The organism is Geitlerinema sp. PCC 9228, assembly GCF_001870905.1.
In the GTDB taxonomy this organism is placed as follows: domain Bacteria; phylum Cyanobacteriota; class Cyanobacteriia; order Cyanobacteriales; family PCC-9228; genus PCC-9228.
Genome location: NZ_LNDC01000073.1, coordinates 1 through 49,191, shown reverse-complemented (window position 1 = coordinate 49,191; position 49,191 = coordinate 1). Strand labels below are relative to the sequence as shown.

The window sequence follows — 49,191 nt, the reverse complement described above, 5'->3', positions numbered from 1 at the left end:
CAAACATTGCCACGATGCAAAAACTGCCAATGATGGTAGTCTTGGTACTCATGACAAGAGCCAAGTTGTTGAGTCCCCGGATGATGCGAAAGTATCAAGTCCGGTTGTGAAGACGAGTCGGGTGGGCAACTGCCTGGCTTAGTTTCACTTGAAAAGAGCGAGCGGGTACTATATCATTTGATCCGATGCCAGCGGATTCGATGTTCCCCAACCACCTATAACTTGTGCTGAGCTACGCCGAAGCAGCGGTCATGCCATCGGATTGGATGTGGGTAAAATGAGCTATTTGGCTACCAGCGATGGTGAATTGATTGACAACCCACGATTGTTCTTGAAGGCTTCTGGCGAGCTAAAATGGCTGCAACAAAAGTTCAACCTGTAGAAAAAGGATTCCAGACGTTGGCACTTGATTCAACATCGCATCGCCCAATTGTACGAACACCTCACATTAGCTCGCAAAGACTTTTGCTTGAAGTGGGCTCACCATTTGTGCAACCAAGCTGACAGCATTTTTGCCGAGGGCCTGAATTTGAAAGTTCTTGGGCGAAGTCGGCTAGCGAAATTCTGTCTCGATGCGACTTGGGGCGAGTTTCTATGCTTCGGCGTAGCTCAGCACAAGTCCATTTTGTCTTGGGTCTGTTTGAAGGGCGGTAAATACTTGGCCAAAGTAGAGGCCAAACAAACCAGTCAAATTTGTCCCCATTGTGGTGTCCATAGGGGGAAAAGCGAAAAGCCGCTTTCTCAAAGAACTCATTTCTGCTCCACTGCGGCTATTAAACCCATCGAGACGTGGTGGCAGCAGCACAAGTGGTCTTGAATTGAGGTGTCGCAAGTACGTCCGGACAGGGCGGAAAAATGCTCGTCGAGGGTTCCTGTGGCCGGCGATGGAGTAACTCTCTTCGCGAATCTCTTCACAGGCACCCCCAATGAAGCGAGAATCTTACGAATTCTATTCGTGAGAGTGTCAATGGTTCTTTTCCTGTATAGAGATACTAATGACCCAAGATGCTTTTCCTACGCCAACTCCCAAACCTGGCGAACTTTCTTTCTGGACCAAACTGGCTTTTGGCGCTGGGGATTTGTCTCCGGCTTTAACAGCAAATTTGCAGGTTTTTTTGCTGCTCCCTTTTTTAACGGATGTGGCGGGTTTGCCAGCCGCTTGGGCAGGTAGTGTTTTAATGGTGGGAAAGGTTTCCGATGCGGTAAACGACCCCATTATCGGTATTTTAAGCGATCGCACTCGCAGCCGCTGGGGAAGGCGATATCCTTGGATACTTTTTGGTGCCTTTCCTTTTGCCATTTTCTTTTTCTTGCAGTGGCTGGTTCCCCAATTCGGCAGTGCCACAGCTTTATTCTGGTACTATCTCATTGTGGGCATCCTGTTCAATCTTGCTTACACCGCTGTTAATCTTCCCTATACCGCACTCACTCCAGAACTAACGCGCGATTATAACGAACGCACCAATCTCAATCGCTTTCGCTTCACCTTTTCCATCGGCGGCAGTATTTTATCTTTGTTGGTAGCTGCTGGCATTTCCCGGCTCATTGAAGATCCCCAACAGCGATACTTTACCATTGGAGCTGCTTTTGGTCTTTTTTCTATTATCCCCCTCTACTGGTGCGTTTGGGGTACCAAAGCTAGAGCCGACCAAATGCAGGCTACCCACCAACCAGCGGAACAACCTACTTCCATTCCCCTCAAAAAACAGCTGCAAATTGCCTTTACCAACCGTCCTTTTCTCTTTGTCATAGGGATTTATTTGTTTTCCTGGCTGGCCGTACAAATTACCGCTACGACCTTAAAATACTATGTCAATAGCTGGATGGGATTGTCCGATACGAGTTTTTACACGGTGGCAGTGACGGTGCAAGGAACGGCTATGGTCATGCTTTCGGTTTGGAGTCCCCTCAGCCGCAAATTGGGGAAAAAAACAGTTTACTATATGGGAATTGCTATGTGGGTGATAGCACAGGGAGGGTTGTTTTTCCTGCAACCAGGCCAGGTTTTTCTGATGTACATGCTAGCCGTCATGGCTGGTCTGGGGGTTTCTACAGCCTATTTAATTCCTTGGTCCATGTTGCCGGATGTCATCGAACTAGACGAACTCAATACTGGCCAGCGACGGGAAGGTGTCTTTTATGCCTTTATGGTGGTCTTGCAAAAAATGGGATTGGCGTTGGGATTGTTTCTGGTGGGACAAGCATTGGATTTGGCGGGGTATGTTGAAGGGACGGCCGTTGATGCTGCCTCCGTACAACAGCCGGATTCAGCTTTGTTGGTGATTCGCTTGGCTATCGGACCGGTTCCTACCCTCTGTTTGATTGCTGGCATGGTGCTTGCCTATTTTTATCCCATTACCAAAGAAAAACACGAAGAAATTTTATTGCGACTGCAAAATCAAGACCAAACAACCAGCCAATCCCAACCGTAGTCGCAAACCCTACTCGCATCCATCAAAAAATTTGAACAAAAACATAGCATTTCCGCGCGTCTTGTTACAGAATATTAAGTAAAGGCGAACGAACGTTCGCTTATTCGTCATTTGTCCTTTGAAGGTGGCAGGTTTCGGATGGGCCAATCTATTCAATAGACTTTCGTTCCCCGTCTCCTGTCCCTCCTTCATTTTCCTCATGACAGAAACTTCTTTTTTTACAATCACAACCACCCAACAGTGGCTTTGGCGTGGCTATCCCATTTGCTACCAAAGCCAGGGAGACAACGGTCCGGCGGTGGTGCTGGTTCACGGTTTTGGTGCCTCTTGCGGACACTGGCGGAAAAACCTTCCCGAATTGGCGACCCACTGTCGGGTTTACGCCATCGATTTATTAGGTTTTGGCGGTTCTGCGAAACCCACTCCCAGCAATGAAATCAGCTATACCTTTGAAACCTGGGGACAGCAAATTGGCGATTTTTGTCGGGAAGTGGTGGGGGGACCGGCCTTTTTGGTTGGTAACTCCATTGGCTGTATCGCTGCCATGCAAGCGGCGGTGGACAATCGCGATATGGTTTTGGGGGTGGCTTTAATCAATTGTTCTCTGCGACTGCTGCACGAACGCCGCCAACAAAATATTTCCTGGGGACGCCGGGTGGGTGCCCAGATTATGCAACAATTGCTGTCAGTACGCTGGTTTGGGAGATGGTTTTACCGACAGGTGGCTCAACCCAAGTCGGTACGCAAAATTTTGCTGCAGGCGTATCAAAGACCGGAAGCGGTGACCGATGAGTTGGTGGATTTAATTATGAAGCCGGCTAGGGAACCAGAAGCGGCGGATGTGTTTTTGGCTTTTACGCGCTATTCCCAAGGACCGTTGCCGGAGGATTTGCTGCCGAAATTGCCTTGTCCGGCGATGGTTATTTGGGGAACGGCGGATCCTTGGGAACCTGTGGATATGGGAAGAGAATTGGCAACGTTTGATACGGTAGAACGGTTTGTGCCTGTGGAAGGGATGGGACACTGTCCCCAGGATGAGGCACCGGAGTTGGTCAATCCGATTTTAGCCGAGTGGATTGCCAGCCATAGCGATGGTGCCTACCGCACCGGTCCTTCGGACTATTGCTTTTAGGCAGATTGCCAGTAATCGGTGGGATCGTAGCCAAGTTCTTGTAGCATCTCCCGCAGCAACGGCAAACTCAACCCAATGACGTTGGTATGGCAGCCGGCAATTTTCTCCACAAACAACCCACCTTTGCCTTCCAAAGCAAAACTACCGGCACATTTTAACGGTTCGCCGGTGGCGACATATGCTTCGATTTGACGATCGCTTACGTTGGCAAAGGTTACCTGAGTAATCTGATGGCGGACCAGGGTTTTTTGCTGGCGGGTATCGACGGTGGCATGACCGGTATAGAGAAATCCTGTAGACCCCCGCATTTGCTGCCAACGAGCGATCGCTTCTTCTGTATTCGCCGGTTTTCCCTGAATTTCGCCGCGAATCACCAACACCGAATCGCATCCAGTAACAATGGCATCGGCAAAATCTGTAGCGACTTTCTCCGCCTTGCATTTCGCCAATTGTTCCACCAACAAGTCTGGATGTTCTTGGGAAATGGTGGATTCATCAAAATCGCTGGGACGAACGATGGGGTCGATGCCAATGGTTTGTAACAAACGCTTTCTCGCTGGCGATGCGGAAGCCAGCACAAATTGAGGAAGAGTCATTCGTTCTTTGCCAGTGTAGCCATGGAAACCGTGTAGGTTTCTAACTTAGTATACCGAAAAAGAATTGACCACCGCTTGGAACTTATCCTGCATTTTTTTCCAACGCCTCTCGGGAGTAGAAATATTAAACGTAAATAGCTTGCCGCGACTGACCGCCACGCTAGCCAAATTGTGACGGGATTCGCGATCGCTAAAATCCACCTTATACTCCAACAAATAGTAAGTATGTTCCGGCGTCTCCTTCGACCCCACACTTACCAACTCCGCTTGGCGGTTGGCCGTGGCATTGGAAATCGCAGTCTTGGCAATATTTTGTCCCACTTCCGTAGGTGTTCCCAAATCCTGCAAGCTTTCTCCCTCGGGAATATCCCCAATCACCACGCTTAAATTTTCCGAACGTTCGATTAAATCCCGCATCACCAAATCGGGTCCGTTGCCACTTACCTCCACCGGAATCCAACCATTGGGATAGAGAAACTCATATCCCGAACGAGAATCCACATAACTTTTGAGTTCGCCAGTTGGGGAAGTGGAACAAGCAGTTACGCTGAAAGAAACCAACAACAGGCAAATGGCAACAAGTCGTCTCCACATACATTTATCCCAAATCAATTCCAAAGTATCTTTGTATCTTTGTCTATCCTATCGGCAAGCTGCCACGCCGTTAATAGGCAATGGCTAGAAACTAAAGCAAATCCCGATCGTTGGGGTCCTCCTGTAGCTGCTGCAGCAATTTTTTAAGATCTTGGGAACGGTCTTTTCTCGCCACCAACGTCACGTTGCCATCGCGAACCACAATCGTATCTTCCAACCCCAAAGTAACCACAATCTCATTTTCGTCGGTCGCAAAGAAAATATTGCCTTGAGAATCCAATCCCCGATGCTGGGCCAGTTCTACATTCTTGTCTTGACCGGACTGCAAGCGTGCCAATGCATTCCAATCTCCCAAATCATCCCAACCAAAGGAAACCGGCAAAACCGTAGCCAGTTGGGTTTGCTCCATCAAGGCATAATCAAAGCTGGTTTTTGGCAGTTGCGAGTAGGCGGCCACTCCTTCTCGAAGCAGGGGGTTGATAATATCGGGAACGTAGGTTCGCAACTGTTGTAGGACGACTTCCACGCGAAACACAAAAATCCCGCTGTTCCAACTGTAACGACCGGTTTCGATCAATTCAGTGGCCCGTTGGCGGTCGGGTTTTTCCGTAAAGCGATTGACCCGATAGATAGGATATCCAGAAACGGTTTCTGTGGCTTCTCCCTGTTCGATGTAGCCGTAGCCAGTGGCGGGATAGCTGGGTTTGACCCCTAACGTCGCGATCGCATTTTGGTTGGTAGCGTGTTGGCTGGCTGCTTGTAAGGTATCTTGAAAAGAAGCAACATCATCAATCCAGTGGTCTGCCGGGAAAAATCCCACCACAGTATTTCCCCCGTAGCGGCGGTCGATTTCCACTGCCGTCCAGGCTACGGCAGCAGCAGTATCCCGGCGGTCGGGTTCCACCAAGATATTGCTATCCGGCAGGTGGGGGAGCTGTTCGCGAATGCCATCGGCCACCATTTCCGAGGTGACCACCCACAAGTTTTGCCAACCACCCGCCAAAGGCAACAGGCGATTGGCAGTGGCTTGCAGCAAACTCGTACCGCTGCCGTCGAGGGATAAAAACTGTTTGGGACGGTGTTGGCGGCTGACGGGCCAAAAACGTTCGCCTTTTCCACCAGCGAGGATAACGGGAATCAAAGATGGCATAGGAAACGATGGTTTAATTTTTGCTAACTTCCACCCCAAAATAACTCGATTTCTAGAAATTCTGGTAGATCTATACATTTTGCCGCGATCGCACGAATCTATTCTCTATGCCAGTAGAAAGCAAAACCACAGAGGCATCGGTAGATCCCTCCACGTCCTTTTCCCGGTGGCGAGGGAAATTATTTTGGGGAATGGCTTTTTTGCTAACTGCGGTTCTCAGCGGCATTGGCGGTGCTGTGGTGGGGTTGTGGCTGCCGGAGTTGCTTGTCTCTTCTTCTTTCCAGCCAAATTCCCCATTTGCCACCCCTGCAGACCAACTTTCTCCCCTATTGCCATCTAGCTGGCAATACCGACTTTCCCAACCGGTGAATATTTTGGTGGTCGGTGTGGATCCGGTAGCCGCTACAGGAGAAGATTCCCGGTCCAATCGTTTTGGCGGTCGCAGCGATACGGTGTTGCTGGTGCGTTTTGACCCAGCAAATCAAACCATCAATTTGCTTTCGATTCCTCGGGATACAAAAGTCCGTTTGCCAGATGCGGATGTGGATACGGTAAATCAAGCGAACTATTTTGGCGGTGAGAAAATGATGGTGGCGGCGGTACAGCAGTTGCTACACGATGTTCCCATCCATCGCTACGTGAGGGTGAGTACGGGTGCTTTGCGGGAGTTGGTGGATTTGTTGGGAGGGGTGGAGGTGTACGTTCCCCAAAAGATGACCTATGAGGATAAAACCCAACAGCTAACCATTGAGCTGCTGCCGGGATGGCAGACGCTGGATGGCGAGAAGGCGGAACAGTTTGCTCGCTTTCGCCAGGGGAATTTGGGGGATATCGGTCGCGTACAGCGGCAGCAAATGTTGTTGCTGGGATTGCGAAAACGTTTGAACGACCCGGCGATGATTCCTCGCTTGCCGCAGGTGGTGCGGGTGATGCAGAAGTATGTGGATACGGATTTGGTGTGGCAGGAAATGGTGGCGTTGGTGAAGTTTGCTTTGGATGTGGATCGTCGCGATTTTCGGATGGTGATGCTACCTGGAGAGTTTGGTCGGCGTGGCTACTGGCTGCCCGATCGAGTGGCGCGCGATCGCATTGTGCAAAAATATTTTCAGGTAGAACCGCCACAACTGAGCCGCCAACGCCAACGCTACTTACAAACGAACCGCGACCCAGCTAGTTTGCAAATTGCGGTGCAAAATACCACGAACCATCCCCAGGCAACCCAAAAGATGGTCGATTACTTACAATCTCAAGGATTTACCGATACTTACGTATTGGACTCCTGGCAAGACCGCCAGTTTCAAACTCAAATTATCGTTCAAAAGGGATATTTGGAAGGAGCGAAGGCGTTGCAGGAATTGTTGGGATTTGGGGAGATTGCGGTGATGTCTACAGGGGAGTTGGATTCGGATTTTACCATTCGCCTCGGCGAAGATTGGGTGGAAATGATGGCAGAATCAGCAAAATAAGCGATCGCTAGTTTTTGGGTTCGGTTTCGACAGTTTGAATTTTGGGGTAAGCTTGGTATTTGATAGGAGTGCGAAGCCAGATGGGTTTCCAATTTTTATCTTTTTGCTCTGCTTCCGCGGCACCAGCGGGAATTGGCAACCAAGATTTGAGGTCCAAATCGTAATAACCGGCTTGTGCCATGGGGTACCATCCTGCTTCTATATATTTAATTATATCGGGTAAGGCTTCTAGAAATTCCGGATTGCGGTCTTTGGGATGAATTGTCCAAGCTTGTGGGGATTCCATGGTAGCTCGTACGTAGTGGGTTTCCTCCAGGCGTCGCGAAACCATGACTTCCCAAGAGTCTAATTGCCCTTTGTTGGTCAAGTAGTTTAATATGGTCTTTATACCATTGGGCAGTCGATTGAGGATTTTTTGGTTATAAGAACGCCAGAGGGCTGGCAGTGGCAGCAATTTCTCGAATCGCTTGCAGTCAATTAGATAAACGCGGCTGCTGAAAAATTTAAACCGATAAAAGCCATTCGGATCGTATTCGTAGGCTACTCGTTGGTGGATGCTGCCGTCAGAGGTGGGGGGTCCGGTTAGGGGTCTTACGGCTATGACATCTGGATTTTGTTGTAATAGTTTGATTCCTGCTTCCACCCAACTATAGTCAGGTTCTGAGTGCAGCAGCATGTCGCTGTCAAAGTGTACGAGATAGTCAGTTTGGGGATTTTCAATGGAAAAGATGGTCCCTAGGATAGGATAGCCTTTGTGATTGTGGCTGTTGCGAATGGGAAAGCCAAAATGCTTGCGATAAACTTTTTTGCGATAGCTTTCGGAGTAGTCAATATCCACAACTCGGTCTACCACTCCCGCATCTTTTAACTGGTGGCAGCATTGATGCAATTCATCCAGGGTGCCAATGCCGGGACGGTTGACTTTATCTCCCGACAAAGGTGCTGTGTCTACGGCTAACAGGCGATCGCGAAACTGAAAATTGCATCCTCTGACAATATGAGGAACTGTCTGCATGAGAAATGGCAGATCGGTGCGTGCTGCCAGAATCGAAAGAGAACAACTTGCTGATACCATGGCTATGATTTCCTCATTTCATTTGTACGCGATCCTGAAAATATATACGGTTAGGCTGCAAGGAATCCTGGTATTGTCTCCGTGTTTATACGTTACTTCCATTTGGAAATATCCCAATATTCCCTGGCGTTCTATAAATCCGATCGGAAATCTCGTATATAGTCTCAGTGTTATCACTTACAATTTTAATCTCTGGATCGCTAAGGGGCAAGGTATCATTCGGCGCTCGTATATATACATAAATAAAACGTTACCTAGCTTTGCCATATATAGATGGTTATAGAGTATTTACTTCTTCATAGGAGCGTTTGTCTTAACGAAAAATATTGAAGTATTTATACCATTTCTGAAAAATCATGATTTTTCAGAACTTCTTGATTTCCCTGGTATGGGGGATCGCGAACCCCCCATACAAAAATCCCTCCTGTATAAAAGTTATGGCTGCAATTCCTTGCAGGCGATCGCGATCGCTAGATAACCAGCCTTTATCGTAAAGATAGTTTGAAATTATTTTATGAAGTTTCTTAAAAATATGGCCCAAAGCCGCAATCTTCATTGCAAACTAGTAGACATAACCAACCTAGCTGGATAGCGTCCTAGTTAGGGGGATCCCTACACCGACCTATCCACGAGCAATTATTTCGGCAAATTGGCAATTTTATTGTAAGGAAGGAGAACACGCCTTGCTGAGTTCCCAATCTCAAAACACCCGCGAAGACATTCGAGATTACGTAGCTCATCTGCAGCTTCACATGACCCTACAAGCTCGCAATCTCGTACCGACGCTAACGCAAGCCGCAGATAGTCGAGAAGAACTTCTCCAGCAAACCCAGGCCAATTTCGAGAAGTTTGTCTCTCGGCAACGCCAGTAACCCCTCCCCAAAAATTTGTAACAACTGCTCCAAGTCAGAGTGGGGGAACAGCAACTTCCCCAGCTCTGACTTTTCTTTTGGCTAGCAGTTCGATGGGGAAACTGCTGGTGCCTTTTGATATACCGAGCGAACGAAATTGGATAGAATTTGCAAGCCGCTGGAGGAAGATTTTTCCGGGTGGAACTGCACCGCCATGACATTGTTTTGTGCGATCGCCGCGGTAACGGTTTGGCTGCCGTGGGTAACCGTCGCTGCCGTTACCTGAGAATCGCTTGGGTCTACATAGTAGGAATGCACGAAATACACCCAAGTGGCAGGAGGCAAAGTGTCCCACAAAACCAAGTGGGGTTGGGTAAAATCCAGTTGGTTCCATCCCATGTGGGGAATGGTTAAATCCGGCTCGCTGCGAAAGCGACGCACTTTTCCGCGAACGATACCCAAACCCGCTTCCTGACCTTCTTCACTGCCTTCAAACAGCAACTGCAATCCCAAACAAATCCCTAAGAAAGGTTTGCCACTAGCGATCGCTTCCTTGAGGGGATCGATGAGTCCACGCTCGCGTAAATGTTGCATAGCTGGATCGAAAGCACCCACTCCTGGCAGAACGACAGCATCAGCATTCAAAATCACCTCGGCTCGGTCGGTTATTTCCGGATTTCCTTGTGCTTTTTCCAACCCTTTGCGAACCGAGTGTAGGTTTCCCATATCGTAGTCTACAACTGCGATCGTGGACATAACTCACCTCTGGCGTACCGTCCCTTGATTATATCCCGAAGCCTACCAACCCTTGGCTGCAATTTTATCGCTTTGCCTGGGCTCTGGTAAGCTAAAATAGCTATGCTTCGGGTGCATCCAACTGGAAATCTACCAAGTAGCTTTTAAACTGAATGTTATAAAAATAGCGACTTATGAGTAGAGCCGAACTGCTGCGATCGCCAAATACCAATCTAATTCCTCTAACCGAAAAAATTCTGTCTTCCGGACAAATTACTTACCAGCAGCATTTCCAGCTGACCTATGCGATGCTGAGCAACGCACCTATAACCAGCGAAGAAAGTACACAAATCAATCGGGTTTTCGATCGCTTGCAAACCGGACAGCTCAAAATTGTAGAACAATAAATTTCTAGCTAAAGTAGAAATGGTTGCCATCCCCGCGGTTGCCGGTCTATCGACGATATTGGGCATTTTTTATGAAAATCTCGATTTTGATTCCCGATCTGTCCTGCAAGTATGGTAATTGTCTGAGTCGTGCCTATTTATTTGCCAAAATTCTCCAGCGGCGATATCCCGTAGAACTGGTGGGTTTATCCCTGAAACCGGAAATTTGGCCCCCCGTGGCGCAGGATCAAAACATGCCTTACAAACTCATCGACATCAGCGATGTATCTGCCGGTCAAATGGTCAAACTGGGGCGGAGATTTCGGCAGCTGGCAGAGGCCATTGACGGCGATATTCTCTACGCCAGCAAACCTTTGCTCACCACCTTGGGGGTGGGACTGTGGCTCAAAAGAACCAGCCAGCGCCCTGTTATAGCCGATTTAGACGACTGGCAAATGGGATTTCGGCGGCAGCGATACCAATCCCTTGCCTTACCCAAAAAGGTCAAAGAGTTAACCCAATCGGTGGGAGAATTTTATAAAACCAGTTCCTATGTTAACAACTACTTGGGGGAAAAACTTCTGGGATATGCCGATTTTGTCACCGTATCCAATCGATTTTTAGCCAAAAAATTCAACGGTACAATCGTTCGCCATGCTGTGGATACGGCGTTATTTTCCCCAGATAACTATTTCCCACCAGATACCCTGAAAGAAAAATTTGGTATTGCTGCAGATCGGAAAGTAGTGATTTTTTGCGGTACCCCCCAGTCGCATAAAGGCATCGAAGACCTCATCCAAGCCGTTGCATTGCTAGAAAAACGCCGCGATTTGGTACTTGCTTTGGTGGGTAATGGCGATAGTGGCTATGGGCAAAAGGTAACCAAGAAAGCTCAGAAAACCTTAGGCGATCGCTTTATTTCCTTTGGTCTGCAACCCTTCGATCTCGTCCCAGAATTTTTAGCCATGTCTGATATGGTGGTGGTACCGCAAAGGGATAACTTTTCCACCAAAGGGCAAGTTCCCATCAAAGTTTTGGAAGCCATGGCCATGGCCAAACCCGTTATCTCCACCGCTGTTTCCGACATTCCAGAAATCTTGCAAGACGTTGGCTGGGTAGTCCCCCCGGAAAATCCCCCGCAGCTAGCCGCCACCATTGAAGATTTGCTCGACCGTCCGGAAATGGGTCAAGAAAAAGCGGCCAAAGCCAGGGAAAAATGTATCGAACATTACAGCTGGGATGCCGTCGAGCAGGTTTTGGCGAACTTATTTCAAAAATACGAATCGTGAAACCATTTTCCCGTTCCCTCCCGAGCAAGATTTCCATTTGCGTAAGCGATCTATCCGTACGCGGTGCGGGTCGCTGGGGAGATGCCGTGCGTCCGTTTCTCCTCGGTCGAGCTTTGCAAAAGGCTGGCTTTGAAGTAGAAATCGTTGGTTTTGTGTTTGGGGAAGAAAATCCTACCCTCAGCAGCGATATTCCCCTGGTGACCTTTACCGGCGAGCAATATCCTGGCTTTTTACGCCCTGCTTCCCAATTGTGGTCGCGATTGGACGGTGATATTTTGTATGCTTACAAACTCAAGCCGACGAGTTTGGGAATTGCCCTGCTACGCAAGCAATTGACCAGACGTCCGGTGCTGTTGGATATAGACGATTGGGAATTGAGCTGGCATGGTGGAGATGCTTGGCAGTATCATCCCAGTTGGAAACAACTAGCACGGGATATTTTGAAACCCAATGGTGCTTTGCGCAATCCCCACCATCCCCTATATTTAAAATGGACGGAAAAATGGGTTTCTCAAGCGGATGCGGTCACCACCCACAATCAGTTTTTGCAAAAGCGTTTTGGTGGTATTTACCTCCCCCAAGGCAAAGACACGGTACATTTTGCCCCCGATGGCTATAATGCACCAGAGTGCCGCCGCCAGTTGGGATTGTCGGACTATCGGGTGTTGATGTTTCCTGGAGCACCCCGTCCTTACAAAGGAGTTGAAGATGTGTTACAAGCTTTGGATATCCTTGACGAACCAGATTTGCGGTTGGCCATTGTCGGGGGCAGTCCTTACGATGACTACGACCGCTATCTCATGACAAACTGGAGTCGTTGGATTGTGAAAATTGCACCGCAACCAGTGGCAAAAATGCCAGCCGTGGTGGCTGCCGCTCACGTGATTGTTGTTCCCCAACGGGATACCGAGGCGACGCGAGCGCAATTTCCTTTGAAGCTCACAGACGGCATGGCTATGGCCAAACCCATTTTGGCAACCCGGGTAGGGGACATTCCGCAAATTTTGGAAAATACTGGGTATTTGGTGGACCCCCACTCGCCACCGCAGCTGGCTCGGGGGATTCAAGAGATTTTCCAGAATTGGGAAGCAGCAAGCGATCGCGGCCGGCAAGCCAGAGAGCGTTGCGTACGTTCCTATAGCTTGGAGGCGATGGCTGACATTCTCAGTGAGGTCGTCACGCAAGTAGCCGCAAAAGGCAACCATGGCAAAGGCTGATAGTATACTAGCATGGGCAATCAATGGCTAGTACAAAAAGCTCGTTCTAACTACATACCGTTCAAAATTTGGGGTTTATGTCATCCAATCGATTGCTTTTACAATTTGCACAGCGCTATCCAATATTACTTATTTTAACGGTTGTATTGGGATTGTCTAGTGCAATCTTCAACGGGGTCAGCACCTTCTTAGTCATTCCCTTGATTATGGCTTTTCTCGGTCAGGATATGAACATCGAAGGAGCACCCCCGATTTTACGAGTTTTTACCTCTTTATTTGATGGGTTTCCTGAGGAATGGCGCATTCCGTTGATGACCTTTGCAGTGATTGGGGCCATTTTTGGCAAGAACGCTACTCAATATGCTAGCGCTTACAGTTCGGCATTGCTAACACGATTTCTGGTCCAAGATATTCGCCGGAAGTCTTTGAGAATTTTGATGGATGTGGATCTGGACTTTTTCGTCAAAATGCGTGTTGGCGATTTGGTCAACCGGTTGGGCGTTCAAGTTCAAAGAACGGGCAGTTCTATCAATACAGCCGCTACGTTTACAAAGAATATATTTACAATTTTTGTATTTATTATCGCTTTGCTCGCCATTTCTTGGCAGCTGACCTTAATTGCCACAATTCTTCTACCCCTGGTTTGGCTGATCAACCAATATTTTGTCAAACGAGCCAAATATTTTGGTAAAATCCTTTCTGATATGTCCCGGGATTCTTCTGCTGCTTTGCATGAGATGATTAATGGAATTCGCTTAGTCAAGTCCCGGGCAAACGAAGATAAGGAATATAAAAAAGTTGATTACTTAATGACAGAACGGCAAACGGCTCAGTTTAAATCCCAGGTGAATTCGGCCATTATTGGTCCCATGAACGAGTTTTCTGGTGTTTTGATGATTCTCGTTATTGTTTTGTTGGGAGAGTTTTTCCTGAGCACCCAAGTGGAAGCGATTTCTGCCGTTCTGTTGAACTTTTTGGTCTTTTTGTTTCGGATGCTACCGTTTATCGGTCAGTTAAATAGCAATCGCAGTCAGTTTGCCAATTTATCGGCTAGCGTGGATTTGATCGCGGATTTGTTGAACCGGGATAACAAACAGTTTATGTCGAACGGTTATTTGCCGGTGCAGAAGTTGCAGGAAGGGATTCGTTTTGAGGGGGTTGGCTTTCACTATCCCGGCTACGAACGCATGGTATTGCAGGATATCAATCTTTTCTTGCCTCGGGGAACGACTCTGGCGTTGGTTGGTGGTTCGGGGGCTGGTAAGTCAACCATTGCCGATTTGGTGCCTAGGTTCTATGACGTGACGGAAGGACGGATTTTAATTGACGGGCGCGATATTCGCGAATACGATTTGCGATCGCTACGGCGGTCGATGGGCATTGTTAGTCAAGATACGTTCTTGTTTAACGATTCTGTTAGAAACAATATTGCCTACGCTGCCCCAGATGCCACGGATGACGATATTATTCAAGCTGCCAAACGTGCCAATGCCTACGAGTTTATTCTCGATCTGCCCCAGGGATTTGAAACCCCCCTCGGCGATCGCGGGGTTTTGCTTTCGGGGGGTCAGCGCCAGCGCATTGCCATTGCCCGTGCGATTTTGCAAGACCCGGAAATTTTAGTTCTCGACGAAGCCACTTCCGCGTTGGATACCGTTTCCGAACGCTTGGTGCAATCCGCATTGGAAGATTTGAGCAAAGAACGCACCACCTTGGTCATTGCTCACCGCCTCTCCACCATTCAAAATGCCGACCAAATTGCGGTCTTGGAGCGGGGGAAAGTGGTAGAACTCGGCAGCCACCGGGAACTGTTGGCAAAAGACGGTCACTACGCGCACTTGTATGCCATGCAGTTTAGCAGCACGACGCAACACCTGGTCCAAAATGCGCGCAATCAATCGATTATCCAGTTTTCCTACGAAGTGCGATCGCGCTTAAATCCCACCATTGGCTTTCTCAATCTATTGGTGGATGACGTGGTGGATACCTCCGAAGAGCGCCACGAACTCATTGAAAGTGCCTACGAAGCTTCTGTCAGGTTGCTCCATACCTTAGAAACCATGGAAAACGATGCCCGCCAAGCCAGCAGTAGTAGCGAAGTCACCGAAATCAACGCCGATGGTGCCAGCAGCCATCCTTCCCCAACCTCAGAAAATTCGTCGGCGTCGTAGGTGCATGGCTATTCTTGACACTCTCACCAAGAGAATTCGTGAGATTCTCGTTTCATTGAGTGTGCCTGTGAAGAGATTCGCTATGAACTAGTCCATCCCCGGTAACAGGGACCCTCGACAAGCCTTTTTCCCCCTCTCCGGAGGTACTTGCGACACCTCGATTTGGTTGCACAAATGGTGAGCCCACTTCAAGAAAAAGTTTTTTCGAGATTTGGTTATATGTTCTTATAATTTGGCAATGCGATGTTGAATCAAGTGCCAACGCCTGGAACCCTTTTTCTACGGGTTGAGCTTTGGTTGCAGCCATTTCAGCTTGCCAGAAGCCTTCACGAACAATCGTGGGTTGTCAATCAATCCACCCTCGCTGGTAGCCAAATGGCTTTCCAACCCCACATCCAATCCGATGGCATGACCGCTGCTTCGGCGTAGCTCAGCACCAGTTATAGATGGTTGGGGAACCTCTACATCAGCTGGCACCGGATAAAATAATATAGTACCCGCTCGCTCTTTTTAGAATTTGTACCTGTTTAACCACAAAGCCCTCGGGAAGCTAGGGCTGTTTCATGCTCGAGGCCAAAATTCTTAAGAAGGTTCTGAAACTTCCTTCAAGTCTGTCGTTCACCATTTTTTCTTCCCGAAAAAATTTCCGAGGAAGGAAAAAAAGAAGCAAATAAGATCGTGCTAGAAGCACGGGGCTTGAAACCTGCCATTATCGGTCAAATGGGGGATATTCCAGACAACATTTCCCAAGTTTGCCTTGGCGAAAGTCGTTGAGCAGAGCTACCGCTGCTCGTTCCCCATCCCCCTGGTGGCGATGTTCGGCGAATTGATACAAAAACATTTCCCCGCTGACGGGTTCCGGATCTATGTGATAGCGATCGCGCAAAGCTGCCATGGATGCGTCTTTTTCCTCGTTGGGGAAATTTTTCAGCAGCTCTACCAATTCCGCCGCCACCCGTTGGTTATCGTAGGCTGCCGTGCCAATATCGTCGCAAATCGCCAGTTTCAAAGCTTGCTCTTGGTCGGCTAGCTGGGCGGGAATCACCCCAGGGGCATCCAAAAGTTCCAATTTATCAGATAGGCGTACCCATTGTAACTGGCGGGTCACACCGGGGCGTCTGGCACTGGCTACCGCCCGCCGCCGCAACAAACGATTGATTAAAGCGGATTTGCCCACATTGGGAAAGCCCACCACCACCGCTCTGACGGCGCGAGGGCGCATACCCCGCCGGGTGCGTTTCTTGTTAACCTCCTGGCCACAGGCTTGGGCAGCTTTGGCAACCCCTGCTACCCCTTTTCCCTGTTGGGCATTGGTAAAGTAAGGTTTTTCTCCTTGACTGGCAAACCATTTTTGCCAGCGATCGCGTTGGGGTGGGGAAATGGCATCCACGCGATTGACCACCAAAATCCGGGCTTTATCGCCGCTCCACTGGGGCACGTCGCGGTGGTGGGTGGCTAGGGGAATGCGCGCATCCCGTACTTCCAAAACCACATCCACCAATTTCAACTGTTCGCGCAGGGCTTTTTCCGCCTTGGCAATGTGACCGGGATACCATTGAATTTTGGGTGTCATGGATATACCTCACCGAAAGGTTTTGCTGCTAGAAACGCACCTTTTGCCAGGATTTCCTGGGCATGGCGATTTTTAGGGAATCACCAATACCGGGCAAGGGGAAAAACTAATTACCCGGGTGCTAACACTTTCGGAAGTTTCCGGTTCGACAATGCCACCGCCGCGACTGCCCATGACAATTAAGTCGGCTTCGATTTCATCGGCGACATCGCAAATGACAAAAGCCGGTTTGCCCTCCCGTTCGATGATTTTGGCTTCAATGCCGACTTGGGAAAACATATCTTTGGCATTTTGGAGCAGTTCGTTGACTTCTTTTTCAGAAGTCATGCTGCTGTCGCCACTGGCGGGGGGTTCTTCGTTGGAAGTGGTTTCTACCACCGAGAGGATGTGTAGTTCGCTGTTAAAGGTGTTCACCAACTGGGTTACCATGTTGGCTGCTTCGCGAGCTTCTCGACTTTGGTCTATGGGAAATAAGATGTTTTTAAACATAAAGCCTCTAGCAGCTTCCAACTTCGTCCTAAATTCAATCCTATACTAGTTGCTTCGGGATCGAGCACGGGGAGCAAAAACTGTACGTTTCGGCGATTGCTGGGGGGAAACTACGGTGGGAGCGCTGTCCTTTTCGCTATCTTCTACAATGGTGCATAGAACGCTTTGCCCAACCGTTGGTTGGCAGTCCCTATTTGCCACTTGATTATGCGCGATCGCCGTTTTGCTCCTATTTTTATCCTAATACTATTAGGTTTGGGAATCGTATTTTTCCTACAAAATGCTACGCCCACAATTTCTTTGGTCTTTGTGGGCGCGAACTTGCCAGCGTTGCCCCTGGCAGCTTGGTTGTTGTTGGGCGCGATCGCGGGATTTGTTACTTCTCTAGCATTGGGTGGGTTGTGGCGGTCTGGGCGTCGGGTTTCTCCTGCCTCAGAAAAATCTCCAGAACCTACATCTACACCCAAGCAACGCCCTCGCAAAAAGACTGCCAAACGAAAAGCTGCCGCCTCTAGCAAACGCGACCGACAACCAGCCACACAACGATCTATGGAAAACCAACCAAAAGAATTCGACGAACTCGACGAACCCGCTCCCTGGGATGATTGGGAAGAACCCCAAGATACCCCCATTAACGTGGAAGCCACCGCCACCGACCGGGGCAAACCGCGAAATCAGCAACTACAAACCACAGGTAGCAACCCCACTGACGAGTCATCTGTGGCAGGCGAGGAAGACAAGGAACTTGCCAGCGAAACAACAGAATGGCTGGGGGAAGAATTCTTTGAAGACTGGAAGCAGGAAATCAAACCAGAAAACGAACCGGCAGACACCGGCGATCCAGGAAAAACCAGCGAAGTTGCCCCTGGCAAAACCTACGAACGCTACCGCCAACCCGTGCAACAATACCGGTCGGGTTCGGTGTATTCCTATACTTACACCGATCCGGAAACCACCTCTATCCCAGAAACCGAAGACCACCAAACCGACAGCGAACCGGAAACCACTTCTGTTCCAGAAACCGCAACAGACCAAGTGCCTGTAGAATCGCCATCGGAATCGCCACCGGCAGCAGAAGCAGAAGTTGCTGCCAGTTCGGAAGATTCTCGCGATCGTGCTACCAGAGAATCTACTCCACAAGAACCCCCCACCGAAGCCGTTTCCTGGGAAGAAAGTTTGGCAGAACTGGAAATAGAAAATCGGGAAACAGAAACAACCGCATCCCGTCGGTTGGAAGAATCCCCAACCGATGATTTGCCCGAAGACGAAACCGAAGGTTGGCAAACAGGGTTTCCCGGTTCTTCTCCCTCTGCGGAACCTTCCCAAGAGCCACCCCCATCCAAACCAGCAGGGTTGGCAAAGCGTTTCGTGCAAAAAATTGTTTCCCCAAACCAGTCAAATCCCCCAAAAAATCAAAAACCCCAAGATACTCGAGATATCCAGCAAGACAATTGGGAAGATGATTGGGAAACCCCTTCTAAAAAATCCGATCGAGAGGATGATTGGTAAGCGATCGAACGGACAACTGACGAGTTCATGCACACAAACTATGAAAACCTATTCCATCGATTTGCGCCCAAAAATTATCCATACCTACGAACGAGAAAACACCTCGATTCAGCAAGTTGCGGCGCGCTTTGATGTTAGCAAAGCCTTCGTATAAAAGTTGCTCAAACAGAAAAGCAACCAAGGGCGAATTGCCCCTAAAGAACAAGCTGAGCTGGTCAAAGGGGAGCTGGATGATTTTGGTTCCCAACTGGCTGCTGTGGTCCAAAAATTTCTCCATGCTACCTGGGCGCAATACGGCCAATATTGGGGAAAAATTTACAATCATTGGATTCGTACCAGCACCATGGATTGGGCTTTGCAAAAAGACAGACAATTTGGTGGCTAAAGATAGAGAGCGTCGCCACGAATTACCAAGCAGTTTTTGAATTGATTCTTATATAAAATCCGATGTACATAAAACCACAAAAATACTTGTTCTGAGCCTGCCGAAGCAAGGGGGAGCGCCCCGAGCCTACCCCGACAAAAAGGACCCCCAATGGGGGGTTGCCCCGACAAAAAAAATTGTGGTTTTTCCATGTTGGATTTGGTATTAGTATTTTGAAATCACAACCATTGCCTTTCTGGAAACTTGTCAATTCCCATTTAGGGGCGCTTTGCAAAACGCCCCTACAGGAATTTTGTTGGTTTTAACTAATCCAAATCGCTTTCAATGACCGCCATGACCGCACGTTTGGAATTGTCGCGAAACTCTTTGATATTCACCCGACTTAAAAACCATACTGCTAAGAGCATCCCTGCCGCCTGCAAACCAAACACAACAGCATAGGCTGGCAGCAACTCCGGTTCGGGAATCTGCGTAACATCCGTCACGCCGCGTACTTGTACCAAAATCCATTTGCCAAAATCCAAAACCGCACCGCCAAAAACCGTTGCCAAAGCACGGGCGATCGCTTGTGCCAATCCCCAAGCACCGATAAACGTACCGGCAGTTTCCGCTACCGTCAAATCCAGCATGAGGCTTAACGCTCCAGTTGTCGTCATCCCCAACGCCAAACCAAACAGCAACAAAGCATATTGGAGAAACTGAGGATTGTGGGTCAAGCCAGCCAAAATAATGATCGCAAACGTACCGGCAGAAAGCAAACAACCCAACCGGGTCGTTTTATGTTTGCCCAAACGCGGGGTAATCAAAAATCCCGTACCACTCAAGCCAATGAGGGTTCCGGTGCCCCAAAAAGCATTTAATTTCGTCGTTTCCGAAATAGGCATGCCAAACACTTCACCGCCGTAGGGTTCCAACACCGCTTCCTGCATGAACAAACTCACGGTCATGACCAACAGAAACGTAAAAAAGAAACCTGTCTGGCGGCTGGCGGTCAGCACCTTCAACGCTTTGCCCAAAGTAACGCTATCTTCGCGATCGCGAACGCTGGAACGGTTGGCATAGCGGGAATATTTCGATTCTATCCCCACCGTCGAAACAATTGCGATCGCAAACACAATCGCCGGCACAAACACAAACAAACTGGTAATCGAATCTTGCATTTGGGCAACCGGCGTATCCAGGGTCAGCGGTTCCAACAAAATACTGCTAATCACCGCCCCCACAATAATCCCCACCATCAGCATCGACCAAACAATGCCAATGAGCTGGGAACGGTTCTCTTCATCGGAAATATCCACCAGCAAGGCAGCAAAAGGCGTCGAACTCGCACTGAGTGCCAAACCGTAAACGGTAAACACCAAAGCCAAAACCCCTGCCCAAGCGTAGGTGGTATTGGTGAGTTCTCCAGCACTCGCCATGCTATTACCCAACTGCCAAACCACTTGCACCGCCAAAAAAGAAACACTGGTAAACAACGCTGCACCGATCCAGACATAGCCAGTACGATGGGTGCCCAAAATCGGCTTGGCATCCGACATTTGGCCGAACCAAACCCTCGCTGGTGCCACCACTTGGTGCATGGCGAGTGCTCCTGAGGCAATCAAAGCCGGCACTTTCAACTCATCAATCATCACCCGGTTTAATACACCCAGGGTTAACAGAGACATGATGCCCAATCCCATCTGAAACAAACCCAGACGGAACATGGTAAACAAATTGATATTGGGAACAACAGGGGCATCCGTCGGAGATTCCTTTGCTGGTTCCATGTTTCGATCGATTTCTGTACTCATACTCGGTAGGGGAGACATTGGAGACATTCTAAAAGATGGAGCCATCTTTCCTACCTATACAAGGTACATGTCAATGGGGGCTGGTGGGGAGACGGGAATGGGAAAATAGATGTTATACCATTTTCTTAATAATATGCAAGAGATAATAGAGGCATTTTTGTAGGGGCGCAACGCGTGAGCGCCCCTACCAGGGCAATTGAGCAATTCCAGACAATCGTTGTTTTTCAGAAATGGGATTAGCGAGGCGATTCGGGCAAAAAAGCAAAAAAAACCCTGGCTGGGTGCCAGGGATAACTCACTCATCAGGGTGCATCTACCATTCTCTTCTTCCGTTGTTGCCAGAAACGATCGGGAAAGTTTGGTAAAAATTTTCGTAGAAATTCAGATCGCAAGGAACCACGGCAAACTAAGGCTACGTTCCCAACTGCTGTAACTCGTACAAACTGGCATACACCCCTTTTTGGCGTATCAGTTCTTCGTGGGTGCCGGCTTCCACCAGTTCCCCTTGCTTGAAAACGAAAATGCGATCGGCTTTACGGATGGTAGACAGCCGGTGGGCGATAATAATAGCCGTGCGGTTTTCCAGCAATTGATCCAAAGCTGACTGAACCAACGCTTCGGTGGCGACATCCAAACTAGCGGTTGCTTCATCCAATACCAGAATTTGAGGATCGCGAACGGCAACCCGGGCAAAGGCTAGCAGTTGCTTTTGACCGCCGGATAAATTGGTGCCGCGCTGTCGGAGTTTGGTATCGTACCCTTGGGGTAATTTTTCGATCGAGCGATCGACTTTGGTTTTTTGGGCGGCTTCTCGGATTTGCTCGCAGGAATAGTTTTCGCCGAGGGCAATATTGCTTTTGATGTCTCCAGAAAAAACAAATCCATCTTGAAGAATGACCCCGACGTGGCGTCGCAGTTCGGCTTGGGGTAGGTTGCGCACGTCAATACCATCGACCAAAACCCGACCTTCGGTGGTTTCGTAAAGGCGGCATAGCAGGCGAATAACCGAACTTTTGCCGGCACCGGTAGGACCAACAATGGCCACTTTTTCCCCGGGTTCGATGGTAAAGTTTAAGTTTTTGAGTACGTATTCGTTGGGTTTGTAGCCAAAGGAAACGTTTTCAAAGCGAATTTCGCCGCGACGGGTGCTGTGAACTTCTAGCTGCTGGCGGTTTTCTTCAGGATCGCGAATTTCGATGGGTTGGTTGAGAATGTCGCTAATGCGTTCGATGGCGGTAAATCCCGCTTGGATGGCGGTGAATTTTTCTGCGAATTGACGTAAAGGGTTGAACAGACGTTGGGCAAATAGAATAAAGGTGGAGAGGGTACCAAAGGTGAGGGCGTCTTCTAAAACTAGGCTGCCACCAGCCCACAACACGGCTGCGATCGCGACTAAGGAAATCCATTCTAAAATGGCGGATACGGAAGCATCGTGGAAAATGGTCCGATCGACTTGTTCGATGTAGCGTTGGTTGTTTTCCCGAAACATTTCGCTGTTGTACCGTTGCCGCCCAAACAGCTGTACGATGTTAATGCCGGTAATATTTTCCTGGAGCATGGCGTTGAGGCTGGATAGTTCTTCGCGCACCCGATAGTTGGCTTTGCGGTATTGGTTTTGGAAATACATGACTACGCCGGCTACGGGAAAAAGCATCAATACCAGCATGCTGGCAAGCTGCCACTGCACGGCGAACATGGCAACGGCAAGGATGACAATGGAAAACAAATCGGTAATGACGCCAATGGCACCGGTGGAAAATACTTCCCCCAAGGCGTTAACGTCGCTGGTGAGTCGGGTAATCAGTTTGCCTACAGGGGTGCGATCGAAAAAGCTAGAAGCCAGGGAGGTGACATGGCGAAATAAGTCGTTGCGAATATCGGTGGTAATCTGCTGCCCGACTTTTTGCACCAAAAATCCTTGGGAAGCTTCCAAGACCATGCGCAAAACGACGGTTAGCAAAAGCAGAATCGACAGTAGGTTTAAACCTTCGGGAATGGTTTTGCCTTCTAGTAAGAAAAATGTTTCTTCGCCGCGAATGAGGGAAACCGCTTGCCCCACCAAAATGGGTTGGACGGCACCGGCAAAGGATAAAGGAAATAGTAATAAAATGGAAGATAGCAATAGTTTTTTATGGCGGCGGGCATAGGGCACCAACCGCAAAAATAAGCGCCAGTCGTTTTCGCGCTGGGAAGGTCGATTTTGTAAGGTGGCATCGGAAATAGTCATAATTTTATTGTACGTTTCCCGTTCAATGCTCGCTATTGGTATCTGATGGCGTTTTTTTAGAGCGTGGTGGTATTGACTTTTCTTGATGGATGGCAAACAACGCTGAAAACCTATGCGTATTTTGTTGGTGGATGACGAAGTGGAACTAACCGATCCGTTGTATCGCGTGCTGACGAAGGAAGGCTATGATGTGGATGTTGCCTACGATGGCACCACGGGGGTGGAAATGGCAGCACAGGGTAGCTACGATTTGTTTATTTTGGATTGGTTGATGCCGGGCAAGTCGGGGTTGCAGCTTTGTCAGGAGTTGCGCGAGCGAGGGGATACCACGCCGGTTTTGTTTCTGACGGCGAAGGATACTTTAGATGACCGGGTGGCTGGTTTGGATGCGGGGGCAGATGATTATATTGTCAAGCCTTTTGAACTGCGGGAGTTGCTGGCGCGGGTGCGTGCTAGTTTGCGACGCAGCGAACCTTCCCAGCGAGATGTGAAAAACGATCGTCTCCAGGTGGCGGATTTGCGCTTGGATCGGGAAAACCAATTGGCTTATCGCGGCGATCGCAAAATCGAACTTTCGGAAAAGGAAACCCGCTTGTTAGAGTTGTTTCTTTCCCATCCCGGACAGCTGCTTACCCATACACAAATCTACCAACATCTATGGTCGGACAGCGATCGCCCTAGTAGCAATGTACTGGCGGCTTTGGTGCGTTTGCTCCGCCGCAAAATTGCTAAAAAAGGAGAACCCCAACTGATTCAGTCGGTATACGGGAAAGGATATCGGCTGCAAGATAGTCAAGAAAGCTGATTTATATAGGGTGGGCTCTGCCCACCCTACTTGTTTAGTGATGGTGGTGGTGATGGGTACCGGGCTGGGCTAAGCTGGGATTGATGTTAACGCTGTCTTCGCTTAGTAGAGCTTCGATTTGCGTGTCTGCCCAGTCGGATGCCATGCGCAAAAATTCCGGGCGATCGTTGACACAAGGCATTTGAATGTAAGTAATGTCCGAGTGTTGGTGCTGGAGTTCGTGGATAATGTGGTCCACGTCTAAGAGGGTTTCGTGGTTTTCGGTGGCAAACCCGATGGGCATGAACACCAATGCTTTTGCGCCCAGCTGAATTAAGTTATCGCCGGCGGTTTTGACGTCCGGTTGCGTCCATTCGATGAGGGGGGTATCGTGGTTGAGCCAACCTACAGAAATCAGCGGATAACGGTTGATGAGGCGTTCCCGCACTTGTTCGTAGAGGGCTTCGCTTTCGGTAACCCCAGAGGTAAATCCTTTGGCTTTCATGGGGCAGCCGTGGTTCATGAGGATGATGCCAATTTGCGATCGCAGGTATTTATCTGACAGTTCGCTGGCTACTTTCTCCTCCACCATCCGCGCCATTAAATCTAGATAATCGGGTTGGTTGTAAAAGGAAGGAATGTAGCGGATATTTTTTACCCAGTGTTCGGTGGTGTCTTTTTGGGCTTCCAACGCTTTGTTGACCTGTTCTACGGCAATGCCGCTGGTAAAGATAGAATCGACCACCAACAGGGGATAAATCAGCAGTTTATCAAAACCTTCCCCACGGATTTGTTCGAGAACTTGGTGGGGTAAAAAGGGTTTGCAAAAGTTGTATGCTTTAAATACTTGAACGCGCGAGCCCCAACGTTGCTGCAGCTGTTGTTCAATGCCCGCCCGTTGTTTTTCAAAAATCGAATTGTGGGGGGAAATAAAACTATCGTGTTGGTGGTTCCATTCGTGGAAGTCAAATAAGGCCAGTAATTTAGCCAGCAGCGGATACACCCACGTGGGAACCGGAGCAAACTTCGCCGTCAGCAGGTTTAAGGCCTGTTCGTTATAATTGGCAAATTCGTCGTAGCTTTCCACTTCCCCATATCCCATCAATAAGACGGCTACTCGATTGTTCTCCGAGTCTTGCTGGGTTTGATTTTGAATTGTTTCTTCGGTGGCAACCACAGTTTTTCTCCTAAATCTCCGAAATACAGACGATGTGCAAAATGGATCTGACGACCCCATACGGTCAATGCCCGCTGGCGAGCTGGTTAACCCAATGTTTTTTCAGGAACTATAGATTTCTTCATAGTTTAACATCCCCTCTAGGGGGATGTCGGCTGTAGAATTTTTTTTTGTGGATTTTATGGACCTACAACATCGGGCATCGGTACAATTGGTGATTTGTGGTGGTGTTCACGACCCCAGGCTCACCGATAGCTTTTGGCGGCAAGTAGAACGACAAGCGGCCACACTCGGAATTTCCCTGGGTTTACCGTTGGTGCTTCCCGTTTCTCAATATCCTCCCTATTCCCCTACCCATGTTTGGTCGTTTTTGCAAACATCGGTATCTACTGGCGATGTTCCCTTAGGCTTGATTGGGTTCAGTGCTGGGGTTGTCGGGGCGATCGCAGCTGCCAACAGCTGGCAAGCGAGGGGGGGAACCGTAAAAACCTTCATAGCCTTCGACGGCTGGGGGGTTCCTTTATACGGGAAGTTTCCCATTTATCGCTGCAGCCACGATACCTTTACCCATATCAGTTCTAACCTACTGGGAAGGGGATTGGGAAGCTTTTACGCCGAGCCTGCTGTCGATCATTTGGATTTGTGGCAGTATCCCGCCCAAACTTGGGGATGGTGGGTAGCACCTTACCAAGCCAGTCGCAGAACCACCGCCTCTGAGTTTGTGGTTTCTATCCTGCAAAAAGAAATTCTATGCGATCGCGTTTCTCTCTAGAGAAAAGATGGATACCACACAATGGCATTTCCTCGTACTGCCCACCCGTACCATCGTCAGACCAGTGGGAAAGTGCGATCGCCTAGTCCAGGAACAACGAACCATTTCCCCCATCTGACCAACCAACCGCCATGGATGGGAAAAATAAAAAGACCTTCCCCATTTTGGCTGCAAAAAAGGTAAGATTTTGTATGTTTCGCCAATCTAGTATAGGAAAATGCTTCCACCTATAAAAGGTATTAAATTTTAAGAAACCATTACCGAACCGTTTCGAGAGGTACAATTGGCGTACCTTCAAAAATAACCGCTCGCCAATGGTTTCGCTTGGGTCCTTATACAGCCTTTTGCTACAGTAGCCCAACGAAATCTTGTTAGCGAACAGCAGCAAGCCTTTCAGAATGCTAAAAATTTCCTATACGTGAGACACAAGCAATTTACTCTAAAGTCATGATGAACATGTAGGCGTTGTTGTTTGAAAAGAGAGGAGAACCCATCGTGCTTTCAGAAAGAAGACCCCAACTCAAAACCCCCATTACCGACCTACCAGCGGTGCAACCCATGCGCAAAACCGGTGGGTATGCATTGCTCGATAGCTTGCGCCGCCACGGCGTGACCACCATTTTCGGCTATCCCGGCGGTGCTATTTTGCCAGTGTACGATGCCCTGCACGAATTTGAAGCCAACGGCAGTTTGCGCCACATTCTCGTACGTCACGAACAAGGTGCTGCCCACGCTGCTGATGGTTACGCGCGTGCCACAGGCAAACCGGGCGTTTGCTTCGGTACTTCCGGACCTGGGGCCACCAACTTAGTTACCGGTATTGCCACAGCCCACATGGACTCCATTCCCATGGTAGCCATCACCGGTCAGGTTCCCCGGGCTGCCATTGGCACCGATGCGTTCCAAGAAACCGATATTTTCGGCATTACCCTACCTTTGGTGAAGCATTCCTACGTCATTCGCGACCCCAAAGATATTCCCCGTATTGTGGCAGAAGCGTTTCACATCGCCACCACGGGTCGCCCAGGACCAGTTTTAATTGACTTCCCCAAAGATGTGGGCTTGGAAGAATTTGACTACGTACCGGTGGAACCGGGAACGGTGAATTTGCCCGGATTTCGCCCCACAGTTAAAGGCAATCCCCGACAAATTTTACAGGCATTGCAGCTGATGGCATCGGCAGAACAGCCCTTACTCTACGTGGGCGGTGGTGCCATTACCTCCAATGCCCATTGGGAATTGAAGCAGCTAGCGGAATATTTCAACATTCCCGTTACCACCACATTGATGGGCAAAGGGGCTTTTGACGAACACCATCCCCTGGCGCTGGGCATGTTGGGCATGCACGGTACGGCCTATGCCAATTTTGCCGTGAGCAACTGCGATTTGTTGATTGCGGTAGGTGCCCGTTTTGACGATCGCGTTACTGGTAAATTGGACCGTTTCGCCTGCCATGCCAAGGTGATTCACATTGACATCGACCCGGCGGAAGTGGGCAAAAACCGCGCCCCCGACGTGCCAATTGTGGGGGATGTGCGCCACGTGTTGGCGGATATGGTGGCTCGCTGCCAGGATAGTTTCTTTACTAGCAACGAAGATGTGGCCCGTCAGGCACAACGTACCCAACCTTGGTTGGAACGCATCAACCGCTGGAAGCAGCAGTATCCGTTGCAAGTGCCCCATCCCGAAGATACCCTTTCTCCCCAAGAAGCGATCGTGGAGTTGGGTCGGCAAGCCCCCAATGCCTGCTACACCACCGATGTGGGGCAGCATCAAATGTGGGCGGCGCAATTTCTAAAAAATGGTCCCAGAAAGTGGATTTCCAGCGCTGGTTTGGGCACCATGGGCTATGGTGTCCCCGCCGCGATGGGCGCGCAAGTGGCTCTCGAAGCAGACCAAGAAGCGGTTATCTGTATCAGCGGCGATGCCAGCTTTTTGATGAACATGCAAGAGTTGGGCACCCTGTCTCAATATAAGATTGGGGTGAAAACAGTGATTATTAATAACGGCTGGCAGGGCATGGTACGCCAGTGGCAGCAAACGTTCTATCAAGAGAAGTACATGGCTTCCAATATGGAAGTGGGTATGCCGGATATCGAACTGCTGTGCCAGGCACACGGATTTTCTGGCAAAACCGTTTATCGGCGGGAAGAGCTGGCCGATGCGATCGCGCAAATGCTGGCTCACGACGGTCCTTACGTGCTCGATGTGCGGGTGACCAAGGATGAAAACTGCTATCCTATGGTGGCACCTGGCAAGAGCAACGCCCAGATGTTAGGCTTGCCCGAAATCCCCCAAGAGAACAACGCATCCGCACCGGTGGTTTGCCCCAACTGCAGCCACGAAAACGAACCGCAAAACAAATTCTGTCCCGAATGCGGTAGCAAACTGTAACCAGCCCGGCGTGCGATCGGGTCTTGGGCATTGCTGGTGGGAGTCGTGAGGCTGCTTGGATGCGACCTCTGACTCCTATTTTATTCGTTGCTGGAGATTGCCCTAGGAAGGATCCGTTCGGGCAAACAGCCTTCTGGTAAAGTCGCGAACTACTCGCGAACAGGTTACACTGAAAAAAAGCAGGCGAATGCTTCGCACGTCAACACCCCTGGGGGAAGTTGGGTACCATCGCAGGCAGAATCAAATCTAGAACTCATGAACAGTTTCCAAGCTAGGCTGAACCAGAGATCGAAGCAGACCTCTAAAACGACCCAAATGACCAAAAAAAGCTGGAATTTGCGGGGATTTCTCGCCAGTTTGCTCTTAGCACCGGGCATGTTCTTAGCGACGCCAGCGTTTGCCCAATCGGAAGGCGAATCGTTGAGTTATGGGGAGTTGTTGGAGAAAATCCGCAACGAGAAAGTTACCCAAATGGAGCTGGATCCATCCCGTCAAGTGGCGCAGGTCCAGCTAGAAGGCAATCCCGACCGCACCTACGAAGTCCAGCTGTTCGAGCAAAACCCGGAACTCATGGAGGCAATTCGCGCCCACGAGCTGCAGGTAAATGTGAACCCTTCTCCCAATCGCGATATGACCGTGGCGATTTTATCGCGATTGCTGCTGGTGGTGTTGCTGGTGGGAGGGTTGATTCTCATCGTTCGCCGTTCCACCCAAGCGGGCAACCAAGCGTTTAGTTTTGGTAAATCCCGGGCTAAGTTTCACATGGAAGCCAAAACTGGGGTGAGCTTTGAAGATGTGGCCGGTATTGAGGAAGCCAAAGCCGAACTACAGGAGGTGGTTACGTTTCTCAAACAGCCGGAACGCTTCACGGCGGTAGGCGCTAAGATTCCCAAAGGCGTTTTGTTGGTGGGTGCCCCGGGAACGGGGAAAACATTACTTGCCAAAGCGATCGCAGGGGAGGCCAACGTACCATTCTTTAGCATTTCCGGGTCGGAATTTGTGGAAATGTTTGTGGGCGTCGGTGCTTCCCGAGTCCGCGATTTGTTTAAAAAAGCCAAAGAAAATTCCCCCTGTTTGGTGTTTGTGGATGAAATCGACGCTGTGGGCAGGCAGCGGGGCGCTGGCATTGGCGGTGGCAACGACGAGCGCGAGCAAACCCTCAATCAGTTGCTGACGGAAATGGATGGGTTTGAACCCAATGCGGGGGTAATTGTGATTGCTGCCACCAACCGCCCTGACGTTTTGGATATGGCCCTTTTGCGCCCGGGTCGCTTTGACCGGCAAATTGGCGTAGACTTGCCCACATACAAGGGTCGTTTGGGGATTTTACAGGTGCACGCTCGCAACAAAAAACTGGCACCAGAGGTCTCCTTGGAAACCATTGCCCGCCGCACTCCTGGCTTTTCCGGTGCTGACTTAGCCAACCTGATGAACGAGGCAGCGATTTTGGGAGCTAGGCGGCGCAAAGATGCCATTACCATGGCCGAGATCGAAGATGCCATCGATCGGATTATTGTGGGGTTGAGCGGTGCTCCCTTGCTGGATAGCAAGAAAAAACGTATTATTGCTTATCACGAAGTGGGTCACGCCTTGCTCATGACCCTGTTGGAGAACGCCGATCCCTTAAATAAGGTGACAATTATCCCCCGTTCTGGGGGCGTTGGCGGTTTCTCCCAGCCCCTCCTTAACGAGGAAATGGTGGATAGCGGTTTGTATACCCGCGCATGGCTAATGGACCGCATTACTATTACTCTGGGAGGTCGTGCTGCCGAACAGGTAGTTTTCGGCGATGCAGAAATTACCAACGGTGCCGGCAACGATTTGCGAGTGGTGAGTCAAGTAGCTCGGGCAATGATTACTCGCTACGGCATGTCAGATTTAGGACTAGCCTCTTTAGAAAGCGATGACAATCAAGTCTTTTTGGGTCGCGATCTAGTTTCTCGTTCAGAGTATTCTCAGAAAATTTCTAAGAGAATAGACAACAGAGTACGCTCCATAGCCGTGACTTGCTACGAAAAAGCGTGTAGAATCCTTCGAGAGAATCGCTCACTTATGGATTGCTTGGTGGATATCCTAGTTGAGGTAGAAACCATGAGTGGCGACGAATTCCGCCGGATTGTTTCCGAATACACTAAGCTGCCGGAACGGCAAAAAGTCAACAGCAGTAGCTAAATTTGGACATCCACCTACCAAGAGGAGGGCAACGACCGTTGGCGCTGGCTGTCGTACATAGCTCGTAAAATTACTGCCGGGTCTACCCATTGCCCTCCGTATTTCAAGCCCCAGTGTAGGTGGGGGCCGTTGGTACGTCCGCTCATGCCCACGCGACCGATGCGGGTTCCCGCTGCTACTACCTGACCTTTTCGGATTTGCAAGCCACCGCTGCGGTCCACTAAATAGAGGGTTCCCCGGTGGCTTTCTACGCTGCCTTTCATGTGGCAGTAAATATGTTCCCAATCGCCGGATTGGATGGCCAAACCCACCCCGCAGCGAGCGTCGTTGATAATTTCCACTACTTCTCCCTGCCACCAGTTGCGAATGTAGCTGCCTTCTGGTGCGGCAATATCCAAGCCGTAGTGAAATTCCTGGGAAGGACCGCCCATGGGCGACTGGCGGTAGCCAAATCCGGAACTGTAGCCGCGAAAGTTTTCCACCGGAAACGAGGCCCATTGCCAAGGGTTGGCCATATTGGCTGCGGGTTGGTAGCGCGATTGGGCGGGAAGACTGGTTTGAGCGCCGGCACTACCTGCGCTCAGGCTGGCAAAAACGGCGAATAGGCTACCTGCCACCAAGGTGGCTCGCAAAAATGGCGATCGCGAACTGGAAAATTCCTGCATGCACAACACTCCACCACCAACACTGGGGAAAAGACCAACCGGTTAGCGATTGGTTTCAATAACCTTCATGGTAGCCCATTGTGGCTATTTCGTATCCGGGCTCCTACCACGAAGCTATCGGGAAGGGGAAAGTCCATTGGATTCCCTTCGATACATACAGGTTTCCTTGACTTTAGGGAAAACAAAGGAGCGAAATCGCCCTTTTTTCTTCAACCAACCAAAAACCAAATCCCCGTGGATATATGTCCATCCATGCGGTCTCCAAACTTTTGAGAGTTTGCAAACAGCTTGTGCTGCAAAACTTGTAATTGGGGGATTTTCAGTTGCGGATGGTCTTTCTTGGCGTAGCTGAATACCTGGCACTGACTGGCATAGGTAGGGCGAGGGGCATCGGCGGGAATGAGGTATTCAGCTGGTCGCATGTTAAATGGCAGGCGTTGACAGGCGATTTTCGGGATTTGACCCCATCTTTACGTTCTCTGAGCCCATAATTTCCAATCGATGGCGTGAATCTGGCGGCATGTCGGCTTGAGCTTAAATTCGTAGCTGACATTCGACAAGATGAACGAAAATAGATTTAGAAAATTGCGCCTGCTTCCTTAAAGTCTAGCACCTCAATTTGATTTTGACGGCGGCGACCGCCGCACGGGTCGCTTTTCATCCCTGCTTGGAAAATTCAGGACTTTCAGGCACCTGGTTAATGCGGTAAAAAATCCCTTCTTCCCCTTCATATCGGGCAATCACCTTTTGTTTGACCAAAGGTTCCAGCATTTTCTCCACCGTATCTCGTTCGTATCCCGTGGATTCGGCCGCTTCTTCTAGGGTCACTTCCCCGCGAAACAGCATGATATTCACCACCTGTTGCACCGGAGAAGGCAAGGAAATTTCGTCGCTGGGGAAGCGTCGGGAAGTTTTGGGAATGTCTCCTTGTGCGATCGCGCGTAGGCGGTGAAGCTTGGCAATCGCCCATTGCGCCGTTTCTTGCACCTGCGGGTCCGGGTCGTGGTGGGCGTGGCTCAGCAAGTGGCTCACTTCTGCAAAGGAATCGTAAACGCGCATCAGATCTCGAATCGCATTTTTACGAACTTCTGGCTTATCTGCTTGCAACGCCATAACCAATGCCTGATTCAAAGGGCTTGTTATCCGAGTACCAATTTCTGCCAACGCCGCCAAAATCAACCCCTGCTGTTTGGAATCGGACTCCAACATCAAATTCAACAAAGGATATACCGCTCGCGAATCTCCCTGCTGCCCCAATTCCCAAATGGCTTTGCGTCGTTTTACCGGGTCAGGGGCTTGCAGTTCCTTAATCAGCTCTTCTACAATATTGATTTTCGCCAGCTGGGATGGTTGGTTGGGTTGCGACAGGCTGGATTCCGACTCACGGGGGTTGGTCTCGGCTGGCGATTCCGAAGCTGTATGGCGTTCTCCCCCCGACTTGCCATTGGTTTGAGAGGTTTCTGGGGCGGCTTCCAGAGAGGAAGAAGCCGAAACTACCTCCGTTTCTGACGAAGAACTACCCGATTCTGGTTCGTAGGCAGGGGCTGCTGCTGGTTGGGAGGGTGGGGCTTCGGTTTGTGTAGGAGCTGCTGCCGGAGAGGGGGACGTTTCTGGGGTCTGCGTAGGGAAAGGATTGGCACTTTGGTCGCTAGGTGTGGCATCCACATCGGATTTTCCAGATTTCCCAGAACTGGCAGGTGGGGTTTCCAATTGGTCTTCCTCACTCCCCGATAGCTTCAACAAAATGGCAAACAAACCAGCAAAAGCACCAATGCCGAAAATCCCCCCGAAGACTAGCAAGGCGATTCTCGAAAACCGGCCGCGCCAGCCCCCATTAGATTGAGTATTTTCACCATCGGTCGAGGACGAATCCGACGCCTCTTCCTGTTCGGATGCCTCCCCTTCCCCTTGACCCTCGTTGGAACTGCTTGCTTCGGTTTGGTTGGCCGCCGTCTCCGGATCGCTGGCGGTATCTGACTCCGTGGCAGCCGTCACGAACAGGGTTTTCCATGTGTTGGGACCAGCCACGCCATCGCTGGTGAGGTTGGAATCCTGTTGAAATTGCACCAGGGCCTGTTGGGTGGCTGGGGTAAACGTATTGCTAATTTCCCCTTGGTAGTACCCCAGTTTTTGTAAATTGGTTTGGAGTTTGGCCACTTCCGGTGCTTCGTCGCCTACGCGCAAGGTAGGGAGCGATTCAATTTCTAAATTGCGGATTTTCCCGGAAGGAGAAGATTCCTGGGCGTTGGCTGGTGCTACCAGCAAATGGATGGTGACTGGGGGGTGCTCCGCTGAAGAAAGCCACGCGCCAGTACTTGCCTTCCAAGAAAGTGCGGACCATTCGCAGCCAACGAGAGACAGTAAGACAAGAACGGGAGGAAAGTAACGCCTCATAGAAAATACAGGCGGGTGGTTCGTCATGGTGTTTGCTATGCCAAAATTTTAGCTATTCCCCGCCCCTGCAGTTTGGAATACGCTACCCAGGATAGCTTACCGGGAAAACCGGACCAAAGAAGTCGAAGCAATAAAAATTATCGATGAAATGCACGCACTGGATTTTTGGGTTGGCAAAAAATGGGGATCGAGAAAGTTTTTCCTTGCTTAGCGATCGCGTAGGTGGTTAGAAGCTACCCTAGCCGTGGAGGAGGTTGCCTCAGCCTCCTTTTCTACAGCGTCAGGTGCAACTGAATTCCCTGGGGGCGTGGTGCGGAACCAGCGCCAGAACCGCCAGAAATAGCTAGCGATCGCTTGGCGTTGGTTAATCAAGTAGATGCTAACCAGCGTACTCCCGACGCCGATTTGTTGCCAAAGGGTTAAAGTTTCCGCCAAAAATAGCCTAGCAAACAACAGGGCAAATACTGGCGTTAGAAAAGTTAGGGCGCTGAGGCTGGTTAAATTGCGCCGCGAAGCATAAAAAAAGAACAACCCGTAGGCAACGGCGCTACCGAATACCGTAGCATATCCCAACGATATCCAATCTCCTGCCGTCAAGTCCACCCAAGGCTGGGATTCGGTTTGCCAAGACAGCCAAAACAGGGGCATTCCTCCCAACACCATGTGCCAACCCGTTGCCACCACCGGATCCGCATGGCGGCAGACACCGCGAATTAATACCGTTCCCAATGCCATGGAGACCGCAGCCAGCAACATCAGCCACTGACCGTGTTCCGCCAAAGCTTCCCAGGCGATGCCGTCGAGATTTCCCCGGGCAATACTTTCGATCCAAGGGGTAGGCAACCCAATCAGGCTAATGCCAACGATGCCAATGCTCAATCCCAGCCATCCCCACCCACCAATGATTTCGCCAAATAGCCAGCGAGACAAAACCGCCACCATCAACGGTTGGGAGTCAATGGTCACCGACCCCAAACCGGCTCCTGTGTTTTGCAATCCCCAGGCCAAAAATCCTTGGAAACAGGCACCGTCTACCAAGGCAAACAAAGCAATCCACAACCAGGCTTTCCATCCGACCGGTTGCTGGCGTCCGGCTAAAGCTGCTGCGAGCAACACCAAAATCCCGGCCGGCAAAATTCGCCACCCAGCCAAAAAAAACGGTTCTGTATGGGGCATGACTCCTTTCATAGCTACCATGGCCGTTCCCCAAAAGAAAAAAGGCGCAATGGCCAGGAAAGGAAAATCAATTGCTTTAGCAGGGAAAAGTTTTGACAGCATAGCACGCACGAGTTCGACAGGGAGGGATTTGGCTTCGGAAACGCTGCGCAAACGGCTATAATATCCACTATTGGCGATAGCGTGGCAGCGATCGCAAATCATTGCTTTTAAATTGTATCATTATGTAAAGAATCCATTGCCATTGTGCTTTCATTTGCTAGGAAGCATCCCAAGTTTTCCTGGCAGTCAATTGTTGTTCTCAATGGCGAGTTCCACGCAAACAGTATCCACCTTATGATCTGGCCTTTTAAACCTCGATTTAAAAAACAAATTGCTCGCATTGATATTAACGGTGCGATCGCAGCTAGCACCCGCAAGCGCGTTTTAGAAGCGTTCAAAGAAGTAGAAGAACGTCGCTTTCCGGCGGTTGTAGTGCGCATTGACAGTCCTGGGGGAACCGTTGCCGACTCCCAAGAAATTTACCAAGCAATGAAACGCTTGCAATCCCAAATAAAAGTCATCGCCAGCTTCGGGAACATTGCTGCGTCTGGCGGAGTTTACGTGGGTATGGGGGCCGAGCATATTATGTCCAATCCCGGTACCATTACCGGCAGCATTGGCGTGATTTTGCGCGGCAACAACCTAGAACGCCTGCTCGATAAAATTGGCGTTTCCTTTAAAGTGGTGAAATCCGGTCCTTATAAAGATATTTTGGCATTCGACCGGGAACTCACCGAACCGGAGCAGCATATTTTGCAGGAAATGATCGACACCAGCTACCAGCAGTTTGTGGAGGTGGTAGCGCAAGCGCGGAACCTAGCTGTGGATGCGGTGCGCACCTTTGCTGACGGACGGGTATTTACCGGGCAGCAAGCGTTACAATTTGGCGTGGTGGACCGGTTGGGGACCGAAGAGGATGCTCGCTGTTGGGCGGCAGAAATGGTAGGATTGGACCCAGAGAAGGCTCCTTTTTATACCATCAAGGATAAGAAAAATTTGGTAAATCGCTTGACGGGAAACCGCCAACAAGTGGTTTTACCTGCCAGCCTGCATGCTGCTATGGAATGGTTGGAATTTGAAATGGAAACCGAAGGATTGCCTTTGTGGTTGTACCGTCCTTAACCGGAAGCGACAAACGATAGCAGCGTGAGTGGCTGTTTGTTTTGGCTGTAGATAAACGGAGAATTTTGGCGTGGAGTGGACAGTTCAGGCAATTCGTGGCGCAACAACGGTCTCGGAAAATACAGTGGAAGCCATACGGGAAGCAGTGATGGAACTGCTTGACGAACTGCAGGCGCAAAATCAACTGCATCCGGATAATATTATTAGCGCTTTGTTTTCGGTAACGCCAGATTTAGACGCTGTTTATCCAGCCGCGATCGCGCGGGAACGTCCCCATTGGAATCGGGTACCACTTTTAGACGTACAGCAAATGTATGTCAAAGGGGGCCTGCCGCGCTGCATTCGCTTTCTCATCCACGTTCGCCTGCCAGAGGCGAACTCGGAAATTCACCATCCCTACTTGCGCGAAGCTCAAGGGTTGCGACCGGACCTCACTTCCCAGCAAGACCCGATTTCCGCTGCGATCGCGCAGCATTCCCACTCCCACCAATTATAACCAGGCGTTCTTTTCGCTGCTGTTGGTTTCCGTTTCCAGCACTTCGATGACTTGATTGTAAATATCCTGGGCTTGTTCTGGGGAGTTGCCGATACTGGTCAAGCCAATTTTGCCAAACTCGCTGAGGGAACCAATCAGGTGAAAGACGGTTCCCGTTTCTGTGGCGCTGTCGAAATGGAGTTGGTGGGAAGCGATAATATCCATGAGGTCGCTGGGAAGCAAGCCTCTGTAGTGGTCTTGTTGTAGGTTGTCGGAGGCTAGGTAGTATTTTTCCTTGCCGTGTTGGCTGTAAAACAAGCCTTTGGGATAGTAATACTGTCCGTTGGTGAGGAATCTCATGGTCATGAAAGGATGGGTGGTGCCGCCTTTGCGCAAATTGATTTCCACCGCTTGCAAATCCCAGCCAGTTTCTGTGGGAACGGCAACAAAGTCTACCCCAAATCGGTCCAAAGCGCCTTTGGCGGCTAAATTTTTGCCCACTTGCAAGCCGTATTCTTGCAAGTGCAAGCGATAGCCAGCATCGGCGGGGAACTGGCATCCCAGATAAATCTGACCGTCGGGTCCGCCGAGAATTTGGTCGTGGGTGGAGAGAATTTCTACGTAGCCGGAGGGGTGAATTTGTCCTTGGACGCTGGGCGATCGCTTTTCTTGGCCTTCGATGTAGGCTTCTACAATGGCACCCAAATCGTGGATGCGCTGCTTGTAGGTTTCCCAGGTTTCGCCGCTGGCTTGGAATTTCATGTGGGGGAACTGCGCCTGCAACGCCGCTACCCATTGGGAAGGGGGCAACTGGTGGATGGAATTGACATTTAAAATGGCATTGCCTTCTCCGGAAAATCCTTCGTTGAGTTTGACCACCAGCCGCTGGAGGTGGGGTTGGCGCTGTAGGAGTTTGCTGGCCGCGATCGCGAGTTCTTCCGGACTTTTCAGCAAAAAGCTACCATCGGGATAGGGAATCTGGGTTTGCTGGAAAATTTCCCGGCTGCCGCTTTTGGTTCCCCAATAGAGCAAGCTGGGGTCGGTAGCCAGCAGGGGAACCCCCAAACGTACCGATAGGGTTCGTTCCGCATCGGTGGCATTAAAACAAATGGTAAACGATCGCTGCGGGCGCAGGGCATTTTGAATGCGCTGCATGAGGCGGGGACGTTCCAGGATTTTCTCGGTGAGGGATTTGGAAGAAGCGTCGTAGGTGGAAAACAGCAACAGGCGTTCCCTGGCATGAGAAAAGGGAATTCCTGGCAACAACTGTAAGTAGTAGTCGATAATCATGGGAGGAATGGGTTGCGAGGTGACGTAGATGAGGCGCGTTTGTGGGTGGCGCAACCGCATCAACGAATACAACAACCGTTCCTCGTAGTGGTGAACGCCGTTGATTTTGAGCAGTTCCTGGCGGTCCAAACTAATGGAGGGAACCACCAGAATGTCGTAGTTGCAATGTTCCGTCCGCTTGCCTGGCGTCGTGCCGAAGGGTTCGATTTTTTGCCAGCGATCGCGCAGCCACTGCTGTAGTCTTTGAAAAGCATCGATTTGAGCATTGGTAGCTGGCGTATCCGCTAGCATAACGGTGACCGTCTCCCTGGCAAACGACAAACAGCGCGAGCATCCATATCCAGACGCCCACCAACAGCTCGTTTTCGAGTTTGGCGTAGCGCCGGATACATGCAACTTCTCCTATTGTAGGACAAACTGAGGGCAAAACTTTCCCGAATTGCACGGTTTTTTTTTGTATATAAATTTATAGGGAAACCGAAACCAATGCTGGAAAATTTTTCAAAGGAGATCGATTGGTCGATTGATTTGGGTAGGATATCCTTAGAAATACGGATAAGAATCGGAAATCGTTCCCAACCAGTTCTTCAGCATTTTTTAAGATTTAGACGCTTTGGGGATCTTGCAGGAGCCAACTGAGGGGAAATGCTGCTTCCGATGTAACTGACCTAGCTATTTTTATAGGTAGTACCAATAACTTCTCCCTACCTGGGGATGGTTAGCTACAAACGACCGGATCGATCTAGCATACCGAAAAATTTTTCAGTACTAGTACGAGGGTAAGCAGGGGCCGTACGGCTTTCTCCCGTTTTCATCCGAAAAAGTACGACTGCTACGCGGCCAAGTTTCGTTTTTGTAGAAGCTTGGTCGGTTGAGGTGCGGTAATCGCTGTGGCAGTCAGTACGTTTCCGATTTTTACTGAAGTAGATTTATATGGCGTTTCCACCATGTCCGACAACACATTCGACAGCGCGATCGCACTCGGCTCTCTAGGCAATTTACAAACCTTTACCGATACCCTAGATAGCAACGATACGGAGGATTTCTACCGCTTCACCTTAGACGAGACGGCTGAGGTGGATCTGATAGCAAAAGAGTTGAGTGCTGCCATACAAATCGCCATCGTAGCGGATACAAATCAAAACGATACCTTCGACAGCGACGATATCTTATTTGAAGACGGGGTAACCGACACCAGCGACACCAGCGATCGGCAAATTACCCAATCCCTGGATGCCGGTACCTATTGGGTCCGCGTCAGTGGTGCCACCTCCGAAACCACCAACTACACCCTAGAAGCGCAAGCGACACCTACCAGCAACAGCGAAACAGGCCACAGCAATAGCGACACATCGGTTCCTGAAGACAATGCCGGCAACGACCGAGACAACGCCACTTCCTTAGGCATTATCAACGGTACCTCCAAAACCCGCAACGACTTTATTGGCGAAGCCGATACCGACGACTACTACCGCTTTCAGGTATCGGGGAATGACTGGGTAGACCTGCAACTGACCCCAGAAACCAGCGATGCTAATGTAGACCTAGCCTTGTTAGACCGCAATGGCAACCCAATTACCGCCACTGAAAGCAACAGCCTGCGTAGTGCCATCGAATCCGGTACTTACTTCGCCAGAGTCAGCTATGCCGGCAGCGACACCAACTACGAATTCACCTTAGAAGGAAACCCCGTCACAGATCGTGCCGGGAACGCGCCAGAAGAAGCTCAATCCCTTAACATTCTTTCCAGCAGCAGAACCTTCCAAGACTTTGTTGGCGACTTCGACACCGACGATTACTACCGCTTCCAAATCTTAAAAAACAGCGATTTCACCGCCACCCTAGACCAACTCTCCGCCGATGCAGATATTGAGTTGCTCAAACGCGACAATAGCGGTTCCCTAGAAGAAATTGCCAAATCCATCGAACCAGAAGATCAACGCGATCGCATCGAAGTACAAGACTTGGAAGCAGGAACCTATTTCCTGCGCGTTTACCAATTTGAAGGAAACACAGACTACAACTTAGAATTGGGTAGCGTTTCCGAATTTAACTTTAACGCCATTTCCCCCAATCGCGTCAGCAATGCCGGTACAACCACCGTACAACTTGACGGTTCCCAGTTTAGCCGCAATGCCAGCGTGGCTTTGTCCGCAGATAGCGAAGACGGTAGCAGCAACGAAATCGATGCCAGCGAAGTCACTTGGTTAAACAGCGGTACCCTGGCAGCCACCTTCGACCTGCTAGGGATAGAAACGGGAACCTACAACGTAGAAGTCACCGACGACAGTGGCAATGCGGTTTTAGAAAACAGCCTCACCGTCACCGACGATGCCGCCGGTCAGTTGGAAGTTTCCCTGAGTATCCCCAGCCGGGTTCGCCGCCAGTGGACCAGTCAAGCAACGGTTACCTATAAAAACGACGGCGGTACGGAGGTGATGGCACCCCTGCTGGCTTTAGAAGCAGAAGGGGCCAATTTCAGTAGCAGCAACAGCAGCGATTTTGACACCAACACCATTCAACTGCTTGGTACCAACCCAAGTGGCATAGCGGGGATACTTCCCCCCGGCGCTGAAGCTAGTTTTCAGGTATTCTTCCGACCCGAAAAAGATGTGGAAGCTATTGATTTTTCCCTGAATACCGTCGATGGCAGCCAAAATATTGCCTGGAACGGCAGCAATTTATCCAGCGAGTTGCAACCGGATGGCATTGCGGATGGGGAGTGGAACGATATTTGGCAGGATTTTACCGATCGCATTGGCAACACTGCCGGCGGGTTGCAATCGGCTTTGGCAACCAACGCTACCCAGTTGGGTCAGTTGGGATATTTCACCAACGATGTGGGAGAACTGCTGGCTTTGGAATTGCAACAAACCAGTGCCAGTGAGGTTTTAGACTCTCCCTATCCTTTGGATTCGTTGAGTGGGGAATGGCTCTTTCCCGGAGAGATTTCGGTGTCGGTGGATGACAGCGGCGATGTGACGGTTGAAAATCCGGCGGATATCGATCTGCGTTTTCAAAAACAAGATGATGGCAGCTACGAAAGTTCTGTGGATGGCGTTAGCCTCAGCGAAACCAGCGATGGGAAATTTCGCCTGCAGGAAGCCAACGGAACGGTAACCGAATTTCGCGAAGATGGTGCGTTTCGGTTTTCTAAAAGTGCATCTGGCGATCGCTTGCATGCTTTTTACGGCAATTCCCAATTAAGCGCGCTACAACTCAACCCCGACAGCGACGGTTTGCTCTCCGTATCTCCGGTTGACAATGCCGCTAGCGCGCCAATTACCAACTCTTCTACCGACGTTCTGTTTGCTTTGGTCGAACCCAACGATATCATCGGACCTGCCGGGTTTGGAGACGAAGATTGGATCGGTACCGGTCAAGTCTTACCCTACCGGATTAACTTTGAAAACGATGCCAGCGCCAAAGCCAATGCCGTTTCCGTGGAAATTACCCAGCAACTCGACGAAGATTTGAATTGGAACAGTTTTTCCCTGAGAGATTTTGGTTTTGGTGAAGTTTATGTAGATGTTCCCGACGGTCGGCAAAACTACAGTAGCCGCGTTGCCATTCCCGATAGCAATAACCTGTTGGATTTTACTGGATCCTTCAACAGCAATACTGGGGAAGTGACTTGGATGCTGGAAACCATCGATCCGGAAACGGGAGAACCACCGACAGAAGCGGAGGCAGGATTTTTACCACCCAATGAAGACGGTACGGTGGGAGAAGCGTTTGTCAGCTATACGGTACGCAGCAGCGCCGATGTGGGAGAAGATGCCACGGTGGAGACGAAAGCCGAAATTGCTTTTGACGATTTGGAGAATACCATCGAAACCAACGGGGTATCCAATACCATTGACGCGCAACCTCCTACCAGTAGTGTGGGTTCCCTCCCGGAAACCACTGGCAACAGCAATTTCCGAGTTTCTTGGTCGGGAGAGGATACCGGCAGCGGCATTCGTTCCTACGATGTATACGTTTCTATCAACGACGAACCGTTTGTTCCCTGGAAACTCCAAACCGAGGCTACATCGGCTACGTTTTCCGGCGCGCCTGGCAACACCTATCGTTTTTATAGTGTGGCGCGGGATCGTGTAGGTCTGACCGAATCGATTCCTGCACAGGCGCAGGCGGCGGTTCGGGTGGTTAATTCCCCTGATTCGTTTCCCGATTTTTCCAACGGTGGTGGCGGCGCGCCGGTGGAGGAAGACCCCCAAGAAGAACCCCAAGAAGAACCCCAAGAACCGGTTTCCCTGACCGAAGTGCAATTTGGTACCGATGGCGATGATTCGCTGGTTGGCGATGGTGGTAACAATCCCATTATTGCTATGGAAGGCAACGATCGCGCTGCTGGCGGTATGGGTCGCGATTGGCTGGCTGGCAATTTGGGAGATGATTTGTTGGTGGGAGAGGCTGGCGATGATAGCCTTTACGGCGGTCGCGATAACGACAGTCTGCTGGGTGGGGAGGGAGAAGATTCTATCGATGGCAATGTTGGCGACGATATCAGCAATGGCAATCTCGAAGATGACAGCCTCTGGGGAAGCGATGGCGATGACAGTCTCTACGGTGGTCGCGAGGATGATTGGTTGCAGGGAGATGTTGGCAGCGATCGCCTCAGTGGTGATTTGGGAGATGATACGCTGGTGGGGGTCGATCCGGAGGCGGCACAACCTGGTGTTGGGGAACGGGATGTGTTGGTAGGTCGATCGGGAAGCGATCGCTTTGTTCTTGCAGACGAAACCCAGGTTTACTATGACGATGGCGACCCCGGCAGTTCTGGTTTGAACGATTTTGCGGCGATTGTGGATTGGGAAGCCAATCGGGATACAATTGTTCTGTATGGCGCTCCCCAAGAGTACCGGTTGCAGGCAGACAGCGATGGTACGGTGCTGCTGTTGCGCGACAACGAACTAATTGCCACCATTGATGGGGAAGATGTGGCAGGTCTGACGCTGCAAAACAATACGTTTGTTTTTCAATAGGACGGAGCATTTCATAAAAAAAGCGATCGCTTTGGCAAAAAATCCTTAGCGATCGCACGGCCAGCTAGCTAGGGTGGTTACACTCGATTTGGTACCTGCTAGGGTTTATAGGTCTTCCAAGAAAGCGCTATAGGTGGTCTCGCTGAGGGGAACGTAACCCACTTCGTTGACGTAGGTGGGTGCGTTGTTCAGATAGAACTCTACAAAAGCCTTCACTTCCGGACGTTCCAGAGACTCTTTGTTTACGTAAATGTACAGAGGACGAGACAGCGGAGAGTATTGGCCACTTTCTACCGTTTGCTGGGAAGGTTTAACACCATTAACGGCCACCGCTTGTAGTTTGTCACGGTTTTCGTAATAGTAGGAGTAACCGAAATAGCCAAGCGCGTATTTATCTTCCGCAACGCCAAGAACCAAGACGTTATCGTCTTCACTGGCGGTGTAGTCGGCGCGGCTGGCATCTTCTTCGCCAACAATGGCTTCGGTGAAGTAGTCGAACGTACCGGAATCCGTTCCCGGACCGTAGAGGCTAATTTCCTGATTGGGCCAGGAAGAATTCATATCGCTCCACATGGTAATTTCCCCTTCAGCCTGGGGTTCCCATAGGGTTTTGAGCTGTTCGACGCTCATTTGCGTAGCCCAGGTGTTTTCGGGGTGGACGACAACCGTAATGGCGTCGTAAGCAACGGGGATTTCTATGTAGTCAATGCCGTTGGCGGCACATTTCTCTTGCTCGGTTTGTTTAATTTGACGAGAGGCGTCGGAAATGTCGGTTTCGCCAACGCAGAATTTCTTGAAACCACCGCCAGTCCCGGAAACACCCACGGGAACTCTGACTTCAGAATGGGTGCCTTGAAATTCTTCCGCAACCGCTTCCGTAATTGGGAAAACGGTGCTGGAACCGTCAATGCGGATGGTACCGGACAGGGATTGGGACTGCACGAAGTTCGCAGACAGTCCAATGGTCGCAGCAGTTACTGCAGCGGCGGCACCGAGAAAAGCAAAGCGATTTTTTAACATAGGATTAAGCTCCGTAGAACTAGCTCAAAAGCCATAGCATCTCGCGCCTAAGCTATCAAGGAAATCCTAAAGGAGGGTAATCGGAACATTATCATTGGTTTAATTTACGGTTAAAAGCTGCTGCAAAACAAACTATTCTGGGAAATCCGGCGAATCAACTGCCAAAACTCCTTCCCGCACCAATTCCCACAACAAAGGCAGGATATCGGCTTCTAGGTCGCACTCAGGCAGCCAATCCATCGCTTCCCAAACGGTAAATTGATGGCGCTGGCGCAGATTTTGTACGAACCGATCGGTAACGTTTGTGAGATTAATTTCCTTGTGGGCAAAAGCAAGTTGATATTGCTCGGTTTCCGGCTGCCATTCTATTCGCAGGTTTTGGAATTTGGCGCGGCGAAATTGGGTGTCGAAGCCGTCGGCAAACACGTCAAAGCCTGCCTGGCTGGGGAGGGAAATTTCCGGTACGCGATCGCTTCGATGGGAGTGGCTTCTGGCATATTTTTGCACCCATTTTTCCTGTTTGAGGGTATCAATTAACCGGTCCACCAACCCATGCAAGTGATATTCCAACGCCGCCGTATCTTCTGCTGTAGCCAGGGGCAAATTTTCCCGCCAGGCGGGGTCGTTTTGCAGTTCCCCCACCAGCCAGCGCAACCAGTCTACCCCCGTACGACCGGGAATTCCCAAGGTTAAATGCAACGAAGGGCGATCGCACGCGATCGCGTAGTGCCAGTGTCCCCGCGGAATGTACAGCAAATCCCCCGGACGCAACACCTCATGGATATAAGGATCGCTCTCCGGCGGTTCCACCCCCAACGTACGGGCATTCTTACGAGGATATTTAATCGTATCCTCAAACACAAACCACTCCTTATTCCCCTTAATTTGTAAAATAAATACCTCGTGGGTATCGTAATGGCAGGAAAACCCTTGCTGGGACGGCCAGGAACAGTAAGTATTCACCTGCACCCGGTGTCCCACTTCCCGATGCAACGCCGCTGCCAACTCCGCCAGCACCGGCACTCGCTGGTGGACGTGGTTTAAAATCAGCGTTGCCCCTTCCTGGCAGCGTTTCACCCAATCTTTGGCACTGCAAGGGGACAACACCCGACCCCCTTGGGAAAAACGCAAGTCAGGATAGGTATAGTTATGGAAGTTCAACAAATAATTTAAATCCTGCCAGGAAAATAAATGCGCAAACTTATCCCTCCTTTCTGCTGGGATAAAAACGCCTTTTTGGGTCCAATTTTCCTGCAAAAATTCCTGTAGGGGATAGGGAGAAAGTAAGCTGGCAAGGGTTTCCATGATATCTAGTGCTTGCTAGTCGCTATCTGTTTCGGGGGGATTATCTGGGGTTTCCATTAAAATGTCGTACTCCAGACTATCCACTTCCGTTTCGTCGAACTCGACGCCGGTATCGTTGAGTTTCTCCACCAATGCTTCGGTTTCAAGTTCATCCACCGAACCTTCGTCGTATTCCATTTCCTCAGGCGACATCATGTCTTCGGAAGCTTCTTCCGCATCGTCGCTGGCGGTTTCATCCGATTCGCTGGCATCCGCCAGGTAAGCTGGAGAATTGCCCTGGGGAAGGTACCACGGCTGTTCTTGGACGCTTACTTGAATGCGTCGGTTGGCGGCCGGTTGGGTGGGGGATTGGCTGCTTTCCGAGATGGCATGGGTTTGGGTGGGAACCAGCAAGCCGCAAATGGCAGCCAGGGTGAGGCTTACAGAGCTTTTGATATACATATGCAACAAGTAGCAGGCGAAACGACTATTTATTTTCCCCAAAGGAGAAATTGGGATAGAAACAGTTTCCCGTTTTTGCGGGACTTTGTCAATAAAAAATGGAAATTATTGAATAGAATTTGCAATTTTTGTCGTCAGAAAGTAGAAACGGAAGATCCAGGGTTTCCCCGACTTAGCGCGGGAAGACCTGAATGGCTTCTGGGTTGACCTGCAAAGCAACATGGGTGCCGATGGGGAGGCTGTTTTTCGCTGCCAAACGCGCGTGGAGTTCTTTGCCGGAGGGGGTTTGCAGGCAATATCGGTGTTCCCTGCCTAAAAATTGCCGATCGCGAATGGCTACGCTGGCATTTTCTTGGGGGGTAAGCAGTAAATCTTCCTGGCGCACCATCAAATCGGCGGTATCCACTTCAACACTATCATCGTTGCGGGGAAAACACCCCACTTCCGTTTCCCAAACCTCCCCTTTGCGAATGGCAGGCAGGAAATTGGCTTGGGTCACAAACTCGGCAACGAAGCGCGAGGCAGGGTGGGTGTAAATTTCTTCCGGGGTTCCCATTTGTTCCACGCGACCTTGACGCATCAAGGCCACGCGATCGCATACTGACAAAGCTTCTTCCCGGTCGTGGGTAACAAAAATCGCCGAAGTCCCTGTATTTTTGAGAATTTCTCGCACTTCTTGCCGCAACCGCAGGCGCACTTGCGCGTCCAAATTGCTTAACGGTTCGTCTAACAGTACCATGGCCGGATAGGGTGCCAAGGCTCTGGCTAAAGCCACCCGCTGCTGCTGACCCCCAGAAAGTTCGTGGGGATAGCGTTTGGCCATGCCTTCCAATCCCACCAACGATAAAACTTCAGCCACGCGCTTTTGATGCGAGGAAACCAGATTTCCCTGGCGTTTGGCGTGTTTCAGTCCAAAAGCAATATTTTTATGGACATTGAGGTGGGGAAATAAGGCATAATCTTGAAATACCATGCCTACATTGCGTTTTTCTGGCGGTATCCATTTGCCACCGCCAGCCACGCGATCGCCATCGATGTCGATGGTCCCGGCTTGGGGGGTTTCAAAACCGCCAATTGTACGCAAGAGGGTGGTTTTGCCACAGCCAGAAGGACCAAGCAAACCTAAAATTTCCCCGCTAGCCAATTGCAAATCCACCGATTCCACCGCTGGTGCTTGGTTGCGAGCAAATTTTTTGGTGACTCCTTCTAGGTGAAGAATGACAGCAGCCATCTAGATGCAATAACCTCGCAAAAAATGCATGTCAAAGAAAAGGCTTATAGAAAGTGTTTTTCAATTCTACAATAAATGGATCGATTATAGTAAGGTGGTATGGTTGTTTTTCCCACAATAGCCCTCTGTTCCATCGAAACATTTCTATTCGGTAAATTATCCGACTTATGACCAGGTTTTCATTGGACGATTTGCGCGCGCTGCCGAAGAACAACGATTTACGCCTGGGTCGCCTGCTGCCTGGGGGATGGACGATTTTGGTGGGTGCGATCGCGATCGCCATTGCTACCCCCATTTTATTTGTTTTTGCCAATATTTTCGCCGAACCCCAGGTATCGTTTGGTCAAGATAATACCACCAGCCTGTGGCAGCATTTGGCAGAAACGGTCCTTGGCGATTATATCCAAAATTCGCTGGTGTTGATGCTCGGGTCCAGCATTGGCGTGTTGGTTATTGGCGTGGGAACGGCTTGGCTGGTGGTTGCCTGTCGTTTTCCTGGCAGTGGTATTTTTGAATGGGCGTTGCTGCTACCGCTGGCGGTGCCTACTTATTTGCTAGCCTATACCTATACGGATTTGTTGGGGGTTGCTGGTCCCCTGCAACAGGCAATTCGCGATTGGTTGCAAGTTAGCTATGGGGAGTATTGGTTTCCCTCCATTCGTTCCATGGGTGGCGCGATCGCGTTGTTTGCGTTTACGTTATATCCCTACGTGTACATGCTGGCGCGGGTGGCTTTTTTGGAACAGTCGGGATGTACTCTAGAAGCCAGCCGTTCCCTGGGATGCGGACCTTGGCGCAGTTTTGTTACGGTGGCGTTGCCTTTAGCCAGACCAGCCATTGCGGCGGGATTGTCGCTGGTGATGATGGAAACCCTCAACGATTTTGGTACGGTTCAATATTTTGGCATCAATACCTTTACGACGGGGATTTACAATACTTGGTTTGGGATGGGCGATCGCGTGGCAGCTTCCAAACTGGCGGCGTTTTTAATGCTATTTGTCTTTATTTTAATCGTTCTGGAACGTTTTTCCCGCCGCCGCGCCCGCTACTACCAATCTACTGGCAGCGATCGCACGGTGCCACCCTACCAGCTTACAGGAATACGTGCGGCGGCGGCAAGTTTGGTGTGTTTGCTGCCCTGTGCCATTGGCTTTTTGCTACCAGCGGGGATTTTGTTGAAAATGAGTCTCGACAATCTCCAAACCTTCGACCATCGTTTTTGGGAACTGTCGCAACATAGCTTTGGCTTGGCTGTAGCAACGGCGATTTTGGGGGTTGCCATTGCGTTAATTATTGCCTATGGGGTACGGTTGCAACCCAACGCTCTCATGCGGTTTTCCGCCAGAGTCGCTTCCATGGGTTATGCTATTCCTGGGGCGGTGATTGCAGTGGGGATTTTGATTCCTATGGGCAATTTGGATAATTCTATCGATGCCTGGATGCGATCGCAATTTGGGATTTCCACCGGTTTGTTGCTCAGCGGTACGGTTTTTGCTTTAATTTTCGCCTATATCGTGCGTTTTCTTGCTGTTTCCTTCGGTACCGTAGAATCCAGCCTCAACAAAATCCATCCCAATTTAGATGCCGCTGCTCGTTCTTTAGGGCACAATACGACAAGTACCCTGCTGCGGGTTCACATTCCCATGATGGCAAGTAGTTTGCTCACTGCCGGCATGTTGGTGTTTGTGGATGTGATGAAAGAATTACCCGCTACGATTATCATTCGTCCTTTTAACTTTAACACCTTGGCCGTACGGGTGTATAATTTAGCTTCCGACGAACGACTTGCCGAAGCCGCTGCCCCAGCTTTGGCGATTGTGTTGGTAGGCATTGTACCAGTGATTTTGTTAAGCTGGCAAATTTCGCGCGCTCGGCAGTAGGCGTCAAACTACATTCGCAATCAAACTGTTAAGGAATTTAGCATACTATGGGAAGAATGGCGATCGCTCTTTTCCTTGCCACCATCCTTGGTGTCGTTGCTACCGGATGTCGGGAACAAGACAACATGGCTTTGCTAACGGAAACCAAAGAATGTTTGGAATGCGATTTATCGGGGGCAGAACTTGCTAATGCCGAACTGAGGGCTGCCAAGCTCAATTTTTCTAACTTAAGCAAGGCGGATTTGCAAAACGCCGATTTAACGCGATCGCTGTTAGATAGTACTAACTTACAAAGGGCCAATCTTAGCAACGCCAAACTCACTCGAGCTGCTCTTACCAATGCGAGCTTACAAAACGCCAATCTCTCTGGCGCTGACTTAGAAGGCGCTTTTTTGCGCGGTGTCGATTTGCGCAACGCCAACTTACAAAACGCCAACCTGCAAAATGCCGACCTCAGTAATGCCAACTTAGCCGGTGCCAACTTAGCCGGTGCCAATTTCCAAGGTGCTATTATGCCGGATGGTTCAATTAAAGAACCCGCAGATGCTTCGGCAGAGCCAACGGATGGGTCTTAGCAGTATGGGAAGAGGGGAAGATGGCATGTTGCTCGATCGTTCCCCAGATTGGGCAATACGAGGCAGAAAAAGCAAGCATGCTCCCGAGACGATCTTTTGAAAAAAAAGTTCCGGAAATGGGATGCCTCCTCTTCTTACGGCGTGAATCGGGAGCTTGAAAGCCCTGACCTTTTAAAGCAGGGATGAAAAGCGACCCGTGCGGCTTTAGCCGCCGTCAA

At 50.2% G+C, this 49,191-nt stretch carries 39 protein-coding genes; 19 read left to right on the top strand and 20 right to left on the bottom strand.

What is annotated here, in order from left to right; all coding sequences use genetic code 11:
* The first annotated feature begins 995 nt into the window (after nucleotides 1-995).
* On the top strand, nucleotides 996-2,432 hold the full coding sequence (locus AS151_RS05805; protein WP_071516101.1) for an MFS transporter: 1,437 nt from the start codon (nucleotides 996-998) through the stop codon (nucleotides 2,430-2,432).
* 199 nt (nucleotides 2,433-2,631) lie between these two features.
* Nucleotides 2,632-3,564: an alpha/beta fold hydrolase gene (locus tag AS151_RS05795; protein WP_071516099.1), complete on the top strand. Its 933-nt coding sequence runs from the start codon at nucleotides 2,632-2,634 to the stop codon at nucleotides 3,562-3,564.
* On the opposite strand, the gene AS151_RS05790 is transcribed toward AS151_RS05795, so the two are convergent.
* From AS151_RS05790 to AS151_RS05780, 3 genes are all read right to left on the bottom strand, one after another.
* Entirely contained in the window at nucleotides 3,561-4,160 is a 600-nt protein-coding gene (locus AS151_RS05790) for a nucleoside triphosphate pyrophosphatase (RefSeq protein WP_071516098.1), read from the bottom strand. The genes AS151_RS05795 and AS151_RS05790 overlap by 4 nt on opposite strands.
* A 45-nt stretch (nucleotides 4,161-4,205) precedes the next feature.
* On the bottom strand, nucleotides 4,206-4,754 hold the full coding sequence (psbP, locus tag AS151_RS05785) for a photosystem II reaction center PsbP (protein ID WP_071516097.1): 549 nt from the start codon (nucleotides 4,752-4,754) through the stop codon (nucleotides 4,206-4,208).
* Nucleotides 4,755-4,845: 91 nt separating this feature from the next.
* Nucleotides 4,846-5,904: a sugar phosphate nucleotidyltransferase gene (locus tag AS151_RS05780; protein ID WP_071516096.1), complete on the bottom strand. Its 1,059-nt coding sequence runs from the start codon at nucleotides 5,902-5,904 to the stop codon at nucleotides 4,846-4,848.
* Nucleotides 5,905-6,011: 107 nt separating this feature from the next.
* Here AS151_RS05780 and AS151_RS05775 point away from each other — a divergent pair, with 107 nt between their 5' ends.
* Entirely contained in the window at nucleotides 6,012-7,370 is a 1,359-nt protein-coding gene (locus AS151_RS05775) for an LCP family protein (RefSeq protein ID WP_084639427.1), read from the top strand.
* Nucleotides 7,371-7,377: 7 nt separating this feature from the next.
* Here AS151_RS05775 and AS151_RS05770 read toward each other — a convergent pair whose 3' ends face one another.
* The gene (locus AS151_RS05770; protein ID WP_211517539.1) at nucleotides 7,378-8,445 is read right to left on the bottom strand and encodes a hypothetical protein; all 1,068 of its coding nucleotides are present in this window, start codon (nucleotides 8,443-8,445) and stop codon (nucleotides 7,378-7,380) included.
* Nucleotides 8,446-9,128: 683 nt separating this feature from the next.
* On the opposite strand from AS151_RS05770, the gene AS151_RS05760 reads away from it, so the two are divergent.
* Nucleotides 9,129-9,317 (top strand): hypothetical protein, encoded by a 189-nt coding sequence (locus AS151_RS05760; RefSeq protein WP_139240528.1) that lies wholly within the window; start codon nucleotides 9,129-9,131, stop codon nucleotides 9,315-9,317.
* A gap of 81 nt (nucleotides 9,318-9,398) precedes the next feature.
* Here AS151_RS05760 and hisH read toward each other — a convergent pair whose 3' ends face one another.
* On the bottom strand, nucleotides 9,399-10,052 hold the full coding sequence (gene hisH / locus AS151_RS05755) for an imidazole glycerol phosphate synthase subunit HisH (protein ID WP_071516094.1): 654 nt from the start codon (nucleotides 10,050-10,052) through the stop codon (nucleotides 9,399-9,401).
* Between the two features lie 173 nt (nucleotides 10,053-10,225).
* Here hisH and AS151_RS05750 point away from each other — a divergent pair, with 173 nt between their 5' ends.
* The 4 genes from AS151_RS05750 to AS151_RS05735 all read left to right on the top strand — a co-directional run bounded on the left by AS151_RS05750 (nucleotide 10,226) and on the right by AS151_RS05735 (nucleotide 15,094).
* Entirely contained in the window at nucleotides 10,226-10,438 is a 213-nt protein-coding gene (locus tag AS151_RS05750; RefSeq protein WP_071516093.1) for a hypothetical protein, read from the top strand.
* 71 nt (nucleotides 10,439-10,509) lie between these two features.
* Complete coding sequence (locus tag AS151_RS05745) at nucleotides 10,510-11,706, top strand: glycosyltransferase family 4 protein (protein ID WP_071516092.1); 1,197 nt, start codon at nucleotides 10,510-10,512, stop codon at nucleotides 11,704-11,706.
* Complete coding sequence (locus tag AS151_RS05740; protein WP_071516091.1) at nucleotides 11,703-12,923, top strand: glycosyltransferase; 1,221 nt, start codon at nucleotides 11,703-11,705, stop codon at nucleotides 12,921-12,923. Before AS151_RS05745 ends, AS151_RS05740 begins: the two co-directional genes overlap by 4 nt.
* Before the next feature lie 77 nt (nucleotides 12,924-13,000).
* Entirely contained in the window at nucleotides 13,001-15,094 is a 2,094-nt protein-coding gene (locus AS151_RS05735; protein WP_071516090.1) for an ABC transporter ATP-binding protein, read from the top strand.
* 279 nt (nucleotides 15,095-15,373) lie between these two features.
* On the opposite strand, the gene AS151_RS21365 is transcribed toward AS151_RS05735, so the two are convergent.
* The 3 genes from AS151_RS21365 to AS151_RS05720 all read right to left on the bottom strand — a co-directional run bounded on the left by AS151_RS21365 (nucleotide 15,374) and on the right by AS151_RS05720 (nucleotide 17,156).
* Nucleotides 15,374-15,571 carry a transposase gene (locus AS151_RS21365; protein ID WP_139240527.1) on the bottom strand — a complete coding sequence of 66 codons (198 nt, stop codon included), beginning with the start codon at nucleotides 15,569-15,571 and terminating at the stop codon, nucleotides 15,374-15,376.
* A gap of 232 nt (nucleotides 15,572-15,803) precedes the next feature.
* Nucleotides 15,804-16,667: a ribosome biogenesis GTPase YlqF gene (ylqF, locus tag AS151_RS05725; protein WP_071516088.1), complete on the bottom strand. Its 864-nt coding sequence runs from the start codon at nucleotides 16,665-16,667 to the stop codon at nucleotides 15,804-15,806.
* A 72-nt stretch (nucleotides 16,668-16,739) separates the two neighbouring features.
* Nucleotides 16,740-17,156, bottom strand: coding sequence for a universal stress protein (locus tag AS151_RS05720; RefSeq protein WP_071516087.1), 417 nt, complete (start codon nucleotides 17,154-17,156; stop codon nucleotides 16,740-16,742).
* A gap of 165 nt (nucleotides 17,157-17,321) precedes the next feature.
* Between AS151_RS05720 and AS151_RS05715 the strand changes: the two genes are divergently transcribed.
* Nucleotides 17,322-18,665, top strand: coding sequence for a hypothetical protein (locus tag AS151_RS05715; RefSeq protein ID WP_139240526.1), 1,344 nt, complete (start codon nucleotides 17,322-17,324; stop codon nucleotides 18,663-18,665).
* A 157-nt stretch (nucleotides 18,666-18,822) separates the two neighbouring features.
* Nucleotides 18,823-19,050, top strand: coding sequence for a hypothetical protein (locus AS151_RS05710; RefSeq protein WP_071516085.1), 228 nt, complete (start codon nucleotides 18,823-18,825; stop codon nucleotides 19,048-19,050).
* A 305-nt stretch (nucleotides 19,051-19,355) separates the two neighbouring features.
* Here the strand turns inward: AS151_RS05710 and AS151_RS05700 are convergent, their stop codons facing one another.
* Nucleotides 19,356-20,819, bottom strand: a complete 1,464-nt coding sequence (locus AS151_RS05700; protein WP_170861326.1) for a BCD family MFS transporter — start codon at nucleotides 20,817-20,819, stop codon at nucleotides 19,356-19,358.
* A gap of 436 nt (nucleotides 20,820-21,255) precedes the next feature.
* On the bottom strand, nucleotides 21,256-23,070 hold the full coding sequence (locus AS151_RS05695) for an ABC transporter ATP-binding protein (protein WP_071516083.1): 1,815 nt from the start codon (nucleotides 23,068-23,070) through the stop codon (nucleotides 21,256-21,258).
* Between the two features lie 112 nt (nucleotides 23,071-23,182).
* On the opposite strand from AS151_RS05695, the gene rppA reads away from it, so the two are divergent.
* Nucleotides 23,183-23,875 carry a two-component system response regulator RppA gene (gene rppA / locus AS151_RS05690; protein WP_071516082.1) on the top strand — a complete coding sequence of 231 codons (693 nt, stop codon included), beginning with the start codon at nucleotides 23,183-23,185 and terminating at the stop codon, nucleotides 23,873-23,875.
* A gap of 34 nt (nucleotides 23,876-23,909) precedes the next feature.
* Here the strand turns inward: rppA and AS151_RS05685 are convergent, their stop codons facing one another.
* Nucleotides 23,910-25,031 (bottom strand): ferrochelatase, encoded by a 1,122-nt coding sequence (locus AS151_RS05685; protein WP_071516081.1) that lies wholly within the window; start codon nucleotides 25,029-25,031, stop codon nucleotides 23,910-23,912.
* 181 nt (nucleotides 25,032-25,212) lie between these two features.
* Between AS151_RS05685 and AS151_RS05680 the strand changes: the two genes are divergently transcribed.
* From AS151_RS05680 to ftsH, 3 genes are all read left to right on the top strand, one after another.
* Nucleotides 25,213-25,803, top strand: coding sequence for a hypothetical protein (locus AS151_RS05680; RefSeq protein WP_071516105.1), 591 nt, complete (start codon nucleotides 25,213-25,215; stop codon nucleotides 25,801-25,803).
* A gap of 492 nt (nucleotides 25,804-26,295) precedes the next feature.
* Nucleotides 26,296-28,197 (top strand): biosynthetic-type acetolactate synthase large subunit, encoded by a 1,902-nt coding sequence (gene ilvB / locus AS151_RS05670; RefSeq protein ID WP_343327420.1) that lies wholly within the window; start codon nucleotides 26,296-26,298, stop codon nucleotides 28,195-28,197.
* 315 nt (nucleotides 28,198-28,512) lie between these two features.
* Nucleotides 28,513-30,369 carry an ATP-dependent zinc metalloprotease FtsH gene (gene ftsH, locus AS151_RS05665; protein WP_071516079.1) on the top strand — a complete coding sequence of 619 codons (1,857 nt, stop codon included), beginning with the start codon at nucleotides 28,513-28,515 and terminating at the stop codon, nucleotides 30,367-30,369.
* Between the two features lie 14 nt (nucleotides 30,370-30,383).
* Here ftsH and AS151_RS05660 read toward each other — a convergent pair whose 3' ends face one another.
* The 4 genes from AS151_RS05660 to AS151_RS05645 form a co-directional block, all read right to left on the bottom strand.
* On the bottom strand, nucleotides 30,384-31,034 hold the full coding sequence (locus tag AS151_RS05660; protein ID WP_071516078.1) for a M23 family metallopeptidase: 651 nt from the start codon (nucleotides 31,032-31,034) through the stop codon (nucleotides 30,384-30,386).
* Nucleotides 31,035-31,243: 209 nt separating this feature from the next.
* A complete protein-coding gene (locus AS151_RS05655; RefSeq protein WP_071516077.1) occupies nucleotides 31,244-31,456 on the bottom strand; it encodes a hypothetical protein in 213 nt (70 codons plus the stop codon).
* 235 nt (nucleotides 31,457-31,691) lie between these two features.
* Nucleotides 31,692-33,455: a peptidoglycan-binding protein gene (locus tag AS151_RS05650; RefSeq protein ID WP_084639425.1), complete on the bottom strand. Its 1,764-nt coding sequence runs from the start codon at nucleotides 33,453-33,455 to the stop codon at nucleotides 31,692-31,694.
* Nucleotides 33,456-33,635: 180 nt separating this feature from the next.
* Nucleotides 33,636-34,706 (bottom strand): DMT family transporter, encoded by a 1,071-nt coding sequence (locus AS151_RS05645; protein ID WP_084639428.1) that lies wholly within the window; start codon nucleotides 34,704-34,706, stop codon nucleotides 33,636-33,638.
* A gap of 234 nt (nucleotides 34,707-34,940) precedes the next feature.
* On the opposite strand from AS151_RS05645, the gene sppA reads away from it, so the two are divergent.
* Both sppA and aroH read left to right on the top strand, forming a co-directional pair.
* Nucleotides 34,941-35,768, top strand: a complete 828-nt coding sequence (sppA, locus tag AS151_RS05640; RefSeq protein WP_071516074.1) for a signal peptide peptidase SppA — start codon at nucleotides 34,941-34,943, stop codon at nucleotides 35,766-35,768.
* A gap of 70 nt (nucleotides 35,769-35,838) precedes the next feature.
* Nucleotides 35,839-36,264 (top strand): chorismate mutase, encoded by a 426-nt coding sequence (gene aroH, locus AS151_RS05635; RefSeq protein ID WP_071516073.1) that lies wholly within the window; start codon nucleotides 35,839-35,841, stop codon nucleotides 36,262-36,264.
* Here aroH and AS151_RS05630 read toward each other — a convergent pair.
* The gene (locus tag AS151_RS05630) at nucleotides 36,259-37,824 is read right to left on the bottom strand and encodes a peptide ligase PGM1-related protein (RefSeq protein WP_071516072.1); all 1,566 of its coding nucleotides are present in this window, start codon (nucleotides 37,822-37,824) and stop codon (nucleotides 36,259-36,261) included. The two genes, aroH and AS151_RS05630, sit on opposite strands and share 6 nt — an antisense overlap.
* Before the next feature lie 599 nt (nucleotides 37,825-38,423).
* On the opposite strand from AS151_RS05630, the gene AS151_RS05625 reads away from it, so the two are divergent.
* The gene (locus tag AS151_RS05625) at nucleotides 38,424-42,521 is read left to right on the top strand and encodes a pre-peptidase C-terminal domain-containing protein (protein WP_071516071.1); all 4,098 of its coding nucleotides are present in this window, start codon (nucleotides 38,424-38,426) and stop codon (nucleotides 42,519-42,521) included.
* Nucleotides 42,522-42,626: 105 nt separating this feature from the next.
* Here the strand turns inward: AS151_RS05625 and AS151_RS05620 are convergent, their stop codons facing one another.
* The 4 genes from AS151_RS05620 to AS151_RS05605 all read right to left on the bottom strand — a co-directional run bounded on the left by AS151_RS05620 (nucleotide 42,627) and on the right by AS151_RS05605 (nucleotide 46,518).
* Nucleotides 42,627-43,541 (bottom strand): PstS family phosphate ABC transporter substrate-binding protein, encoded by a 915-nt coding sequence (locus tag AS151_RS05620; protein WP_071516070.1) that lies wholly within the window; start codon nucleotides 43,539-43,541, stop codon nucleotides 42,627-42,629.
* Between the two features lie 132 nt (nucleotides 43,542-43,673).
* On the bottom strand, nucleotides 43,674-44,846 hold the full coding sequence (locus AS151_RS05615; RefSeq protein ID WP_071516069.1) for a cupin domain-containing protein: 1,173 nt from the start codon (nucleotides 44,844-44,846) through the stop codon (nucleotides 43,674-43,676).
* 15 nt (nucleotides 44,847-44,861) lie between these two features.
* Nucleotides 44,862-45,287 (bottom strand): hypothetical protein, encoded by a 426-nt coding sequence (locus AS151_RS05610; RefSeq protein ID WP_071516068.1) that lies wholly within the window; start codon nucleotides 45,285-45,287, stop codon nucleotides 44,862-44,864.
* Between the two features lie 172 nt (nucleotides 45,288-45,459).
* Nucleotides 45,460-46,518, bottom strand: a complete 1,059-nt coding sequence (locus AS151_RS05605; RefSeq protein WP_071516067.1) for an ABC transporter ATP-binding protein — start codon at nucleotides 46,516-46,518, stop codon at nucleotides 45,460-45,462.
* 167 nt (nucleotides 46,519-46,685) lie between these two features.
* On the opposite strand from AS151_RS05605, the gene AS151_RS05600 reads away from it, so the two are divergent.
* Complete coding sequence (locus AS151_RS05600) at nucleotides 46,686-48,398, top strand: iron ABC transporter permease (protein WP_084639424.1); 1,713 nt, start codon at nucleotides 46,686-46,688, stop codon at nucleotides 48,396-48,398.
* A 56-nt stretch (nucleotides 48,399-48,454) separates the two neighbouring features.
* Complete coding sequence (locus tag AS151_RS05595) at nucleotides 48,455-48,973, top strand: pentapeptide repeat-containing protein (RefSeq protein ID WP_244532907.1); 519 nt, start codon at nucleotides 48,455-48,457, stop codon at nucleotides 48,971-48,973.
* Nucleotides 48,974-49,191 lie beyond the last annotated feature (218 nt).

Excerpts from the sequence above, each read along its gene's own strand:
- ftsH (WP_071516079.1), top strand. The coding sequence starts at position 28,513 with ATGACCAAAAAAAGCTGGAATTTGCGGGGATTTCTCGCCAGTTTGCTC.
- AS151_RS05775 (WP_084639427.1), top strand. The coding sequence starts at position 6,012 with ATGCCAGTAGAAAGCAAAACCACAGAGGCATCGGTAGATCCCTCCACG.
- AS151_RS05735 (WP_071516090.1), top strand. The coding sequence starts at position 13,001 with ATGTCATCCAATCGATTGCTTTTACAATTTGCACAGCGCTATCCAATA.
- AS151_RS05605 (WP_071516067.1), bottom strand. The coding sequence starts at position 46,518 with ATGGCTGCTGTCATTCTTCACCTAGAAGGAGTCACCAAAAAATTTGCT.
- AS151_RS05805 (WP_071516101.1), top strand. The coding sequence starts at position 996 with ATGACCCAAGATGCTTTTCCTACGCCAACTCCCAAACCTGGCGAACTT.
- AS151_RS05770 (WP_211517539.1), bottom strand. The coding sequence starts at position 8,445 with ATGGTATCAGCAAGTTGTTCTCTTTCGATTCTGGCAGCACGCACCGAT.
- AS151_RS05795 (WP_071516099.1), top strand. The coding sequence starts at position 2,632 with ATGACAGAAACTTCTTTTTTTACAATCACAACCACCCAACAGTGGCTT.
- AS151_RS05700 (WP_170861326.1), bottom strand. The coding sequence starts at position 20,819 with ATGGAACCAGCAAAGGAATCTCCGACGGATGCCCCTGTTGTTCCCAAT.
- AS151_RS05630 (WP_071516072.1), bottom strand. The coding sequence starts at position 37,824 with ATGCTAGCGGATACGCCAGCTACCAATGCTCAAATCGATGCTTTTCAA.
- AS151_RS05620 (WP_071516070.1), bottom strand. The coding sequence starts at position 43,541 with ATGTTAAAAAATCGCTTTGCTTTTCTCGGTGCCGCCGCTGCAGTAACT.
- AS151_RS05655 (WP_071516077.1), bottom strand. The coding sequence starts at position 31,456 with ATGCGACCAGCTGAATACCTCATTCCCGCCGATGCCCCTCGCCCTACC.
- AS151_RS05660 (WP_071516078.1), bottom strand. The coding sequence starts at position 31,034 with ATGCAGGAATTTTCCAGTTCGCGATCGCCATTTTTGCGAGCCACCTTG.
- psbP (WP_071516097.1), bottom strand. The coding sequence starts at position 4,754 with ATGTGGAGACGACTTGTTGCCATTTGCCTGTTGTTGGTTTCTTTCAGC.
- ylqF (WP_071516088.1), bottom strand. The coding sequence starts at position 16,667 with ATGACACCCAAAATTCAATGGTATCCCGGTCACATTGCCAAGGCGGAA.
- AS151_RS05790 (WP_071516098.1), bottom strand. The coding sequence starts at position 4,160 with ATGACTCTTCCTCAATTTGTGCTGGCTTCCGCATCGCCAGCGAGAAAG.
- AS151_RS05745 (WP_071516092.1), top strand. The coding sequence starts at position 10,510 with ATGAAAATCTCGATTTTGATTCCCGATCTGTCCTGCAAGTATGGTAAT.
- AS151_RS05695 (WP_071516083.1), bottom strand. The coding sequence starts at position 23,070 with ATGACTATTTCCGATGCCACCTTACAAAATCGACCTTCCCAGCGCGAA.
- AS151_RS05650 (WP_084639425.1), bottom strand. The coding sequence starts at position 33,455 with ATGACGAACCACCCGCCTGTATTTTCTATGAGGCGTTACTTTCCTCCC.
- AS151_RS05780 (WP_071516096.1), bottom strand. The coding sequence starts at position 5,904 with ATGCCATCTTTGATTCCCGTTATCCTCGCTGGTGGAAAAGGCGAACGT.
- AS151_RS05680 (WP_071516105.1), top strand. The coding sequence starts at position 25,213 with ATGGACCTACAACATCGGGCATCGGTACAATTGGTGATTTGTGGTGGT.
- sppA (WP_071516074.1), top strand. The coding sequence starts at position 34,941 with ATGATCTGGCCTTTTAAACCTCGATTTAAAAAACAAATTGCTCGCATT.
- rppA (WP_071516082.1), top strand. The coding sequence starts at position 23,183 with ATGCGTATTTTGTTGGTGGATGACGAAGTGGAACTAACCGATCCGTTG.
- hisH (WP_071516094.1), bottom strand. The coding sequence starts at position 10,052 with ATGTCCACGATCGCAGTTGTAGACTACGATATGGGAAACCTACACTCG.
- AS151_RS05595 (WP_244532907.1), top strand. The coding sequence starts at position 48,455 with ATGGCGATCGCTCTTTTCCTTGCCACCATCCTTGGTGTCGTTGCTACC.
- AS151_RS05610 (WP_071516068.1), bottom strand. The coding sequence starts at position 45,287 with ATGTATATCAAAAGCTCTGTAAGCCTCACCCTGGCTGCCATTTGCGGC.
- AS151_RS05720 (WP_071516087.1), bottom strand. The coding sequence starts at position 17,156 with ATGTTTAAAAACATCTTATTTCCCATAGACCAAAGTCGAGAAGCTCGC.
- AS151_RS05600 (WP_084639424.1), top strand. The coding sequence starts at position 46,686 with ATGACCAGGTTTTCATTGGACGATTTGCGCGCGCTGCCGAAGAACAAC.
- AS151_RS05645 (WP_084639428.1), bottom strand. The coding sequence starts at position 34,706 with ATGCTGTCAAAACTTTTCCCTGCTAAAGCAATTGATTTTCCTTTCCTG.
- AS151_RS05750 (WP_071516093.1), top strand. The coding sequence starts at position 10,226 with ATGAGTAGAGCCGAACTGCTGCGATCGCCAAATACCAATCTAATTCCT.
- AS151_RS05615 (WP_071516069.1), bottom strand. The coding sequence starts at position 44,846 with ATGGAAACCCTTGCCAGCTTACTTTCTCCCTATCCCCTACAGGAATTT.